The sequence below is a fragment of the Mycolicibacterium peregrinum genome (assembly GCF_001665625.1).
In the GTDB taxonomy this organism is placed as follows: Bacteria; Actinomycetota; Actinomycetes; order Mycobacteriales; family Mycobacteriaceae; genus Mycobacterium; species Mycobacterium peregrinum_B.
On the sequence record NZ_LZSY01000158.1, the window covers coordinates 1 to 57,671 of the forward strand.

At 66.5% G+C, this 57,671-nt stretch carries 55 protein-coding genes (1 of these 55 running past the window's edge); 20 read left to right on the forward strand and 35 right to left on the reverse strand.

Annotated features, from left to right (window positions below; translation table 11 throughout):
* Together mftB and mftA are read right to left on the reverse strand one after the other, a co-directional pair.
* The coding region (mftB, locus tag A5779_RS24300; protein ID WP_064886301.1) for a mycofactocin biosynthesis chaperone MftB at positions 1–274 on the reverse strand (274 nt) is incomplete at its 3' end.
* 2 nt (positions 275–276) lie between these two features.
* Positions 277–372: a mycofactocin precursor MftA gene (gene mftA, locus A5779_RS24305; protein WP_003881928.1), complete on the reverse strand. Its 96-nt coding sequence runs from the start codon at positions 370–372 to the stop codon at positions 277–279.
* A gap of 93 nt (positions 373–465) precedes the next feature.
* Between mftA and mftR the strand changes: the two genes are divergently transcribed.
* On the forward strand, positions 466–1,071 hold the full coding sequence (mftR, locus tag A5779_RS24310; RefSeq protein WP_064886302.1) for a mycofactocin system transcriptional regulator MftR: 606 nt from the start codon (positions 466–468) through the stop codon (positions 1,069–1,071).
* Here the strand turns inward: mftR and A5779_RS24315 are convergent.
* On the reverse strand, positions 1,057–1,800 hold the full coding sequence (locus A5779_RS24315) for a phytanoyl-CoA dioxygenase family protein (RefSeq protein ID WP_064886303.1): 744 nt from the start codon (positions 1,798–1,800) through the stop codon (positions 1,057–1,059). The two genes, mftR and A5779_RS24315, sit on opposite strands and share 15 nt — an antisense overlap.
* A gap of 94 nt (positions 1,801–1,894) precedes the next feature.
* Between A5779_RS24315 and A5779_RS24320 the strand changes: the two genes are divergently transcribed.
* Positions 1,895–2,410 carry an RNA polymerase sigma factor gene (locus A5779_RS24320; RefSeq protein WP_055111492.1) on the forward strand — a complete coding sequence of 172 codons (516 nt, stop codon included), beginning with the start codon at positions 1,895–1,897 and terminating at the stop codon, positions 2,408–2,410.
* Positions 2,407–3,720: a VOC family protein gene (locus A5779_RS24325; protein ID WP_110777688.1), complete on the forward strand. Its 1,314-nt coding sequence runs from the start codon at positions 2,407–2,409 to the stop codon at positions 3,718–3,720. The genes A5779_RS24320 and A5779_RS24325 overlap by 4 nt, the downstream gene beginning before the upstream one ends.
* Before the next feature lie 13 nt (positions 3,721–3,733).
* Here the strand turns inward: A5779_RS24325 and A5779_RS24330 are convergent, their stop codons facing one another.
* A complete protein-coding gene (locus A5779_RS24330; RefSeq protein ID WP_064886304.1) occupies positions 3,734–4,921 on the reverse strand; it encodes an NAD(P)/FAD-dependent oxidoreductase in 1,188 nt (395 codons plus the stop codon).
* A gap of 70 nt (positions 4,922–4,991) precedes the next feature.
* Complete coding sequence (locus A5779_RS24335) at positions 4,992–5,438, reverse strand: Rv2324 family transcriptional regulator (protein ID WP_064886305.1); 447 nt, start codon at positions 5,436–5,438, stop codon at positions 4,992–4,994.
* 225 nt (positions 5,439–5,663) lie between these two features.
* Here A5779_RS24335 and ddaH point away from each other — a divergent pair, with 225 nt between their 5' ends.
* From ddaH to A5779_RS24355, 4 genes are read left to right on the forward strand one after another with little or no spacing between them, the layout of a single operon-like run.
* A complete protein-coding gene (gene ddaH, locus A5779_RS24340; protein WP_064886397.1) occupies positions 5,664–6,437 on the forward strand; it encodes a dimethylargininase in 774 nt (257 codons plus the stop codon).
* Positions 6,434–7,684 carry an ornithine--oxo-acid transaminase gene (gene rocD, locus A5779_RS24345; RefSeq protein ID WP_064886306.1) on the forward strand — a complete coding sequence of 417 codons (1,251 nt, stop codon included), beginning with the start codon at positions 6,434–6,436 and terminating at the stop codon, positions 7,682–7,684. The genes ddaH and rocD overlap by 4 nt, the downstream gene beginning before the upstream one ends.
* Positions 7,685–7,711: 27 nt before the next feature.
* On the forward strand, positions 7,712–9,220 hold the full coding sequence (locus A5779_RS24350) for an amino acid permease (RefSeq protein WP_064886307.1): 1,509 nt from the start codon (positions 7,712–7,714) through the stop codon (positions 9,218–9,220).
* Entirely contained in the window at positions 9,217–10,098 is an 882-nt protein-coding gene (locus tag A5779_RS24355) for a universal stress protein (RefSeq protein ID WP_064886308.1), read from the forward strand. The genes A5779_RS24350 and A5779_RS24355 overlap by 4 nt, the downstream gene beginning before the upstream one ends.
* A gap of 85 nt (positions 10,099–10,183) precedes the next feature.
* Here the strand turns inward: A5779_RS24355 and A5779_RS24360 are convergent, their stop codons facing one another.
* The 10 genes from A5779_RS24360 to A5779_RS24405 form a co-directional block, all read right to left on the reverse strand.
* Positions 10,184–11,038, reverse strand: a complete 855-nt coding sequence (locus A5779_RS24360) for a mycofactocin-coupled SDR family oxidoreductase (RefSeq protein WP_064886309.1) — start codon at positions 11,036–11,038, stop codon at positions 10,184–10,186.
* Positions 11,039–11,174: 136 nt separating this feature from the next.
* Positions 11,175–12,017 carry an SHOCT domain-containing protein gene (locus A5779_RS24365; protein ID WP_064886310.1) on the reverse strand — a complete coding sequence of 281 codons (843 nt, stop codon included), beginning with the start codon at positions 12,015–12,017 and terminating at the stop codon, positions 11,175–11,177.
* A 56-nt stretch (positions 12,018–12,073) separates the two neighbouring features.
* Positions 12,074–12,919, reverse strand: coding sequence for a cutinase family protein (locus A5779_RS24370; RefSeq protein WP_064886311.1), 846 nt, complete (start codon positions 12,917–12,919; stop codon positions 12,074–12,076).
* Between the two features lie 151 nt (positions 12,920–13,070).
* Positions 13,071–14,261, reverse strand: a complete 1,191-nt coding sequence (gene tuf / locus A5779_RS24375; protein ID WP_064886312.1) for an elongation factor Tu — start codon at positions 14,259–14,261, stop codon at positions 13,071–13,073.
* Positions 14,262–14,348: 87 nt separating this feature from the next.
* On the reverse strand, positions 14,349–16,451 hold the full coding sequence (gene fusA, locus A5779_RS24380) for an elongation factor G (RefSeq protein ID WP_064886313.1): 2,103 nt from the start codon (positions 16,449–16,451) through the stop codon (positions 14,349–14,351).
* 87 nt (positions 16,452–16,538) lie between these two features.
* Positions 16,539–17,009 carry a 30S ribosomal protein S7 gene (gene rpsG / locus A5779_RS24385; RefSeq protein ID WP_003881868.1) on the reverse strand — a complete coding sequence of 157 codons (471 nt, stop codon included), beginning with the start codon at positions 17,007–17,009 and terminating at the stop codon, positions 16,539–16,541.
* Positions 17,009–17,383 (reverse strand): 30S ribosomal protein S12, encoded by a 375-nt coding sequence (gene rpsL / locus A5779_RS24390; RefSeq protein WP_003881867.1) that lies wholly within the window; start codon positions 17,381–17,383, stop codon positions 17,009–17,011. Before rpsL ends, rpsG begins: the two co-directional genes overlap by 1 nt.
* 270 nt (positions 17,384–17,653) lie before the next feature.
* Positions 17,654–18,277 (reverse strand): TetR/AcrR family transcriptional regulator, encoded by a 624-nt coding sequence (locus A5779_RS24395; protein ID WP_055110023.1) that lies wholly within the window; start codon positions 18,275–18,277, stop codon positions 17,654–17,656.
* 80 nt (positions 18,278–18,357) lie between these two features.
* Positions 18,358–18,888 (reverse strand): DUF3558 domain-containing protein, encoded by a 531-nt coding sequence (locus A5779_RS24400; RefSeq protein ID WP_236734868.1) that lies wholly within the window; start codon positions 18,886–18,888, stop codon positions 18,358–18,360.
* 3 nt (positions 18,889–18,891) lie between these two features.
* Positions 18,892–19,470, reverse strand: a complete 579-nt coding sequence (locus tag A5779_RS24405) for a DUF3558 domain-containing protein (RefSeq protein WP_064886315.1) — start codon at positions 19,468–19,470, stop codon at positions 18,892–18,894.
* A gap of 162 nt (positions 19,471–19,632) precedes the next feature.
* On the opposite strand from A5779_RS24405, the gene A5779_RS24410 reads away from it, so the two are divergent.
* Both A5779_RS24410 and A5779_RS24415 read left to right on the forward strand, forming a co-directional pair.
* Positions 19,633–19,980 carry a DUF3060 domain-containing protein gene (locus A5779_RS24410; RefSeq protein WP_413784937.1) on the forward strand — a complete coding sequence of 116 codons (348 nt, stop codon included), beginning with the start codon at positions 19,633–19,635 and terminating at the stop codon, positions 19,978–19,980.
* Positions 19,981–20,013: 33 nt separating this feature from the next.
* Positions 20,014–20,430, forward strand: a complete 417-nt coding sequence (locus A5779_RS24415; protein ID WP_064886317.1) for a DUF3060 domain-containing protein — start codon at positions 20,014–20,016, stop codon at positions 20,428–20,430.
* On the opposite strand, the gene A5779_RS24420 is transcribed toward A5779_RS24415, so the two are convergent.
* From A5779_RS24420 to A5779_RS24480, 13 genes are all read right to left on the reverse strand, one after another.
* Complete coding sequence (locus tag A5779_RS24420; protein ID WP_064886318.1) at positions 20,427–21,194, reverse strand: crotonase/enoyl-CoA hydratase family protein; 768 nt, start codon at positions 21,192–21,194, stop codon at positions 20,427–20,429. The genes A5779_RS24415 and A5779_RS24420 overlap by 4 nt on opposite strands.
* Positions 21,191–21,946 (reverse strand): PaaX family transcriptional regulator C-terminal domain-containing protein, encoded by a 756-nt coding sequence (locus A5779_RS24425; protein ID WP_064886319.1) that lies wholly within the window; start codon positions 21,944–21,946, stop codon positions 21,191–21,193. Before A5779_RS24425 ends, A5779_RS24420 begins: the two co-directional genes overlap by 4 nt.
* 1 nt (position 21,947) lies before the next feature.
* A complete protein-coding gene (locus A5779_RS24430) occupies positions 21,948–22,862 on the reverse strand; it encodes a crotonase/enoyl-CoA hydratase family protein (RefSeq protein WP_064886320.1) in 915 nt (304 codons plus the stop codon).
* The gene (locus tag A5779_RS24435; RefSeq protein WP_064886321.1) at positions 22,859–24,487 is read right to left on the reverse strand and encodes an acyl-CoA dehydrogenase family protein; all 1,629 of its coding nucleotides are present in this window, start codon (positions 24,485–24,487) and stop codon (positions 22,859–22,861) included. Before A5779_RS24435 ends, A5779_RS24430 begins: the two co-directional genes overlap by 4 nt.
* A gap of 302 nt (positions 24,488–24,789) precedes the next feature.
* Positions 24,790–25,914, reverse strand: a complete 1,125-nt coding sequence (locus tag A5779_RS24440) for a phosphatase PAP2 family protein (RefSeq protein ID WP_064886322.1) — start codon at positions 25,912–25,914, stop codon at positions 24,790–24,792.
* Between the two features lie 65 nt (positions 25,915–25,979).
* Positions 25,980–26,732, reverse strand: a complete 753-nt coding sequence (locus tag A5779_RS24445; RefSeq protein WP_064886323.1) for a deoxyribonuclease IV — start codon at positions 26,730–26,732, stop codon at positions 25,980–25,982.
* A gap of 287 nt (positions 26,733–27,019) precedes the next feature.
* The gene (locus tag A5779_RS24450; protein WP_064886324.1) at positions 27,020–30,973 is read right to left on the reverse strand and encodes a DNA-directed RNA polymerase subunit beta'; all 3,954 of its coding nucleotides are present in this window, start codon (positions 30,971–30,973) and stop codon (positions 27,020–27,022) included.
* A gap of 36 nt (positions 30,974–31,009) precedes the next feature.
* On the reverse strand, positions 31,010–34,519 hold the full coding sequence (gene rpoB / locus A5779_RS24455) for a DNA-directed RNA polymerase subunit beta (protein WP_064886325.1): 3,510 nt from the start codon (positions 34,517–34,519) through the stop codon (positions 31,010–31,012).
* Positions 34,520–34,932: 413 nt separating this feature from the next.
* Positions 34,933–36,030, reverse strand: coding sequence for a hypothetical protein (locus A5779_RS24460; RefSeq protein WP_064886326.1), 1,098 nt, complete (start codon positions 36,028–36,030; stop codon positions 34,933–34,935).
* Between the two features lie 66 nt (positions 36,031–36,096).
* Positions 36,097–37,182 (reverse strand): ABC transporter ATP-binding protein, encoded by a 1,086-nt coding sequence (locus A5779_RS24465; protein ID WP_064886327.1) that lies wholly within the window; start codon positions 37,180–37,182, stop codon positions 36,097–36,099.
* Positions 37,183–37,384: 202 nt separating this feature from the next.
* Positions 37,385–37,771 carry a 50S ribosomal protein L7/L12 gene (rplL, locus tag A5779_RS24470; RefSeq protein ID WP_064886328.1) on the reverse strand — a complete coding sequence of 129 codons (387 nt, stop codon included), beginning with the start codon at positions 37,769–37,771 and terminating at the stop codon, positions 37,385–37,387.
* 76 nt (positions 37,772–37,847) lie between these two features.
* The gene (gene rplJ, locus A5779_RS24475; protein WP_064886329.1) at positions 37,848–38,375 is read right to left on the reverse strand and encodes a 50S ribosomal protein L10; all 528 of its coding nucleotides are present in this window, start codon (positions 38,373–38,375) and stop codon (positions 37,848–37,850) included.
* A gap of 341 nt (positions 38,376–38,716) precedes the next feature.
* Positions 38,717–39,169, reverse strand: a complete 453-nt coding sequence (locus A5779_RS24480; protein ID WP_064886330.1) for an anthrone oxygenase family protein — start codon at positions 39,167–39,169, stop codon at positions 38,717–38,719.
* A 75-nt stretch (positions 39,170–39,244) separates the two neighbouring features.
* Here A5779_RS24480 and A5779_RS24485 point away from each other — a divergent pair, with 75 nt between their 5' ends.
* Positions 39,245–39,679 (forward strand): winged helix-turn-helix transcriptional regulator, encoded by a 435-nt coding sequence (locus tag A5779_RS24485; RefSeq protein ID WP_064886331.1) that lies wholly within the window; start codon positions 39,245–39,247, stop codon positions 39,677–39,679.
* Here A5779_RS24485 and A5779_RS24490 read toward each other — a convergent pair.
* The 4 genes from A5779_RS24490 to A5779_RS24505 are packed head-to-tail and all read right to left on the reverse strand — an operon-like array spanning position 39,580 to position 46,040.
* Positions 39,580–40,476 (reverse strand): ROK family protein, encoded by an 897-nt coding sequence (locus A5779_RS24490; RefSeq protein WP_064886332.1) that lies wholly within the window; start codon positions 40,474–40,476, stop codon positions 39,580–39,582. The genes A5779_RS24485 and A5779_RS24490 overlap by 100 nt on opposite strands.
* 9 nt (positions 40,477–40,485) lie before the next feature.
* Positions 40,486–41,103 carry a DUF7158 domain-containing protein gene (locus A5779_RS24495; RefSeq protein WP_082941831.1) on the reverse strand — a complete coding sequence of 206 codons (618 nt, stop codon included), beginning with the start codon at positions 41,101–41,103 and terminating at the stop codon, positions 40,486–40,488.
* On the reverse strand, positions 41,100–45,269 hold the full coding sequence (locus A5779_RS24500; protein WP_064886333.1) for a glycoside hydrolase family 38 N-terminal domain-containing protein: 4,170 nt from the start codon (positions 45,267–45,269) through the stop codon (positions 41,100–41,102). The genes A5779_RS24495 and A5779_RS24500 overlap by 4 nt, the downstream gene beginning before the upstream one ends.
* 18 nt (positions 45,270–45,287) lie before the next feature.
* Positions 45,288–46,040 carry an endonuclease/exonuclease/phosphatase family protein gene (locus A5779_RS24505; protein ID WP_064886334.1) on the reverse strand — a complete coding sequence of 251 codons (753 nt, stop codon included), beginning with the start codon at positions 46,038–46,040 and terminating at the stop codon, positions 45,288–45,290.
* Between the two features lie 62 nt (positions 46,041–46,102).
* Here A5779_RS24505 and A5779_RS24510 point away from each other — a divergent pair, with 62 nt between their 5' ends.
* Positions 46,103–46,651, forward strand: a complete 549-nt coding sequence (locus A5779_RS24510; RefSeq protein WP_064886335.1) for a nucleotidyltransferase family protein — start codon at positions 46,103–46,105, stop codon at positions 46,649–46,651.
* Here A5779_RS24510 and A5779_RS24515 read toward each other — a convergent pair.
* Positions 46,644–47,618 carry a helix-turn-helix transcriptional regulator gene (locus tag A5779_RS24515; RefSeq protein WP_064886336.1) on the reverse strand — a complete coding sequence of 325 codons (975 nt, stop codon included), beginning with the start codon at positions 47,616–47,618 and terminating at the stop codon, positions 46,644–46,646. The two genes, A5779_RS24510 and A5779_RS24515, sit on opposite strands and share 8 nt — an antisense overlap.
* 61 nt (positions 47,619–47,679) lie before the next feature.
* Between A5779_RS24515 and A5779_RS24520 the strand changes: the two genes are divergently transcribed.
* A complete protein-coding gene (locus tag A5779_RS24520) occupies positions 47,680–48,201 on the forward strand; it encodes a DinB family protein (RefSeq protein ID WP_064886337.1) in 522 nt (173 codons plus the stop codon).
* 3 nt (positions 48,202–48,204) lie between these two features.
* Positions 48,205–48,807: a DinB family protein gene (locus tag A5779_RS24525; RefSeq protein WP_055110070.1), complete on the forward strand. Its 603-nt coding sequence runs from the start codon at positions 48,205–48,207 to the stop codon at positions 48,805–48,807.
* A 45-nt stretch (positions 48,808–48,852) separates the two neighbouring features.
* On the opposite strand, the gene A5779_RS24530 is transcribed toward A5779_RS24525, so the two are convergent.
* Positions 48,853–49,479, reverse strand: a complete 627-nt coding sequence (locus A5779_RS24530; RefSeq protein ID WP_064886338.1) for a TetR/AcrR family transcriptional regulator — start codon at positions 49,477–49,479, stop codon at positions 48,853–48,855.
* A gap of 77 nt (positions 49,480–49,556) precedes the next feature.
* Between A5779_RS24530 and A5779_RS24535 the strand changes: the two genes are divergently transcribed.
* The 7 genes from A5779_RS24535 (at position 49,557) to A5779_RS24565 (ending at position 57,043) form a co-directional block, all read left to right on the forward strand.
* On the forward strand, positions 49,557–50,552 hold the full coding sequence (locus tag A5779_RS24535; protein WP_064886339.1) for an oxygenase MpaB family protein: 996 nt from the start codon (positions 49,557–49,559) through the stop codon (positions 50,550–50,552).
* Between the two features lie 52 nt (positions 50,553–50,604).
* On the forward strand, positions 50,605–51,978 hold the full coding sequence (locus A5779_RS24540; protein ID WP_064886340.1) for an ABC1 kinase family protein: 1,374 nt from the start codon (positions 50,605–50,607) through the stop codon (positions 51,976–51,978).
* 9 nt (positions 51,979–51,987) lie between these two features.
* Complete coding sequence (locus A5779_RS24545; protein ID WP_064886399.1) at positions 51,988–52,905, forward strand: alpha/beta fold hydrolase; 918 nt, start codon at positions 51,988–51,990, stop codon at positions 52,903–52,905.
* A gap of 158 nt (positions 52,906–53,063) precedes the next feature.
* Positions 53,064–53,942 (forward strand): cyclopropane mycolic acid synthase family methyltransferase, encoded by an 879-nt coding sequence (locus A5779_RS24550; protein ID WP_064886341.1) that lies wholly within the window; start codon positions 53,064–53,066, stop codon positions 53,940–53,942.
* Between the two features lie 184 nt (positions 53,943–54,126).
* Positions 54,127–54,987, forward strand: coding sequence for a cyclopropane mycolic acid synthase family methyltransferase (locus tag A5779_RS24555; RefSeq protein WP_064886342.1), 861 nt, complete (start codon positions 54,127–54,129; stop codon positions 54,985–54,987).
* 106 nt (positions 54,988–55,093) lie between these two features.
* Positions 55,094–55,789: a YciI family protein gene (locus A5779_RS24560; protein WP_064886400.1), complete on the forward strand. Its 696-nt coding sequence runs from the start codon at positions 55,094–55,096 to the stop codon at positions 55,787–55,789.
* A gap of 6 nt (positions 55,790–55,795) precedes the next feature.
* Positions 55,796–57,043 (forward strand): RNA polymerase sigma factor, encoded by a 1,248-nt coding sequence (locus A5779_RS24565; protein ID WP_064886343.1) that lies wholly within the window; start codon positions 55,796–55,798, stop codon positions 57,041–57,043.
* A 116-nt stretch (positions 57,044–57,159) separates the two neighbouring features.
* Here A5779_RS24565 and rplA read toward each other — a convergent pair whose 3' ends face one another.
* Positions 57,160–57,671: the 3' portion of a 50S ribosomal protein L1 gene (gene rplA, locus A5779_RS24570; protein WP_064886344.1), read on the reverse strand. Its footprint extends 196 nt past the window's final position; 512 of the gene's 708 nt are visible here — the last part of the coding sequence; its start codon lies beyond the right edge, outside the window — the gene reads right to left on this strand; its stop codon occupies positions 57,160–57,162.

A 57,671-nucleotide genomic window follows, 5' to 3' on the forward strand; every position in this document is an offset into this window, starting at 1 on the left:
GCACGCTCAGCGCGTGCAGGTAAGGGCCTTGGTCGGAGTCGGCGATACCGACCGCGCGACACGCGGACCGGGCGTCGGGGTGGTCAGCCAGTGAGTTGACCACCTCGACGACCGTCCGGTTCTTCAGAAACGACAGCTTGCGGGTTCCAAAGTGATACAGCAGGGCACCGAACGGCTCCGGCCGCACCGCCACCTGGTGGTGCAACCGCCAGCTGACATTCGGGTCGAAGACGACGCCGACGTGCCCGGCCGTATCGGCAACCTGTGTAGACACGGTCAGTAAACCCCGCACATGCCGTCGATCGAGACCTCTTCGACGAGCGTCTCGGTGACGAGCTGGGTTTCGGTTTCGGCCTGCGGGTTCTGATCCATGAATCGCACCTTTCCTGTAACTGTGGGTCTCGACAATTGTGACCTGAGTCGCAAGAATATGGCATCGAGTGCACAAATGGAAGGGCGGGTTTTATGCGGCAGGGATCCGGGCCCCGCGTCGGCAGGCGTCCGTCCACCACGCAGGACCACATCACCGACGTCGCACTGGCATTGTTCGCCGCCCACGGCTTCGACGAGGTGAGCGTCGACGACGTGGCCAAAGCCGCCGGCATCGCGCGACGCACGCTGTTCCGCTACTACGCCTCCAAGAACGCCATCCCCTGGGGAGACTTCGACGCCCACCTGCAACACCTGCGCGACCTGCTCGCCGCGCTGAGCTCCGAGATCCCGCTGGCCGAGGCCCTGCGCGAAGCACTGCTGTCGTTCAACACCTACGACGCCCAGGAGATGGCCCAACACCGCCTGCGCATGCGCGTCATTCTGGAAACCGCAGGACTGCAGGCATATTCGATGACGATGTACGCCGGATGGCGTGAGGTCATCGCCACCTACGTGGCCCAACGCATCGGCGCGACCCCAGAGGACCTGATGCCCCAGACCGTCGGATGGCTGATGCTCGGAGTCGCGCTCTCGGCCTACGAACACTGGCTTGCCGACGAGTCCGTCGCACTGCCGGACGCCATCGGCCGGGCCTTCGAGGTGGCGCGTCCGGGGTTGGAGCGGCTAGCCCCGCAGTAACCCCTCCCACGCTGCCGCCAGTGCTGCCGGGCCCTGCGGACCGAGCCTCTCGGTGAGCATGATCGGCGCCTGCGACATGAAACGCGGTGAGCTACCGCGATGTACATCAGCGGCGTGCGCGGTGAACGGATGCAGCACGTACATGTCGCCGGGCCGGCCCGTCGCATGGGCCATCGGACAGGTTCGGCTGGCCACGTCCACCATGGCACCGGCCTCGATGAACTCGACAGGGTCGGGCCCGAGCACCCGGGCGACGTCGCGATGCGAACCCACCCGAATCCGCGTCGGCGCGTCGGCGGGTCCCACCTCGGACAGCAGGGTCAACACCAGGACGGTGTGCGGACGCCCGCTGACCGCCCACTCCCCGCCCGGTAAGGGGGTGTTGGCGTCGACGTGCCAGCCCCGGTCCTCTGCGGGCGGATCGACCGGAAACCGCACCGGGATGTTGCCCAGGGCCCCACGCGGCAGCCAACCTCCTCGTCCACAGATCGCGTCCAGGGCATCGGTGAGCGCTGCGTTGTCCACCAGGTGCCGGAACGGACCGGCGCCGGTCAGATCGGCCGTCCACACCACCGCACTCGTCCACGACGCGGGCTCATCCGGAGACAGTCCGATCTGCGTCCAGAGCAGATCCCGCGCGGCATCGGCGATTTCGGCCGGCGCGGCCTGCTCGACCTTGACGAACCCGTCCCGCTTGAATGCCTCGACGTCCACCACGCCGACCACCATGACGCACCTCCCCTGACCGGCGCCAATGGTTTTCCGGCGAAAAAACTTCGCCCAAGGCCGTCGGAGTTCGGTGCCCGGCGGCGACGATAAGGGTGTGAGCGCCGAAACAGACGCTCCGCGGGCGCTGCTGAGGTGCTACGACGAGGCCCTGCCTGCGGTGTACGGCTACTTCGTACGCCGCTGCGGCGACCGCGGAACCGCCGAAGACCTGACGTCGGAGACGTTCCTGGCCGCCATGGACGCGGCCCGCAGACCGTCGCCGCCGCAGATCTCGGTGCCGTGGTTGATCGGGGTGGCCAGGCACAAACTCGCCGACCACTACCGCCGCCGCCACGACCGGTTCACCGTGCCGGTGGCCGAACTGCCCGAACCGGTAGACCCGGCCGATGACTGGGACGCGGAACTGGATCGCATTGTCGCCGAAGCGGTTCTGGCCCGGCTACCCGAACAGCACCGCACCGTGCTCGCCCTGCGTTACCTCGACGACTGCTCGGTGGGTGAATGCGCCGAGCTGATCGGGCGCACGGTGCATGCCACCGAAGCCCTGCTGGTCCGGGCCCGCCGAGCCTTCAGAGCCCAGTACCCCACACCGGAGGGAGGGACGTCGTGATCAACAGCCACGATCCGTTGACCGTGTTCAGCGGCGACGACCCACCGGTCTCCCCCGACCCGGCGTTCGCCGCCCGGCTGCGCGCGCGGCTGGAATCGGCGCTCGCCCTGCCCGAACGCACCGAAGGAGTTGACATGAGTGGAACCGAAACTGCCATCGCCGAACTGAACGAGCCCGCGGCCACGCCCGCCACCCCGGCTCCCCCACGGCCCGGGCCCGATTCGCGGCCCGCCGCGGCCGCGATCCCGTACCTGGCAGTGGCCGGCGCCCGTGAGGCCATCGCCTGGTATGCCGATGTCTTCGGCGCGTCCGTCGTCGGCGAGACGTACGAGATGGACGACGGCCGCATCGGACATGCCGAGCTGCAGATCGGTGACGGCGTGCTGTACCTGGCCGACGAATACCCCGAGCTGGGACTCAAAGCACCTGTCTCACAGATTAATTCGGTGAGCCTGATGCTGCATGTGGCCGACACCGACGCCGCCATGGAACGAGCGCGCGCGCTCGGTGCCGTCGTGCACCGGGAGCCCTACGAGAACTATGGGGCGCGCAACGCCACGATCATCGATCCGTTCGGCCACCGGTGGATGCTGTCCGGACCGGTCACCGGTGCGGCCGTCACGATCCAGCACGGCGATGTCGGATACGTATCGGTGTGGGCCCCCGACGCCGCACGGGCCGCGGCTTTCTACGGCCACGTGCTGGGCTGGACCTACGACCCGGCCACCGGCCAGGTCACCAACACGCGACAGCCCATCGGCATCTTCAGCGTCGCGGGCGCCGGCAACCTGTTCTGCTGCTACGCGGTGACCGACCTGGACGGAGCACGCCACGCGATCCTCGCCGGCGGCGGCCAACCCGGCCAGACCCAGGAATTCGACTTCGGCACCGTGCTCGACGCCACCGATCCGGCCGGCACCCCGTTCGCGGTGTTCCTGCCAACACCGGGCACACCGCGGCCGGAACTGAACGGCGCAGGGCCAGGCGAGCTTTCGTACCTCACCTACGAGGTGCCCGACTCGACGGCGTTCAAGGAGTTCTACAGCCGAGTCTTCTTCTGGACCTTCGAACCCGGCCGGATCAACGACGGATGGGGCGTACAGGGCAGTCAGCCGATGTCGGGGGTGGCCGGCGGCGCCGAGAGAGCCACCGCTGTGCCGATGTGGACGGTCGCCGATATCGACGCCGCGGTCGCCCGGGTCCGAGAGGCAGGCGGCACCGTGCTGCAGCAGCCGTCACGACAGGACTACGGCTTCATGGCCGAGTGCACCGACGACCAGGGTGTCCGCTTCTACCTCGGCCAGGTCTAACCGCGAGGAAAAGTCAGCCCAGGACGTCGGAGATGGGAGCGCCTGCGGCGATCTTGCCGCGGGCCTTCATCACCTTGCCGGGCATGCCGCCGCCGACCACGCCGACCACGACACCGTCGCGCTCGTAGAAGGCCAGGAACTTGCGGCCGTCGTCCTCGACCACGTGCACGACATCGTCGGCCTCGGGCTCACCGAGGCACTGGATCTTGACGTCGTACTGATCGCTCCAGAAGTACGGCACCGACACGACGGGCGAGGCCTCCTGGCCCAGGATCGCCGGCACCATGGCTCGCGCCTGATCGGCGACGTTGCTCCAATGCTCAACGCGCGCTTGGTCACCCACGTGATCGCGCCACGATGCGACATCGCCGATGGCCCACACGCCTGCGGCACTGGAGCGCCCGACCTCGTCGCACACCACGCCGTTGTCGAGCGCGATCCCGCTGCCCTCGAGCCACTCGACCGCCGGGTGCGAACCGATGCCGACCACCACCAGGTCGGCGTCGAGTTCGGTGCCGTCGCCCAGCACGACCTCCTCGACCTTGTCGGCGCCACGTACTTCGCTGACCCCGACACCGCAGCGCACGTCGACGCCCTCGGCCTGGTGCAAACGGGTCACCAGGGCCCCGATCTGCTCACCCAGCACCGAGGCCAGCGGGGTCGGCTGCGGCTCCACCAGCGTCACCTCGACACCGAGTTTGCGAAGGCTCGCGGCCACCTCGCAGCCGATGAAGCCGGCACCGACCACCACGGCCCGCCGGGCCTTACCGGCATGCTCCCGCAGCGCCATGCTCTCGTCGTAGTTGCGCAGCACGTGGATTCCGGCCAGGTCGCCGAAGGAGCGGATGCGCTTGGGCACCAGCCCGGTCGCGATGATCAGCTCGTCGTAGGCGACGTCGCTGCCGTCGGCCAGCTTCAGCGTCTTGGCGGCGGTGTCCACCGACTGGGCAGCGGAGCCGAGCCGCAGCGCGATGTTGTTCTCGGCGTAGAACTCGGCCGGCTTGAGGGTGACGTCGTCCGTCTCGGCGCGCAGCACCTCCTTGGACAGCGGCGGCCGATCGTAGGGCAGATGGTCCTCGTCGCTGACGATTGTGATGGGTCCGCCGTACTCCGACCGGCGCAGCTGTTCGGCCGTCCGGGCCGCGGCCAGGCCGCCGCCGACGATGACGATGCCCGCTGCTGATCCCGTTGAAGTAGTCACGTGGGGTTTTTACACGATCGCGGTTAAGCGTTGTGCGTCACCCTATGTTTGCGCAGGCCGCTGGGTCACATCAGGACCGGCCCCGCTCGATGACATTCGTGAGCACCACGATGCTCTCGCTGCGCTCGATCCGAGCCGTCGACCGGATGCGTTCCAGTGCCTCTTCGAGGTGGCGCATGTCGCGAGCCAGCACATGCAGGATCGCGTCGGCGGTACCGGTGACCGTGGCCGCACTGACCACCTCGGGAATGTCGATCCAGGCCGTACGCAATTGATCCGGGGCGATCGTGCCCTGGCAGAACACCTGCACGTAAGCCTCGGTGCGCCACCCCAGCACGTTGCGGTCGATCACGGTGGTGAAGCCCCGGATCACCCCGTCGGACACCATCCGGTCCACCCGGCGCTTCACCGCGGGAGCCGACAGGTTCACGCGCTGTCCGATCTCGGCGAATGTCGCCCTGGCGTTCTCGGTGAGTTCGGCCAGGATCCGCTCGTCGGTGCCGTCCAGACGCTCCATTGCCCACCTCCACGCAACAAACCGCCGCAATATGACAGTTCATGCAATATATCCCTGCTCAAGACGCAACAAGGAGCGATTGATTGCGTCACAGCGGCTCCATATCGTCGAATCATGACGATTTTCGATGAAGTCATGCCTGAAACTGCGCCCGCATCCGGGTCCACAGCCCCCGCCGGGACCGCAGTGCCACCCGCGCGGACCGCGACCAACCGCCACTACGCCATGACCGCCCCGCAGTACTTCACCGTCGAATACGCCATCAACCCGTGGATGGACCCCGCCACCCCCGTTGACTCCGCGCTCGCACTGTCACAGTGGGAAACGCTGCGCCGGGTGTACGCCGACCTGGGCCACACCGTCGACCTGGTCGCCCCGCGCGCCGGTCTGCCCGACATGGTCTACGCCGCCAACGGCGGCTTCGTCGTCGGCGACACCGCCGTGGTCGCCCGCTTCGCCTACCCTCAGCGCGCCGGTGAGGCCGACGCCTACGCCGAGTGGATGACCGCCGCCGGCTACCGGACCGTGTTCACCGATCACATCAACGAGGGCCAGGGCGACCTGCTGCTCGTCGGATCAACCTTGTTGGCCGGATACGGTTTTCGCACCGACCGACGTGCCCACGACGAGATCGGGGCCGCTACCGGCCTTGACGTGGTCAGTCTGGAACTGGTCGACCCGCGGTTCTATCACCTCGATACCGCGCTGGCCGTACTCGACGACTCGACCATCGCCTACCACCCCCCGGCCTTCACTGCCGCGGCCCGAAAGCGTCTGACCGACCTGTTCGGTGACGCAATCGAAGTGGGCTCCGCCGACGCCTTCGTCCTCGGCCTCAATGTGGTGTCCGACGGCCGGCACGTCGTGATGCCCGCCGCCGCCACGGGATTCGCCGACCAGCTGCGCAGGGCCGGCTTCGAGCCGATCGGCGTCGACCTGTCCGAACTCCTCAAAGGCGGCGGATCCGTCAAATGCTGCACCCTGGAGCGGTATCGATGACCATGCTGGACAGAGTGGACAGCCAGGCCACCCCGGACCCTGCGACCGCAGCCGCGATCACGCTCGACGATTGCCATGTCGCCCACAACTACTCACCACTGCCCGTGGTCGCCGAAAGCGCCGAAGGGGCCTGGATCACCGATGTGACAGGCCGCCGCTACCTCGATTGCCTGGCCGCCTACTCGGCCGTCAACTTCGGTCATCGCAACCCGGAGATCATCGCCACCGCCCACGCCCAACTGGACCGGCTGACGCTGGTGAGCCGCGCCTTTCACTCCGACCGGCTCGGGCCGTTCGCCGAGGCACTGGCGGGGCTGTGCGCGAAAGACATGGTGCTGCCGATGAACAGCGGCGCCGAGGCCGTGGAGAGCGGCATCAAGGTGGCCCGCAAGTGGGGCACCGACGTCAAGGGCGTGAAGGCCGACAGCTCGAATATTGTCGTAGCGCACAACAACTTCCACGGTCGCACCACCACCATCATCAGCTTCTCCGACGACGACACTGCCCGCCGCGGCTTCGGGCCCTACACGCCCGGATTCCGCTCGGTGCCATTCGGCGACCATCGGGCGCTGGCCGAAGCGATCGACGAGAACACGGCCGCCGTCCTGATCGAACCGATCCAAGGAGAGGCGGGCATCATCGTCCCGCCCGCCGACTACCTGCCACGTGTCCGCGACATCTGTACCCGCAACAACGTGCTGATGATCGCCGACGAGATCCAGTCCGGTCTGGCCCGCACCGGCCGAACCTTCGCCTGTGAGCACTGGGGTGTGGTGCCCGACGTGTACCTGCTCGGCAAGGCCCTGGGCGGTGGCGTGGTGCCGTTGTCCGCGGTGGTGGCCGACCGCGATGTCCTCGGTGTGCTGCACCCCGGCGAACACGGCTCGACCTTCGGCGGAAATCCCCTGGCCACCGCTATCGGCTCCACGGTGGTGGGAATACTGCGCCGTGGCGAATTCCAGCTCCGTTCAACCCAACTCGGGGAGCATCTGCACAACCGGCTCACCGGGTTGATCGGGCACGGCGTGACGGCCGTGCGTGGCCTGGGCCTGTGGGCAGGAGTCGACATCGACCCAGATCTGGGCACCGGCAAGCAATTCGGCCTGGCGCTGGCCGAGCGCGGTGTGCTGGTGAAGGACACCCACGGATCGACGCTGCGGTTCGCCCCACCCCTGGTGGTGACCGCCGACGAGCTCGACTGGGCCGTTGACCGATTCGCTGACACCCTGGCCGAGGCGCGCCGATAATCGGTTGACCGGCCGCAAGGAGGCACCATGTCCGCCCCAGCCAACAACCTGACCAGCCAGATGTTGCGGCGCAGGCCGGTCATGGGAGCACCTGTCGCCCACGGCGCGTCCGACCACCTCAAACGAAGTATCGGCACATTCCAGCTGACGCTGTTCGGCGTCGGCGCCACTGTCGGCACCGGCATCTTCATCGTGCTGCAGCAGGCCGTCCCCAAAGCCGGCCCCGCAGTGCTGGTGTCGTTCCTGGTCGCCGGCGTCGCGGCGGGGCTGTCGGCCATCTGCTACGCGGAAATGGCAGCGGCCGTACCAGTTTCGGGCTCCACGTACTCCTATGCCTACACCACCATGGGCGAGTTCATCGCGATGGGCGTCGCGGCCTGCCTGCTTCTCGAATACGGCGTCTCGATGTCAGCCACCGCGGTCGGTTGGAGCGGCTACCTCAATCAACTGCTGGACAACCTCTTCGGTTGGCGGTTGCCGCACGCCCTGTCCGCGGCGCCATGGGGCGACAACCCCGGATTGATCAACCTGCCCGCGACAGTCCTGATCGTCATGTGTGCGCTCCTGCTGATCCGCGGCGCCAGCGAGTCCGCCGCGGTCAACACCGTCATGGTGCTCCTCAAACTGTGTGTGCTCGGCATGTTCGTCGCCATCGCGTTCACCGCGTTCACCACCGATCACTTCGCCGGGTTCTGGGAGAAAGGATTCACCGGCATCACCGCCGCGGCCAGCACCATCTTCTTCACGTTCATCGGCCTGGACGCGGTGTCCACTGCAGGCGACGAGGTGAAGAACCCGCAGAAGACCATGCCGCGGGCGATCCTCGGAGCACTGATCGTCGTCACCAGCATCTACATCCTGGTGGCGTTCGCCGGCCTGGGCACGCAGTCCGCCGACGAGTTCGGGTCCGACGAGCAGTCCGAGGCCGGGTTGTCGGTGATGCTCACCAACATCCTGCACGGCCAGACCTGGGCCAGCACCGTGCTGGCCATGGGAGCGGTGATCTCGATCTTCTCGGTGACCCTGGTGGTGATGTACGGCCAGACCCGCATCCTGTTCGCGATGGGACGCGACGGCCTGCTGCCGCCGATGTTCGCAAAGGTGAACCCGCGCACCATGACTCCGGTGAACAACACCATCGTGGTGGCCATGGTGACCGGCACCCTGGCCGGGTTGGTGCCGCTGGACTACCTGTGGGACCTGGTGTCGATCGGCACCCTGGTGGCATTCATCGTGGTGTCGGTCGGGGTGATCATCCTGCGGGTGCGTGAACCGGATCTTCCGCGGGCCTTCAAGGTTCCCGGTTACCCGGTGACACCGGTCCTTTCGGTGCTGGCCTGTTTGTTCGTGCTCTACGGCCTGCCACACATCACCTGGCTCTGGTTCAGCCTCTGGGTCGCCTTCGTCCTGGCGTTCTACCTGCTGTGGAGCCGCCATCACAGCGCACTGAACGACGGCGGTGACGGCTACATCCCGGGTGCGGCGGCCGGCGAGGACGACGTCATGACCACTCCCGGAGCCGAGGACAGCCGATGACCGTCGTCGTCGGGTATCTGGCCGGCAAGGGCGGAGCGTCGGCGCTGCACCTCGCAGTCGGCGCGGCCCGCACCCTGAACACCTCACTGGCCGTGGCCACCGTCGTACCGCGTCCGTGGCTGAACCCGTCACCGGCGCGCGTCGACGCCGAATATGCCGAGTACGCAGCGCAGTTGGCAGCCTCATCGGCCGAGCAGGCGCGGCAACACGTGTCCGCACTCGACGATCGCCTCGACGTCAGCTTCCACAAGTTCGCGCACCGGTCGGTTTCCGGCGGACTGCTGGAAGCCGTCGCAGAACTGGACGCCGAGCTGCTCATACTCGGCTCGGCAGCCGAAGGCCGATTGGGCCAGGTGGTGGTGGGCTCGACCGCCGACCGGCTGCTGCACTGCTGCCCGGTTCCGTTGGCGATCAGCCCGCGCGGGTACCGTCGGCCGAAATCTGATGCGCTGGCACGTATCACGTGTGCCTACCCCGGCTCGCTCGAAGCGGTGACGGTGGTTCAGCAGGTCGCCGACCTGAGCCGGCGACTGGCTACGCCGATGCGGCTGGCGACATTCGCAGTGCGGGGACGCAACATGTACCCACCGACCGTCGGGCTACATGCCGAGGACGCGATCCTCCAGGAGTGGGTGAAACAGGCCCGGCAGGCGATGATCCGGCTGAGAGACGAGAAGGTGATCGGCGAGGACGTCGATCTGAAGGTCGTCACCGGCAACGACTGGAGCGAGGCGATCGATGCCATCGACTGGATCGAGGGCGAGATCCTGGCGATCGGAACCTCACCCGGCGGCGCGGTAACCCGGGTTTTCCTGGGCTCGCACGGGTCAAAGATTCTGCGGCACAGCCCGGTTCCGGTTCTGGTCTTACCGGGCTAGCCCCGGCGAGCAGACTCAGAAGCACCCCGGTTGGCCCGTTGCCGGGTACCGGGGCGTCTGCTCGCCGGGAAAGGCTCGCGAGTGGTCAGTACTTGAGCACGCCGCGGTCCACGGCGATCTGGCTGCCCGACAGCGTTGCCGAGTTGTCACTGGCCAGGAACGCCACCACGTCGGCGACCTCTTCAGGCGCCATGAAGGCCGCGAGTCCCTCGTTCTTGCCGTCGGTCACCTTGTGATACGGCATCGGGGCGAAGCTGTGCAGGAAGCTGGGGAACTTCGAGAAGATCTCGGCCATGGCCTCCGGCTCGATCATCGGAGTGTCGATCGAGTAGGGATGGATCGAGTTGACCCGGATGCCGTACTCGCCCACCTCGAGAGCCAGCGTGTTGGTCAACGCCACCAGCCCGTGTTTGGAGGCAGCGTAGTGACCGTTGCCCGGGGTGGCTTTCACACCGGCCGAGGAGCTGACGATGATGATCGATCCACCGTTGCCTGCCTCGATCATGGCGGGCACCGCGGCCCGGATCGTCCGCCAGGTGCCGTTGAGGTTGACGTCGATGACGGTGTCGAACTGCTCGGGGCTCAGCTCCCACAACCGGCCCCAGCTGAGCACACCGGCGTTGGCCACCACCACGTCGAGCCGGCCGAACTGCTCGACGCCGTCGGCCACCACCTGCTGCTGTGCCGCCAGGTCGCGGATGTCGACCTCGCGTGCGAGCACCTTGCGGCCCGCAGCCTCCACGGCGGCAACAGTTTCGGCCAGATCCTCCGATGTCGCGGCCGGATAGGTGATTGTGCCGTCGACGGGCCGGCAGACATCGATCGCGATGATGTCGGCACCCTCGTTGGCCAACCGCACCGCGTGCGCACGCCCCTGTCCGCGTGCAGCGCCGGTGACGAACGCCACGCGACCTTCCAGTGTTCCGTTACCTGCCGCCATCCCAGGGTCCTTTCAGTGAGCCTGGCCACAGGCTAACAGCAGAAGTAGAACGTGTTCCTGGCCGATACCGATCAGTGGGAGGACCGCCGATCGGGGCTGGTCACTCGGGGCCTGCGCGGGTTCATCCACCGCCTGATCAGAGATCAGCGATGATCTGCTGTCGTTTGGCCGCGTACTCCTCTTCGCTGACGGCACCCGTGGCACGCAGGGTCTCCAGTTCCTGAAGGCGTTGAGCGGTCGACGGTGCCGGCGGAGCCATGAACGGGGCCGCCGCGGGTGCAGCAGCCGAGGGCGCCGGCGCCGGTGCAGGCGCCTGTTGCGCGGCCGCGCGCCGCACGACGGCCTGAACCTGCTCGCGGGCCGCCGGGTTGGCCCGCAGATCGACCATGTTGTTGATGGCGATGCCGTGAGACTTGAGGATCTGCAGGATCTCCATCAGCGGGCCGGACTGACCGGTGAGGTCGTAGGTCTTGTTCTCCTCCGCGATCGTGAACGTCGCGGGCATCAGACCGCTGACCAGACTGCTTCTCTCCCAATCGATCCGGTACTCGTTGGTGGTCGGGTCCACCATGGCGACCAGTTTGCGGTTGGTGATCATCGGAAGCCGCGACACCGAGGCGAGCACGCGATCCTGAGTGGCGAACGGTGCGATGCCGGGTCCCGAGATCTGCAGGTCCAGCTTCACCAAAGGCTGCTCGTTGATGCGGGTGCCGGTCTCGTGAATGCCGGTGACCTGGGCCAGGGCCAGCACGCCGACCTGTTCGAGTTTCTCGTTCTGCGCCGCCGATTTCGCACCGGCTGCCGTGATCCCCAGCGCAATCAGGATGTCGATCGCGGTGATCAACAGGCCGGCCCAGAACATCCACTTCATCATCGGATCGCCGCCCGCGACGAAGTAGATGACCAGGAAGATGGGGCCGACGATGCCACACAACAGCACGAAGGCCTGAATGCGTACGTACCGCCAGAAAGTGGACATCGCAGGCTCCTGCCGTCGGTTGGGCGCCATCAGATTAGCGCCAACAGCCGCCGAGATCAGGAGTGAACGACTCCATCCGTCGAGCCGCCCACCGGCACGGTCTGCTGCTGCATCGGCGACGGGCCCAGCATCCGGTACAGCGGCCAGGTCCAGCGGTAGCCGCCGCCGCTCGAACGGGCATAGCTGGTGTGCACGGCGATAGCGGTGGCCGTCACTTCTTCGTCGTCCGAATCGTAGTCACAGACCGCGTCACCGCGATCGCACACGCTGATCGTGCGACTGCCGACCGAGGGCGACATCGGGCCTGGCGCATGGGCCAGGATCGGCCAGTCCTGCGCGACACCCTTCCTGGTGCTCACTGCGGTGGCCGTGCCCAGGTTCACGGTGGGATCGGCCGGCAGGCGGTCTCCGTCGGCGACCAACAGAGCCGCAGCCAGATTCGGGCTGCCCGCCAAGCCGGCCAGGTTACGGTGGACCACCATCGCGCCCTGCGAATACCCGGCGAGTACGACCTCGCTGGAGGGGCACCGCTGGGTGAACGCCGCGTATTGGTTCCCCAGCGCCGCCACCCCGGCGTCGACACTGCTCATGAAACCGCCCCAGCCCAGCAGATCGCCGTCCGCCGGCACCGGGGCCGCCGGGTAGGCCACCGCCTCGGCCGTAATCGTCCGACCGTCCTGCTGCACCCACTGGGACAGATCACGCAGCGAGTTGTAGACCACCCGGCCCATGCCGGCGTCGACCGTGGGATCGTCACGCTCACCCGAACCGGCGACGCCGATCCAGTGCACGTCCGGGCATCCCGGCGCTGCCTGCGCCACGCCCGCCGCAAATCCGACCGCCGTGCCGGCCAGCACGACAGCCGAAGCCACCGAGGCCAATGCCCATTTCCGTCGCACCATGTCCGTCCCCAACCCGTGTAGCTCACCTATGCAATGAAGATCGTCTCACCTATCACAGCCGTTACACCGGACGCAGCAAGAACACACCGGAAATACAAAAGCGGCACTCACCCAAAGGTGAGCGCCGCTTTCGCAGTGCTAGGTCAGATCATCACTTGATGATCTTGGTAACGCGGCCGGCGCCGACGGTACGGCCACCCTCGCGGATCGCGAAGCGCAGGCCCTCGTCCATGGCGACGGGCTGGATCAGCTTGACGGAGATGTCGGTGTTGTCACCGGGCATCACCATCTCGGTGCCCTCAGGAAGGGTCACCACGCCGGTCACGTCCGTGGTACGGAAGTAGAACTGCGGACGGTAGTTGTTGAAGAACGGCGTGTGGCGGCCACCCTCGTCCTTGGACAGGATGTAGACGCTGCCCTCGAACTCGGTGTGCGGGGTGGTGGTGCCGGGCTTGACCACAACCTGGCCACGCTCGACGTCCTCGCGCTTGATGCCACGAACCAGCAGACCGACGTTGTCGCCCGCCTGGCCCTGGTCGAGCAGCTTGCGGAACATCTCCACACCGGTGACGGTGGTCTTGGTGGTCGTCGGCTTGATGCCGACGATCTCGACCTCTTCGTTGACGTTGATCACGCCACGCTCGACGCGACCGGTCACCACGGTGCCACGACCGGTGATGGTGAAGACGTCCTCGACGGGCATCAGGAACGGCTTGTCGGTCTCGCGAACCGGATCCGGGATCGACTCGTCGACGGCCTCCATGAGGTCCTCAACCGACTTGACCCACTTCGGGTCGCCCTCGAGCGCCTTCAGCGCGGAGACGCGGATAACCGGGGCATCCTCGTCGAACTCCTGGGCGGCCAGCAGTTCGCGGACCTCCATCTCGACGAGCTCCAGGAGCTCCTCGTCGTCGACCATGTCCGACTTGTTCAGCGCCACGAGGATGTAGGGCACACCCACCTGACGGCCCAGCAGAACGTGCTCGCGGGTCTGCGGCATCGGGCCGTCGGTCGCGGCGACCACCAGGATCGCGCCGTCCATCTGGGCGGCACCGGTGATCATGTTCTTGATGTAGTCGGCGTGACCGGGGGCGTCCACGTGGGCGTAGTGCCGCTTCTCGGTCTGGTACTCCACGTGGGAGATGTTGATCGTGATGCCGCGCTGACGCTCTTCAGGCGCATTGTCGATCTGGTCGAATGCGCGCGACTCGTTCAAATCGGGGTACTTGTCGTGCAGAACCTTGGTGATTGCTGCAGTCAGCGTCGTCTTGCCGTGGTCAACGTGACCGATGGTCCCGATGTTGACGTGCGGCTTCGTCCGCTCGAACTTCGCCTTCGCCACTGTGGTGTCCTCCTGGACTTGTTGGTGCTTTGGTTAAAGCAATGATGATGTGTTCAGTTGTGAGCCGCGACAGTTGCCGCGACGAGCTTACTGACCCGTCGCCTTCGCGATGATCTCCTTCGACACGTTCGCCGGAACCTCGGCGTACGAGTCGAACACCATGGAGTAGTTAGCCCGGCCCTGGGTCTTCGACCGAAGGTCGCCGACGTAGCCGAACATCTCCGACAGCGGCACCTGCGCCTTGACGACACGCGCACCGCTGCGCTCCTCCATGGCCTGGATCTGACCACGGCGGGAGTTCAGGTCGCCGATCACGTCACCCATGTAGTCCTCGGGTGTAATGACCTCGACAGCCATGATGGGTTCCAGGATGACCGGCTGGGCCGCCTGAGCAGCCTTCTTCAGCACCTGCGAACCCGCCACCTTGAACGCCATTTCCGAGGAGTCGACCTCGTGGTAGGCGCCGTCAAGCAGCGTCACCTTGATGTTCACCAGCGGGTAGCCGGCCAACACGCCGTACTGCATGGCGTCCTGCGCACCGGCATCCACCGAAGGGATGTACTCGCGCGGGATGCGGCCACCGGTGACCTTGTTCTCGAACTCGTAGGTGGCACCGTCCTCGCCGATGAACGGCTCCAGGTCGATGAGCACCTTCGCGAACTGGCCGGAGCCACCCGTCTGCTTCTTGTGGGTGAATTCGACCTTCTCCACCTTGCGGCGGATGGTCTCGCGGTAGGCCACCTGGGGCTTACCGACGTTGGCCTCAACCTTGAACTCGCGACGCATGCGGTCCACCAGGATGTCCAGGTGCAGCTCGCCCATACCGCCGATGACGGTCTGGCCGGTCTCCTGGTCCAGGTGCACCTTGAAGGTCGGATCCTCTTCGGCGAGCTTCTGGATCGCGGTGCCCAGCTTCTCCTGGTCACTCTTGGTCTTGGGCTCGATGGCCACCTCGATCACCGGATCGGGGAAGGTCATCGACTCCAGCACGACCTGCTGGTTCGGATCGCACAGGGTGTCACCGGTGGTGGTGTCCTTCAGGCCGATCACGGCGTAGATGTGACCAGCGGAGGCCGACTCGACCGGGTTCTCCTTGTTGGCGTGCATCTGGAACAGCTTGCCCAGCCGCTCCTTCTTGCCCTTGGTGGCGTTGATGACCTGCGCACCGGACTCGACCTTGCCCGAGTACACGCGGACGTAGGTGAGCTTGCCGAAGAAGGGGTGCACGGCGATCTTGAACGCCAGCGCGGCAAACGGCTCGTCGGTGGACGGCTTGCGCAGAACCTCTTCGTCCTCCTTGCCGGGGACGTGGCCCTTGACGGACTCGACATCCAGCGGCGACGGGAGGTAGTCGATGACGGCGTCCAGCATCGGCTGCACACCCTTGTTCTTGAACGCGCTGCCACACAGCACCGGGTACAGCTCGCTGGCCACGGTCAGCTTGCGGATGGCGCCCTTGATCTCGTCGATCGTGAGCTCTTCGCCGCCCAGGTACTTCTCCAGAAGCGCCTCGTCGGTCTCGGCGACCGTGTCCATCAGCTCGCTGCGGTACTCGGCGGCCTTGTCGGCCAGATCCGCGGGGATCTCGACGGTCTCGTAGCTCTCACCGAGCTTGGTCTCGCCACGCCACACCTTGGCGTTCATCTCGACCAGGTCGATGATGCCCTCGAAGTCGTTCTCGGCACCGATCGGCAGCTGGATCACCAGCGGCTTGGCGCCGAGGCGGTCCTTGATGGTCTGCACGGTGAAGTAGAAGTCCGCGCCGAGCTTGTCCATCTTGTTGACGAAGCAGATCCGGGGCACGTCGTACTTGTCGGCCTGACGCCACACCTGCTCGGACTGGGGCTCAACACCCTCCTTGCCGTCGAAGACGGCAACGGCACCATCGAGCACACGCAGGCTGCGCTCCACCTCAACGGTGAAGTCGACGTGCCCGGGGGTGTCGATGATGTTGATCTGGTTGTTGTTCCAGAAGCAGGTGACGGCTGCGGAGGTGATGGTGATACCACGCTCCTGCTCCTGCTCCATCCAGTCGGTGGTGGAGGCACCGTCGTGCGTCTCACCGATCTTGTAGTTGACGCCGGTGTAATAGAGGATGCGCTCTGTCGTCGTCGTCTTGCCGGCGTCGATGTGCGCCATGATGCCGATGTTGCGGACCTTGTTCAGGTCAGTCAGCACGTCCTGTGCCACGGAAGTCTTCCCAACTCTTTCGCTTGCTTGATTAGGTGTTCGATTGCGCGCGTACCGGCACCCGACGCTGGATGCCGGGCGCGGGTATCACCAGCGGTAGTGCGCGAAAGCCCGGTTCGCTTCGGCCATCTTGTGAGTGTCCTCACGGCGCTTCACAGCTGCACCCAGACCGTTGCTCGCATCCAGGATCTCGTTGGCGAGGCGCTCGATCATGGTCTTCTCACGCCGGGCCTTGGAGAAGCTGACCAGCCAGCGCAGAGCCAGGGTGGTGGAGCGATCGGGGCGAACCTCGACCGGAACCTGGTAGGTGGCACCACCGACGCGGCGGCTACGCACCTCGAGGGCGGGCTTGACGTTGTCGAGCGCGCGCTTGAGGGTGACGACCGGATCGGTGCCGGTCTTGTCGCGAGCCTGCTCCAGCGCACCGTAGACAATGCGCTCCGCCAGTGACTTCTTGCCGTCCAGCAGAACCTTGTTGACCAGCTGGGTGACCAGCTGCGACCCGTAGACCGGATCGTTGACCAACGGACGCTTCGGCGCGGGACCCTTGCGCGGCATCAGCTCTTCTCCTTCTTGGCGCCGTAGCGGCTACGGGCCTGCTTGCGGTTCTTGACGCCCTGGGTGTCCAGCGACCCGCGGATGATCTTGTAACGGACACCCGGAAGGTCCTTCACACGACCGCCGCGCACCAGCACCATCGAGTGCTCCTGCAGGTTGTGGCCTTCACCGGGGATGTAGGCGGTGACCTCAACCCCACTGGTCAGCTTGACGCGCGCGACCTTGCGAAGCGCCGAGTTCGGCTTCTTCGGGGTGGTGGTGTACACGCGGGTGCACACACCACGGCGCTGCGGGCTGCCCTTGAGGGCCGCGGTCTTGACCTTCGCGACCTTGTCGCGGCGACCCTTGCGGACCAGCTGGTTGATGGTTGGCATGTACCGGCTTTCTCTGTGTTGCTCTCTACTGTTCTAAGTCTCTGTACTGCAGTTATCCCCCGGCCGCGTACCCCGCGTCCGGGCGTGTCGCACGTGCTTACACCGGTGGAATTCCGATGCGTGTTAGACATGCAGATTGGCCCGGCGTGCGGGCACGCTTGCGAAACACTCAGCCGCAGGCGTCTTCCGGCCAGGCACGATCTACCACGATACCAGGGCTGGCCTCGCCGAACCAAACCCGCTCACGACGACCTATCCCCAGGTCAGACGCTACGACTCTCGCTGCCCCATACCGGCGGCCAGTCGTCGCAGCATATCGGTGAATACCGCATCGGTGTCGATATCGTCCATAACCCCGGTCATTTCCAGGAGTACGAAGCCGTGCAGAGCCGACCAGAACTGCAGCGCGGCGTAGAAGGCATCCTCGCCTTCCAGCCCATAAGACGTCAGCACCTGGATGACCGGTCCAGCCGCGTTCCTGGTGGCAGCCGAGTACTCCGGATCGTCACCGCCGAACGGCATCCGGGTGAAAGCCGAGTAGCGACCCGGATGGTGGTGGGCGTAGCTGCGGTAGGCACTGGCCATCACCGACACGGCATCGTCACGGGTGCGGCCGGAGCCGACGGTGTTGAGCATCTCGATGATGTCGTCGATCACCCGCATCCGGACCGTGCGTCGCAGGTCGTCCAGGCTGTCCACGTGGTTGTAGAGCGACGGGCCCTTCGTGCCGAGCTGATTGGCCAGGGCATTGATGGTCAGCGCGTCCCAACCCTCGCGGTCCAGGAACGTCAACGCCGCATTGACAATCGCGTCACGGCTGAGCTTCGTGGTCCGCGCCGGCCGTGACGGAGAGCGTCGAGTGCCAGCCGCCTGTGGCTCCGGCCGAGCTGACATGTAGGTACTGCCTTCGAGTCGAGGTGATCGACCCCACCGTTGGGGTCGCCGTGAAACTGTAGCCCCTCAGACAGCGCAGATCAGTTGACCCGGCCCTGACTGAGCCGGGCGAGTTTCTCGATGACCTGACACAGATCGGGCAGCGTGGCCGGATTCATCGTCTGGATCGACCACGTGATGACGTCTTCGCCTTTGGCCACATAGATGCTGCACACATTTGCGTCGGCCGCCCGGAAGCCCTTGTTCCCGTCGATCGACAATTCGGTGAGCGTGCGTCCGGCCCGGGTCTCCAATGTCCGTTCGGTGTCCATGTCGCTGCCCCGGTACCACCACGTGGAGATGCCCATGCCGGCACCGAACGTGCCCAGCACCGAGTTCTCCTGCCAGAAGCACCCGTTGTCGCTGACCACGGCCTTGGTGAACATCGACGATCCGACGGCATCGGTGATATCGGCGTCGGTGACCCCGTTGCAGTCCGCGCCATGGAAACCGCCGCCGGGAGCTGCAGGCCCGGGAGCCGGCGACGTGTCCGACGGCCCGCAGGCGGTCAGCAACGCCACTGCGGCTGCGAAGCCGACCAAGTACCTCGCGGCGAGGCAGCGATGCGTCACGGGTCAGAGTTCCGATTGCAGGGTGGCCGAGAGCAGCTTCTTGGCGTCCTGGCAGGGGTCGCCCTTGGCAGCCGGTCCGGCACCGGCCGCGCGACGGAACTGCACCCACCAGCTGATGACGCCCGATCCGGCCGAGGCGGTCGCCGAGCAGGCCGCGCCGGTGACATCGCGACGGGCGAGGAATGCCTGGTGCCGCTCCACCACGGTGTCGGTGATCTGGGCGTCGCGACTGCGGGCCACCGCCCGCTCCCGATCCAGGGACCCTTCTTCGAACCACGAGAAGATCACGTCGAGCATTGCCGGCCCCCCGGCGTTCGGCGTCCCGCCGGTCTTACGCGACAACACGTACTGGCACACCGCGCCGCTGTACGGGCGCACCACATTGTCTGCGGCAAGGATCTCCTGGACCGTGCTGTCGACCAACAGACCGCACCGGTCGTCGACGTACCCGAAACTGCGATCGGGATCGGCGGTATCGGCCGACGCACGGCGGGCAGCCCCGTCGATGGTGTGCGAACACCCCGCGACGGTCACCACGGCTGTGACTGCCACGGCAGCAGCATGAACAACACACCGACGCATTGCTGAACACGGTACCCAGCACCGACACCACACGCGACCCGTCGGCAACCGCCCGTCAAACTGACGAACACCTGCCGTCACCGCGACAGCGCCACGTACTCTTCTCGCAGCGCATCGGAAGGGGAACTCATCGTGAATTGGACAGCTGTGAGCCGGACAGTGATGGCCGGTCTGGTCGCATTGCCGTTGGCGCTCACCGTCGGCGCGCCCGGCGCGGCAGCCAAGAACGGTGACACCACCGTCACCGGCCAGAGCCTGGAACAAACAATCGACTGCAACAACGCCACGCTGCTCGTCAACGGATCCAACAACCGGGTCAACGCCTTGGGCACCTGCTGGGCGATCACGGTTCAGGGGACGTCCAACGTGATCGTCGCCGACAATGTCATCAACGACATCACCGTGTACGGCTGGGACCAGACGGTGTTCTTCAAGAACGGCGACCCGATTATCGTCGACCGCGGCCGAGAACTGGCGATGGTCAACCAGATCAGCCGCGTTCCCGCCTGACCAAGCCTGAGGAAGAAAGCAGAGGCAGACCCCGTGCTCACCCGTTTCCCCCACACCCAGCTGGTCCTCGCGGTCGGCGCCGCCGCGGCCGCTCTCACCCTGGCGGCCTGTGGATCCGAAAGCTCGGACACCGCCACCCCCAGCGCCACTGCGGGAGAGTCCGGGGTCAATGTCGAGGTCGGCAACACCATCAACTACATGTCGGTCGGCACCACGACCGACATCGACTGCGCCGACGGCAAATCCCTCACGGTGGGCGGCACCAACAACACGCTGACCGTCAAGGGCACCTGCGCGAACGTGAACATCGGCGGTTCCGACAACAAGATCACCTTCGAGCGGATCGACAAGGGCCTCACCATCATCGGGCTCAACAACACTGTCAGCTACGCGGCGGGCGACCCGAAGGTCACCAATACCGGCAGCAACAACAAGGTCAACAAGGGCTAGCTCGCGCTGGCACCGTGCCGGCCGGCTCCCCCGGCGAACCGACCGGCGCCCTCGGCAGCCTCACTCGCGACCCGTTCGATGCTGGCGAACTCGAATTCCATTGCTGCCTGCTCGGATTCGCCCCACTGATGCAGTGCCGAGAGCCGGTCGGCCCGCAGACATTGCTGCGGGAGCCGAGAGAGCTCGGCGGCGAGCTCCTCGGCATGTTGGCGCGCCTGGCCTTTCGGGACCACCCGGTTGGCCAGACCGATCGCGTGGGCCTCGGCGGCGTCGACGGCGCGTCCGGTCAGGATCAGGTCCATGGCGCGGCTCTGCCCGATCAGCCGGGGCAACCGGACGGTGCCGCCGTCGATCAGTGGCACTCCCCACCGGCGGCAGAACACGCCGAGCACAGCATCCTCCTCGACCACCCGAAGATCGCACCACAGCGCCAGTTCCAAACCGCCGGCCACAGCATGGCCGCTGATCGCGGCGATCACCGGCTTGGACAACACCATTCGGCTCGGTCCCATCGGTCCGGGTCCGGCAGGGTCCAGCCGGTTCACCTGAGGTGTGCCGAAAGCTTTGAGGTCGGCACCGGCGCAGAAGGTTCCACCGGCCCCGGTCAGTACCGCGACCGCCGCGTCGTCATCGGCGTCGAACTGCTCGAACGCGGCGAACAGGGCCGCCGCGGTAGGACCGTCGACCGCATTACGGGCGTGCGGGCGATCGATGATGACCGTGGTCACCGCCCCGTTGCGTTCGACCCGGACAGCTTCGGTCACGTCGCCTCCATGAGTTTGTCGTCGCGGGACGCGACATGTTCAGCACCGTCGCGCCGATCAACGAGTTCGGCAGCGAAGTCGTTGTAGGCCTTGCGCAATTCAGCGCCCGGCCAAGTTTTCGGCAGCAGCTCGTCGGGCAGTACCGGGTCCGAGAGCAGGTGGCGCACGATGCCCGCGGCCGCGACGAACCGTCCTGGAACGTCGGCCGCGTCAGCCATCTCGTCCAACAAGTGCTCGCCGGTGCGCCGCCAGCCGGGAAGGTCCCACAGCGCGGCGACCAGGCCGGCCGGATCGTCGTCCCGGGTGTGCAAGACCCGCACCCGATGGGTGATCTCCTGCGGCAACGCCTGGTCGAGATTGTCCGGGCGCATCCACACGCCCTCGCGCAACTCACCGAACCGATACTGCTGCAGGGTGTTCCGCAACGACGCACGGGTACGGGCGTCGGTACCGACGCTGGTGATGACCAGCGTCAGCCATTGACCGCCATACTCACGCAACCGGGGATCGATCGCGTCGTCCTGGCGGCGCTGACGGGTCAGCAGCCGGTCCGACAGTCGGTAACCGTCCTCGGAGCGAACCAGGTCACCGGCACCGACCATGCGCGTCAGCGCCACCCGCAGCGTCGGCTCTCTGATGTCGAAATCGGCTGTCAGCCTGATCAGCTCGGCGGCACTCGCCCATGCCGGATGCGCGCCGAGCAGCACGCTCAGCACCACCGAGCGGGCCGTCATCCGTTTGAGCGCGGACATCTCAGACCCCGGAAGACCTGCGCCCGTAGTCACCCATCGGTTCGTCGCGATGGCGCACCGCCTCACGGAAGCCGTGTTCGACGGCGTCGGCCACGAAGGCGTGTCCTTCGGGAGTGTGCCGGGCGATGCCGTCGAACACCGTACTGACCATCCGACTGGTGGCAACACCCTGCTGCAGCAAGGCGGAGTTGCAGGCCAGCTTGGCCATGATGAGCTGGTTGACGGGCATCGCGGCGATGCGCGCGACGAGACGCTCGGTGCGCTCGTCCAGATCCTCGGGCTCAGGCGCCTCCACGGCCAGACCCCATTCGGCGGCCTGCGCGCCGGTGATGCAATCCCCGGTGAACAGAAGGCGTTTGGCGCGTTGATCCCCCAGTCGGTGCGCCCACAGGCCGGCGGCCGGAACGCCCCATACCCGCATGGGCGGATAGCCGATCTTGGCGTCGGCGGCGGCGATCACCTGGTCAGCGTGCAACGCGATGTCGGTACCGCCGGCCACGCAGTAGCCGTGGATCTTGACCACGGTCGGCTTGTCGGCATGCATCAGGCTGGAGAATCCACGCACGAACCGGCTCATCATCTGGTAGTCGACCATCGGGTCCCAGGGTTGGTCCGGGAGGTGGTTGATGGCCTGGGTTCTGCCGGACAGCACGGTTCCGTCGTAACGGCCACCCCCGGCCTCGCCGGTTCCATCGGCGTAGGCCGACAGGTCGAACCCGGCGCAGAACCCCTCGCCGCGGCCCGACACCAGGATGACGTGGACGTTCGGGTCCAGGTCAGCCCGCTCGACCAGCATCTGCAGTTCCAGCGGGGTGTCGGCGACGATCGAGTTGCCTTTTTCGGGGCGGTTGAACGTGATTCGTGCGATCCGGTCGGTGACCTCGTAGGTCATCGTCTTGAGCGTCTCGACGCTCATCCCTTGACCAGCGCCCGCTCGAGGATCGGGGCGAGGTCGAGCCCGGTCGGCAGCGTGCCGAAGGCCTGACCCCATTGCCCACCGAGCCGGCTGGCCAGGAAAGCCTCGGCCACCGCGGGGTGGCCGTGCCGCACCAGCAGCGCGCCCTGCAGTGCGAGTGAAATGTCCTCGGCCACCTTGCGGCCCCGGTACTGGATGGTCTCGAGATCCGCGAGGTCGTTCTGCAACGACGTGACGTGACGGTCCAGGCGCGGATCCTGACCGGCGGTCTTGGACAGTTCGTCGAACAGCACCGCGACACTCTCCGGCCGGGTTGCCATGGCGCGCAAAGTGTCCAGCGCGCTGACATTGCCCGAGCCTTCCCAGATGCCCATCAGCGGAGCCTCGCGGTAAAGCCGCGGCATACCGGATTCCTCCACATAACCGTTGCCACCGAGGCATTCCATCGCCTCGGCGGCGTGCGGGGTGGCCCGCTTGCACACCCAGTACTTGCCCGCCGCCAGACCGATGCGGCGCAGCAGCGCTTCACGCTCGTCACCGCGCACCGCCTTGTCGGTGGCGCCGGCCATCCGCATCGCCAGCATGGTTGCCGCCTCGGCCTCTACGGCCAGGTCCGCGAGGACGTTGCGCATCAGCGGCTGATCGATCAGGTAGGCGCCGAATGCCTTCCGGTGCTGGGCGTGGTGCACGGCCCGGGTCAGGCCGGTGCGCATGCTGGTGGCACTACCAAGGGTGCAGTCCAGACGCGTGAGGTTGACCATCTCGATGATGGTCGGCACGCCGCGGCCCTCCTCACCAACCAACCAGGCCGTGGCACCGTCGTACTCGACCTCACTGGAGGCGTTGGCATGATTGCCGAGCTTGTCCTTGAGGCGCTGCAGGAACATCCGGTTGCGGCTGCCGTCGGGCAGGATGCGCGGCAGGAAGAAACAGCTCAGGCCGCCCGGGGCCTGAGCGAGCACGAGGAAGATGTCTCCCATCGGGGCCGAGGTGAACCATTTGTGCCCGCGCAGCGAGTAGGTGCCGTCACCGTTCGGTGTGGCCTCGGTGGTGCCGGCGCGAACGTCGGAGCCGCCCTGCTTCTCGGTCATCGACATGCCCGCGGTGATACCGGCTTTCGTCGTCGCGAGCTTCAGTTCGGGGTCGTACACCCGGCTGGTCAGCAGCGGCTCGTAGACCGCGGCCAGCTCGGGGTTGAACCGCAGCGCGGGCACGACGGCGTAGGTCATCGAGATCGGGCAGACGTGCCCGGGCTCGACCGTCCACACCGAGGTCTTCGCGGCCCGCACCACGTGCGAGCCCTCCCGCTCATCGGCCCACGGGGCTCCGTGCAGGCCATGGGTGACGGCCACGTTCATCAGCTCGTGATAGGCCGGGTCGTATTCGACCTCGTCGATCCGGTTGCCGTAGCGGTCGTGGGTGTGCAGCACCGGCTGGTTGCGGTCGGCGAGTTCACCCCAGCGCTGCGCCTGGACGCTGCCGTTGATCGCACCCAGTTCGTGGACCTCGTCGATCCCCCACTCCCCGCCTTCGCGGATGAGGGCCTCGGCGAGCACCGGTGAGGTGGCGGGGTTGTAGTCCTCCAGCGTGGGGACCTGATTGGTGACGACATGCGTATCAGCCATGCACCCAGTGTTACAAATTCTCGACAACTGCACAATAGTTGTAATACGCGCGCTGGGTCAGCTGTACCCGGGCCAAGCGCCCGCTGTCACGCTGGAGTGGCTCTCGACTCCGGGTGCCACCCCAGCGTGACGCTCGACGATTGGGCTCTAGTGCCGGGCCCGAGCGCGTCACGCCAGCGTGGCGCTCGCGGTCGACGACCACGCTGGCGTGACAGAACGGGCCTGACAGAACGGGCGTGACAATCGCGTCAGAAGTGGCGTGGCAACAGGGTCACCCCGGCCGGTCGCCCTTGGTCGGCGAATCAGGCCGGGTCGAGTTCTCCGACGATGGTCGGTACGTCCTCGTTGTCGCGGGGTTGTTCGTCGCGCTCCGCCGAGCCTGCAGACCGCCGCGTTTCGTACCGATTGAGCGCGAACAACACCACGGCCGCCAAGGTCCAGCCGAGCAGGATGTCGACCACGTAGTGCTCGGCGGTGTAGACGAGTGTGAAGGCCATGATGAGCGGATAGGCCACCAACAACGGCCGCCATCCGCGGTTCACCCGGTTCCACAGGAACACCGCTACCGCCGCGGTCAGGCCGGCGTGCAGGGACGGGATGGCCGCGACCAGGTTCACGCTGGCCTGGCCCTGGTCGATCAATGCCGTCGCGGTGTGCAGGTGGAGCTTGCCCCAACCGCGGGTGACGATCCGTTCGATCCAGTCGTGCGCACCGTCCTGACTGCCCTGCATGGCGCCGAGCAGGCCTCCGTCGACGGCTTCGCGCGCCGATCGGAACATGCACCCCGGACCCGACGGGCCGCCGTCGACGTCGTCGGCGGTGCATCTCGCCGCGGCCCACGGCGGCGCGGCAGGCAACAGCGCATAGATGACCAGCGCCGCGAACGACAGTCCGACGAACAACCGCACGAACCGCTTCCACTCCTCGCGGTCACGCAGCCACAGCACACCCGCCACGACGTAGGGAAGGATGAAAAAAGACATGTACACCGTGCTGATCACGACTTCCCACCACGGCGGGTGGAGCAGTTTCAGCCGCTCCTGCAGCCACACCGTGGGCACCGTGCCGAAGAACATCCACCGATCCGCGTCGACCTGCCAGTGCCACAGCGTCGGCCGGCCGACCAGGGTGGCAGCGCCCCGGCTCAGGTCGTAAGCGGCCAGCACCAGTGCGAATGGCAGCCAGTCGCGGATGACGTAGAGCATCCGGCGGCCCTGCCCGATACTCGCGGCCAGCAGACCGGTCGCGATGTAGAGCAGCAACAATTCCCGGTTGAAGGCGAAGCCGTCGGTGACGGTGCGGTAGATGACCACAGCCGCCCACCCGGCGATCGCGCAGTACCGCAGTATGCGCAGCCGACTGGCACGGTTGGTCGCGCCTGATTGCGCGGGAGCTTCTTCGGTTACCGAATCATCTACCGCGGTCACAGAGGTGACGTTAGTTCACCTTTGCGTCACGGTGCCGTTGAAAACTGTTCAAGTTGCCGAACGTGTCAGCCGGCGTGCTCGCGGAGAAACGCGATGTCGTCCTTGCGTCCCTCTTCTGCGGTCTCACAGATCACGGGCGCATCGGCCGCATTGACCACCGCCGCCAGCAACTGCGGATCGATCTGCCCGGCACCGAAATTGGCATGACGGTCGGCGCCCGAGCCGGCCGCATCGCGCGAGTCATTGCAGTGCACGAGGTCGATGCGTCCGGTGATGCCCTTGATCCGGTCTACCGCGTCGATCAGCGCCTCCCCCGCCGCCCACGCATGGCAGGTGTCGAGACAGAAGCCAATTCCTTTGTCCCCGATGCGATCCCACAACCGGCTGATCGTGTCGAAATGCCGCGCCATGGCGTGATCCCCGCCTGCGGTGTTCTCCAGGTACACCGGCACGTCGGTGTTCAGATAGTCCAGCGCCTTGGCCCATCGCTCGAACCCGGCGTCCATGTCGTTGTCGTCAGCGTGGCCGCCGTGCACGATCACCGCGGTCGCGCCGATCTCGGCGGCGGCGTCGCACGTGTCCTGCAGGATCTTGCGGGACGGGATCCGCACCCGGTTGTTGGCCGAGGCCACGTTGATCAGGTACGGCGCATGCACGTACAACGGCACCGCCGAGGCCTTGAGCACCTCGGCGTCCTCGCGGGGCTTGGGTTTTTTCCAGCTCTGCGGGTTGCCGAGGAAGAACTGCACCACGTCGGCGCCGTCTGCGGCGGCCGCGGCCAATGGATCGGTGTTGTCTACATGCGAGCCGATGAGCACGCCGCCAAGTCTAGGCGGGCTCGGTGACAGTCCCGCTTTGTCACGCTGGAGTGGCCGTCACGCTCGAGTGTCACGCTGGAGCGGCAAGCCCAGACCGCCGGACCGCGCCCACTTCTCGAGCGTCACGCTGGAGTGGCGGTCGAAGTCGGGAGCCACTCTGGCGTGACAAAGCGGGCGACAAAAGCAGGCGACAAAGCGGGCGACAAAAGCGGCGCGGCAGCGGGCGCACCCACCGCGCCCACCGCACGAAAAAACCCCCGCCGAAGCGGGGGCTCTTCCGTGAACTACTAGCGGTAGTCCGAGTATCCGTAGTCGTCCAGCGGCACCGCAGCACCGGTGGCCGCGCCGAAGTCCGGGCTGTAGTACTGATCCTCGTAGGACGGGATCGTGTACGCCGCAGCGCGGGCCTCTTCGGTCGGCTGCACCTGGATGTCGCGGTAACGGGCGATACCGGTACCGGCCGGGATCAACTTACCGATGATCACGTTCTCCTTCAGACCCTGCAGCTTGTCGCTGCGGCAGTTGATCGCCGCATCGGTAAGCACGCGAGTGGTCTCCTGGAACGACGCCGCCGACAGCCACGAATCGGTGGCCAGCGATGCCTTGGTGATACCCATCAGCACCGGACGTCCGGCCGCGGGCTCGCCGCCCTCGGCCACGACGCGACGGTTCGCGGTCTCGAACTCGGCACGCTCGGTCAGCGAACCGGGCAGGAACTCCGTCGCACCCGAATCGATGATCGTGACGCGACGCAGCATCTGCCGGACGATGACCTCGATGTGCTTGTCGTGGATCGACACGCCCTGGGCCCGGTAGACCTCCTGGACCTCCTTGACGAGGTGGATCTGCACCTCGCGGGGGCCCTGGACACGCAGCACCTCGTGCGGATCGGCGGAGCCTTCCATCAGCTGGTCGCCGACCTCGACGTGGTCACCGTCGGACAGCACGCCTTCGGAGCCGTCCTCGTGGGTGAGCACACGCAGCCGCTGGCGCTTGGAGAGCTTCTCGTAGACAACTTCCTCGCCACCGTCGTCAGGAACGATGGTGATCTTGAAGAACTTGTCGCTCTCCTCCAGCCGGACCCGGCCCGCGACGTCGGCGATGGGCGCCTTGTTCCGCGGAATACGGGCCTCGAACAGCTCCTGCACGCGAGGCAGACCACCGACGATGTCGGCGCCACCGGTAACACCACCCTGGTGGAAGGTACGCATGGTCAGCTGGGTACCGGGCTCACCGATGGACTGGGCGGCGACGATGCCGACGGCCTCGCCGATGTCGACCAGCTTGCCGGTGGCCATCGAGCGGCCGTAGCACTTGGCACACACGCCGGAAGCCGAGGCGCAGGTCAGCACGGAGCGGACCTTCACCTGGGCGACACCGGCAGCCAGCAGCGCGTCGATGGCCGGGTCACCCAGGTCATGGCCGCGCTCGATGACGACGTTGCCCTTGTCATCGACTGCATCGGTGGCCAGGGTGCGGGCGAACGCCGAGGTCTCGACGTGCGCATCGCGGATCAGCGAACCATCGGGACCGCGCTCGGCCAGCGTGACGACGATGCCGCGCTCGGTCTCGCAGTCGGTCTCGCGGACGATGACGTCCTGCGACACGTCCACCAGACGACGGGTCAGGTAACCCGAGTCGGCGGTACGCAGAGCGGTGTCGGCCAGACCCTTACGGGCACCGTGGGTGTTGATGAAGTACTCCAACACCGTCAAGCCTTCGCGGAACGAGGACTTGATCGGGCGAGGGATGAACTCACCCTTCGGGTTGGTCACCAGACCCTTCATGCCGGCCAGGGTGCGGGTCTGGGTGAGGTTACCCGTGGCGCCCGACTTCACGATCGTGATGATCGGGTTGTCCGCCGGGTAGTACTCCTCCATCGCCTTACCGACCTCTTCGGTGGCGTCCTGCCAGATCTTGACCAACGACTCGTTGCGCTCGTTGTGGTTCAGCGCGCCGCGCTGGTACTTGCGCTCGATCGCCTCGGCCTCGGCCTCGTGCCGCTCCAGGATCTCCTGCTTCTGCGGCGGCACCAGAACGTCGGCCATCGAGACCGTGACACCCGAACGGGTGGCCCAGTGGAAGCCGGCGTCCTTGAGCTTGTCGACGGTCTGCGCCACCACGATCATCGGGAAGCGCTCGGCCAGATCGTTGATGATCCGGGCCTGGACCTTCTTGTGCATCTGCTCGTTGACGAACGGGTAGCTCTTGGGCAGCAGCTCGTTGAAGAGCACCCGGCCCAGCGTGGTCTCCGCGGTCCAGGCGTCGCCCGGCTTCCAGCCGTTCTCGAACAGCTCGGCTTCGACGGCGGCCGGCGGACGCTGCTGCGTCAACCGCACCTTGATCTTGGCGCGCACCGACAGAGCACCGCGGTCCAGCGCCATGATCGCCTCGGCGGGCGAGCTGTACACGCCCTGCTCCGCACGATCCTTGGCGGCGGCCACGTACTCGCCGGGGTCGCCGGCGACCTCGGTGGTCAGGAAGTACAGACCGGTCACCATGTCCAGACGCGGCATGGCCAGCGGCTTACCCGACGCCGGGGACAGGATGTTGTTCGAGGACAGCATCAGGATGCGGGCCTCGGCCTGAGCCTCTGCCGACAGCGGCAGGTGCACGGCCATCTGGTCACCGTCGAAGTCGGCGTTGAACGCCTCACACACCAGCGGGTGCAGCTGGATGGCCTTGCCTTCGACCAGCTGCGGCTCGAAGGCCTGGATACCCAGGCGGTGCAGCGTAGGTGCACGGTTCAGCAACACTGGGTGCTCGGCGATGACCTCTTCGAGGACATCCCACACCTGGGGACGCTGACGTTCCACCATGCGCTTGGCGCTCTTGATGTTCTGCGCGTGGTTCAGGTCGACCAGACGCTTCATCACAAACGGCTTGAACAGCTCCAGGGCCATCAGCTTGGGCAGACCGCACTGGTGCAGCTTGAGCTGCGGGCCGACCACGATGACCGAACGGCCCGAGTAGTCGACGCGCTTACCCAGCAGGTTCTGACGGAAGCGACCCTGCTTGCCCTTGAGCAGATCGGACAGCGACTTGAGCGGACGGTTGCCCGGTCCGGTGACCGGCCGGCCACGACGGCCGTTGTCGAACAGCGCGTCCACCGACTCCTGAAGCATGCGCTTCTCGTTGTTGACGATGATCTCGGGCGCGCCGAGGTCGATCAGTCGCTTGAGCCGGTTGTTGCGGTTGATCACGCGGCGGTACAGGTCGTTCAGGTCGGAGGTGGCGAAACGGCCACCGTCGAGCTGAACCATCGGACGCAGCTCCGGCGGGATCACCGGCACCGCGTCGAGCACCATGCCCAGCGGGGAGTTACCCGACTGCTGGAAGGCCGCAACGACCTTCAGGCGCTTGAGGGCGCGCAGCTTCTTCTGGCCCTTGCCGTTCTTGATGGTGTCGCGCAGCGACTCGGCCTCGGCCTCGATGTCGAAGGTCTCGATGAGCTTCTTGATCGACTCCGCGCCCATGGCACCGGTGAAGTACTCGCCGTAGCGGTCCTGCAGCTCGCGGTACAGAACTTCGTCCACGATGAGCTGCTTGGGGGCCAGCTTGGTGAAGGTGGTCCAGATCTCGTCGAGCCGGTCCAGCTCACGCTGGGCCCGGTCGCGGAGCTGACGCATCTCACGCTCGCCGCCGTCGCGCACCTTGCGGCGCACGTCGGACTTGGCACCCTCGGCCTCGAGCTCGGCCAGGTCGGCCTCGAGCTTCTGGGCCCGGGCCTCCAGGTCGGCGTCGCGCTGATCCTCGACGGCCTTGCGCTCGACGGCCATCTCGGCCTCGAGCGTCGACAGCTCGTTGTGGCGCATCTCGTCGTCGACCGCGGTGATCACGTAGGCCGCGAAGTAGATGATCTTTTCCAGATCCTTCGGGGCCAGGTCGAGCAGGTAGCCCAACCGGGACGGAACACCCTTGAAGTACCAGATGTGCGTGACGGGTGCGGCCAGCTCGATGTGGCCCATCCGCTCACGACGCACCTTGGCCCGGGTCACCTCGACGCCGCAGCGCTCACAGATGATGCCCTTGAACCGGACGCGCTTGTACTTACCGCAGTAGCACTCCCAGTCGCGAGTCGGTCCGAAGATCTTCTCGCAGAACAGGCCGTCCTTCTCAGGCTTCAGCGTGCGGTAGTTGATGGTCTCCGGCTTCTTGACCTCGCCGAAGGACCAGTTACGGATGTCGTCCGCAGTGGCGAGGCCGATGCGGAGTTCATCGAAGAAGTTGACGTCTAGCACGTAACTCCCTTTCCCCTTTCGGGACTAGAAAACAACTCAGGCGAGATCTTCGACAGAGGCGGACTCGTTGCGCGACAGGTTGATACCGAGGTTGGCAGCGGCACGCTCCAGGTCCTCGTCGTCACCGTCACGCATTTCGATCGCCGCGCCGTCGCTGGAGAGCACCTCAACGTTGAGGCACAGCGACTGCAGCTCCTTGAGAAGCACCTTGAACGACTCGGGGATACCGGGTTCAGGGATGTTCTCGCCCTTGACGATGGCCTCGTACACCTTCACGCGGCCGACCGTGTCGTCGGACTTGATGGTCAGCAGCTCCTGCAGGGTGTAGGCAGCGCCGTACGCCTGCATGGCCCAACATTCCATCTCACCGAATCGCTGACCACCGAACTGCGCCTTACCACCGAGCGGCTGCTGGGTGATCATCGAGTACGGGCCGGTGGAGCGGGCGTGAATCTTGTCGTCCACCAGGTGGTGCAGCTTGAGGATGTACATGTAGCCGACCGTCACCGGGTACGGGAACGGTTCGCCACTGCGGCCGTCGAACAACGTCGCCTTGCCGTCGGCATTCACCATGACGTCGCCGTCACGGTTGGGCAGCGTCGAGCCGAGCAGGCCGGCCAGTTCCTCTTCGCGGGCGCCGTCGAACACCGGGGTGCTGACGATGCTGTCGACCGGGGCCGAGTGCAGACCATCGGGCAGCCTGCTCGCCCACTCCGGCGTTCCCTCGGCCACATCGATGTTCCAGCCGGCCTTGGCCACCCACCCGAGGTGGGTTTCCAGGATCTGGCCGATGTTCATACGACGCGGCACACCGTGGGTGTTCAGGATGATGTCCACCGGGGTGCCGTCGGGCATGAACGGCATGTCCTCGACGGGCAGGATCTTGCCGATGACGCCCTTGTTGCCGTGGCGTCCGGCGAGCTTGTCGCCGTCGGAGATCTTGCGCTTCTGGGCCACGTAGACGCGGACCAGCTCGTTGACGCCGGCGGGCAGCTCGTCGTCGTCCTCGCGGGAGAACACGCGGATGCCGATGACCTTGCCGGACTCACCGTGGGGCACCTTCAGCGACGTGTCGCGAACCTCGCGGGCCTTCTCACCGAAGATGGCACGCAGCAGGCGCTCTTCCGGGGTCAGTTCGGTCTCACCCTTCGGGGTGACCTTGCCGACCAGGATGTCGCCGTCGCGGACCTCGGCGCCGATGCGGACGATGCCGCGCTCGTCGAGATCGGCCAGCACCTCATCGGAGACGTTCGGGATGTCCCGGGTGATCTCCTCGGCGCCCAGCTTGGTGTCGCGGGCATCGATCTCGTGCTCTTCGATGTGAATCGAGGTGAGCACGTCCTCTTCGACCAGACGGTTCGAGAGGATGATCGCGTCCTCGTAGTTGTGACCCTCCCACGGCATGATCGCCACGAGCAGGTTCTTGCCGAGGGCCATCTCACCGTTCTCGGTGCAGGGACCGTCGGCAACGACCTGGCCGGCCTCGACACGCTGCCCGGCGTCCACGATCGGACGCTGGTTGGCGCAGGTGCCGTGGTTGGACCGGGCGAACTTGCGCATCCGGTAGGTGTGCCGGGAACCGTCGTCGGCCATCACGGTGATGTAGTCGGCCGAGACCTCCTCGACGACGCCCGCCTTCTCCGAGACGATGACGTCGCCGGCGTCGATCGCGGCGCGCAGCTCCATACCGGTACCGACCAGCGGGGCCTCGCTGCGTACCAGCGGAACTGCCTGGCGCTGCATGTTGGCACCCATCAGGGCACGGTTGGCGTCGTCGTGCTCGAGGAACGGGATCATCGCGGTCGCGACAGACACCATCTGGCGCGGCGAGACGTCCATGTAGTCGACGTCGGACGGGGCCACGTTCTCGACCTCGCCACCCTTACGACGGACCATCACGCGGTCCTCGGTGAAGCGACCGTCGGTGTCGATCGGCGAGTTGGCCTGCGCCACGACGTGGCGGTCCTCCTCGTCGGCGGTCAGGTAGTCGATCTGGTCGGAGACCACACCGTCGTTGACCTTGCGGTAAGGCGTCTCGATGAAGCCGAACGGGTTGACCCGGGCGTACACCGACAGCGAGCCGATCAGACCGATGTTCGGACCCTCGGGGGTCTCGATCGGGCACATGCGGCCGTAGTGGCTGGAGTGCACGTCACGGACCTCAAGGCCGGCGCGCTCACGGGACAGACCGCCGGGGCCCAGCGCCGACAGGCGACGCTTGTGGGTCAGACCCGACAGCGGGTTGTTCTGGTCCATGAACTGCGACAGCTGCGACGTTCCGAAGAACTCCTTGATCGCCGCCACGACGGGACGGATGTTGATCAGGGTCTGCGGCGTGATCGCCTCGACGTCCTGAGTGGTCATGCGCTCACGCACGACACGCTCCATGCGGGACAGGCCGACCCGGATCTGGTTCTGGATCAGCTCACCCACGGTGCGCAGACGACGGTTGCCGAAGTGGTCGATGTCGTCGACCTCGACGGGAACCTCGACCCCACCGGGGACGGTCATCGAGGTCTGGCCCTCGTGCAGACGCACCAGGTACTCGATGGTGGCGACGACGTCTTCCTCGGTGAGGGTCGACGACGTGATCGGCTGGCCGGCGTTCAGGCCCAGCTTCTTGTTGACCTTGTAGCGACCGACGCGGGCCAGGTCGTAGCGCTTCTCCTTGAAGAACAGGTTCTCCAGCAGGGTCTGCGCGGACTCCTTGGTCGGCGGCTCGCCCGGACGCAGCTTCCGGTAGATGTCCAGCAGCGCCTCGTCGGGACCAGCGGTGCTGTCCTTCTCGAGGGTGCCCATCATGATCTCGGAGAAGCCGAAGCGCTCGGTGATCTGCTCGCTGGTCCAGCCCAGCGCCTTCAGCAGCACGGTGACCGGCTGACGACGCTTGCGGTCGATGCGGACGCCGACGGTGTCGCGCTTGTCGACGTCGAACTCCAGCCACGCACCGCGGCCCGGGATCACCTTGACGCTGTGCAGCGTCTTTTCGGTGGACTTGTCGATGCTCTCGTCGAAGTACACACCGGGAGAGCGCACGAGCTGGCTCACCACGACACGCTCGGTGCCGTTGATGATGAAGGTGCCCTTCTCGGTCATCATCGGGAAGTCACCCATGAAGACCGTCTGGCTCTTGATCTCACCGGTGTTGTTGTTGATGAACTCGGCCGTGACGAACAGCGGAGCCGCGTACGTCATGTCCTTGTCTTTGCACTCGTCGACCGGCGCCTTGACCTCGTCGAAGCGCGGGTCGGAGAAGCTCAGCGACATCGAGCCCGAGAAGTCCTCGATCGGCGAGAGCTCTTCGAGCACCTCTTCGAGACCACCCTTGGGGTCGGTCTCGCCGCGATCGACGGCCTTCTGGCGCCAGCCGTCCGCTCCGACGAGCCAGTCGAAGGAATCCGTCTGAACGTCGAGTAGCCCCGGAACCTCAAGCGGTTCGCGGAGCTTGGCAAATGAAACTCGGTTCGGTGCTCCTGGGACGGAGTTATTGGTGTTAGCGTTCGCTGTGCTCTGGCTAGAGACTGCCAAGATGCATCCTTCCAGCACCTCATGCGACTTTTGAAAGGGCCAGCAAGAGCCGTCCTTCTGGGCCGCGATTCTGCGTCGGTTCGGCTGGCTTTGGCCTGTCCAGAACCCCATACGCACGGCACAGGACTAGATACTGAGCAACGCTCAGGCTAGAACATTATGTGCAGATCAGGTGAGGGTGGGCAGGGTGCAGCCAGCGCAACGTCCAACGATAGCGCAAGACGGCGCATTCCTCAACCACCACACATCCACTGCATGAATTGGGTCACCCGGCGCTGGCTGGCGTCCACTAAACCCTTCACACATGCTGCCCAACAGATTGGCCTGTCCATGGCCTTCCGTCAAGAGGTGACGCGCGGTTTGATGCGCCCAACTCTGCCCCGGATCCGCAGCTCGCGCAACGGTTGAACCGGCGTTATCTTGTCCGCGGGTCACGCCGCGCCGAATTGCGCGAACAGCCCTGATGCGACATCCGCCGGAACCAACCGCTCCGGGATGACCAGACCTGTTCCCAAACCCCGCGCCGAGACGTGAAATACGTGGTCAGCGTGCCAGATTCGCTCGATACCCGCCAGCTTCAGGATCTGCAGATGGCCTCCTAGACGCACCCCGATCTGCTGCGGACCGAACTCGGCGGCGATCGGCGCTCCTGGCGGAACCAACTGACGGAATTTCGCCGGCGTGGCGAAGTACACCACGTACGTGAGCGCACCGACGGCCGCGATCAACAGCACAGCGGCGCGGAGCACCGAAGACGCGGTCAGCTCCCCGTCCTCGACGTACGAATAGCCGAGCACCGCCAGCGGTACCAGGATCGCGAGTGCGAGCGCCAACCGCGTCACGACACTGCGCTTGACCGCGGCGCCCAGTTGGCCGGCCAAACCGGTGTCGGCGATGTCCCTGGTGCGGGTCACCCCGTCGGGACCCGTCCACTGCCTCGCCCCCGACGTCGCCTCCGGATACGACGGAACCGTCCGGCGAGGCTCGTTGAAGGTGGACAGCAATGTGGCGGCGATGTCTGGCGGTACGAGTTCGTCGGGGATCAGCAGTTCGATGTCACCGACGCCCTGCACGACGAGGACCGAGTCAACACGCCGGACCTGAAGTACCTGGTCGAGGTAGAGCGCATTGAAGTGCTCCAACCAGCCGATTCCGATGGCCTCCGGCCTGAACTCGGCCCACACGGCGGTGCCGGCAGGCAGCTTGAGCGCCCAACTCCGGGGTCCTGCGAGAACGAGCACGCCGAACCCGAACACGGTAAAGATCCCGACACCCATGGCGACGGCGAACACCAGCCCGTACAGGAGATAAAGGAGGTTCTCGCCCGAGAACGGTATCTGGGCGGAAAGAACGAGAACGGCGGGGACGACCACGGTCACCAGGGCCAAAACGGCCCACAGCCGGCGTTTGGGCAGGTATTCGGCGCGCGCCAGCTGGTTGGTCATGCGCCGGTGCGCAACGCCGTGCGCCCGGGTGACGCCACCGCCCAATTCCTCGAATTGGGTGGGCTGACCCCGCTGCGCGTGCATTCGCCCCCTGCTCTCTCACGACACAAATCAGGCCGGACCCGATGGGTCCGGCCTGATTGTCGAAACTCAGCTCTGGTGAGGAACCTCGATGGCCCCGGTCGGGGCGTCGTCCTCGACCGGGCGCTGGTGGCGCGCGGTCGGCTCGTCGCCGAACTCGTGCACCGCGTACTTGTGGGTGCCCTCGAGGTCGTCGAGGATCGCGGCCTGCGCGGCCGGCGGCAGGGTGTGCAGGATCTCGCGCACCCGGGCCTGACGCCGAGCCACACCCTTACGCTCGGGCATGCCGGGAGTGGCCGACAGCTGCGGCGGCACGCCCTCGATCTCCTCGACACCGCCGTCGTGCTGGCCGGCGTCGAGCATGGCCTGCTCGGCGGCCGCGGTGGCCTCGTCCTTCTCCTCGGACATACCGATCGGGCCGATACGGCGACCGTTGAGGAACTGCTTGACGACGGGCTCTTCGCTGGTCAGCAGCACCTCGCGGGGGCCGAACATGACCAGCTGCTTACGGAAGAGCATGCCGATGTTGTCCGGCACGGTCCGGGCGATGTTGATGTTGTGCGTCACGATCAGCACCGTGGCGTCGATCTGCGCATTGATGTCGATCAACAGCTGGGACAGATACGCGGTACGCACCGGGTCCAGACCGGAGTCCGGCTCGTCGCACAGGATGATCTGCGGGTCGAGCACCAGGGCACGGGCCAGGCCGGCACGCTTGCGCATACCACCGGAGATCTCACCGGGGAACTTGTGCCCATCGTTGGGCATACCGACGAGCTCGAGCTTCTCCATCACGATGTTGCGGATTTCGCTCTCGCTCTTCTTCGTGTGCTCGCGCAACGGGAAGGCGGTGTTGTCGTAGATGTTCATCGAGCCGAACAGCGCGCCGTCCTGGAACAGCACACCGAACAGGGTGCGGATCTCGTAGAGCTCCTTGGCCGAGCACTCCAGGATGTTGGTGCCGTCGATGACGATCGAGCCACGCTCGGGGCGCAGCAGGCCGATCAGGGACTTCAGGAACACTGACTTGCCGGTACCCGACGGGCCCAGCAACACGCTGACCTCACCCTCGGGAATCGACATCGTGACGTCTTCCCAAATCTTTGACGATCCAAAAGATTTGCTCAGTCCCGTCACGTCGATTTGGACGCCCATCAAAGATCCTTCCGCCTACGGCTCACCCCGCCACCTGCTGCGCCTGTGGCTTGAGTCACCATAGCGCACGGTGCATCGCACACACATGGTTGTCTCCCAATATTCGGGAGTACCCGGGCTCCAAACGAACCAATCGTGATCATCCAAGCAAAGAACCCCCGAATCCGTCGGGATTCGGGGGTTCTTGCGGTCCGGGTTTGGACTACTTGACGCTGACGCTGGCGCCGGCGGCCTCGAGCTTGCTCTTGGCGTCCTCGGCGGCTTCCTTGGTGACCTTCTCCAGCAGCGGCTTGGGGGCGCTGTCGACCAGGTCCTTGGCTTCCTTCAGACCCAGGCCGGAGACGATCTCGCGGACGACCTTGATGACGCCGATCTTCTTGTCGCCGGCACCCTCGAGGATGACGTCGAACTCGGACTGCTCCTCGGCGGCCTCGGCGGCGGCCGGGGCGGCACCCGCGGCGGCAACGGCGACCGGGGCGGCAGCGGTGACCTCGAAGACCTCTTCGAACTGCTTCACGAACTCAGAGAGCTCCAGCAGGGTCATTTCCTTGAACGCGTCGAGCAGTTCGTCGGTGGACAGCTTGGCCATGTTTATGGTCCTTCCTGATTTTTCTTACAGATGTTGGGTGGTTTGTGCGGTTGCGATTGCTGAGCGGAAGCGGCTACTAGGCAGCGTCGCTGGCAGCCTTCTTCTCCTGCAGCGCCGCCGCGAGGCGGGCAACCTGAGAAGCGGGCGCGTTGAACAGGCCTGCGGCCTTGGACAGGTTGCCCTTCATGGCACCTGCCAGCTTGGCGAGCAGAACCTCGCGCGACTCGAGGTCGGCGATCTTCTCGACCTCGGCGACGGACAGCGCCTTGCCGTCCATGAAGCCGCCCTTGATGACGAGCGCCTTGTTGTCCTTGGCGAACTTCTTGATCGCCTTGGCGGCGTCAACGGGCTCACCCTGGACGAACGCGATCGCCGTGGGACCGGCGAACAGCTCGTCGAGACCTTCAATGCCGGCTTCGGAAGCGGCGCGCTTCACCAGAGTGTTCTTGGCGACGGTGTACGTGGCGGAGTCGCCGAGGGAACGACGCAGCTCAGCCAGGTTCGCCACAGTCAGCCCGCGGTACTCGGTGACGACGGTGGCCGTCGACGCCTTGAACTGCTCAGCAATGTCGGCAACCGCCGTGGCTTTGTCAGCCTTGGCCATGCATGCCTCCTTGTGGTGGGTATCGGGCGCTCCACCAACTTGGGGCCGTGAAATGACGAACGCCCCGACGCAGACAGGTCGGGGCGCAGAAATAACCAATACAAAACTGGTCTAGCCTCGTCCTCCTGCGTGGGCCGCCGGGACATTTCCCGGACCTTCAACCTATTGCTAGGTGACCGACGGTCTTCGGTGGAACCCGACCAGAGTAGCCGAACACTCACCAATCAGCCAAAACGCGCTCCCGTTTGCCCCTTCTGCACCGCAGAGCTGCACCGCGAGCGTGCGTGTCTGTCCCCCGACACGCCGTCATAAACCAGCAGTATGCGCGCGCTCGCCGCGCCTCAGCGCGCGCCGGCCAGCACCAGGCAGACGAATGCGGCGGCCACCAGTCCCACCCTCACCCAGTGCAGGCGGTCCCAGCGGCTGACCAGTTCATGGAACTGCCCGGGGTCCTCGCCACCGCCCCCATCACCGCCGGATCCCGCGGCGACGCGGTTGTTGATCGGCACCAGCGTGGTGAGGGTCAACAGGATGACCAGCGCCATCAGCACGACCGGCGTGATGAGCAGGGGCCCGGGGCGGAACACCGCGGCGGCGATCATCAGCGCCACCGCTGCCATGTACCAGAACGGCATCGCCGTCCCGAGAATCTTGGCACCGGTGCCGCGGGCCTGCCGGTAGGCGGCGTCAGGTAGGCGCTGAAGGATCGGGTTGGTGAAGGCGGCGACGCCGAACTCGACGCCGAGAAGCGGACCGGTGATGATCACCGCAAGGATCTGCACGATTTCTTCCATGTCATCCAGGCTGGTCAGTATGCTGACAAAAAACAAGGTACTGACAAATTAGTCAGCTTAGGAAGGGCCGGAACCGTGGCGGTTTCCAAGAAAGAGATCGGCGAGTGCCCGATCGACGCGACGTTGTCGGTCATCGACGGGCGCTGGAAGGGCACCATCCTGTGGCGGCTGGCCGACGGGCCGATGCGCACCGCCGAACTGCGCCGCAGCATTCCTGACATCACCGAGCGGATGCTCATCCGGCATCTGCACGATCTGGTCGACGCCGGGATCATCGAGCGCCACGACGCGGGCACGGTGCCGCCGTGCGTGCGCTATTCGATCTCCGAGTACGGCCAGACGCTGGCGCCGGTCCTCGGTGCGTTGTGCGACTGGGGCCGCACCCACATGGAGATCCAGAAGCAGAAGCGTCAGCCGCGTGCCAGCGCCGCCGCGCCGACCAGGCCGGCGTCACCGCCGAGTACGGCCGGGACCACCCGTAGCCCCCGCAAGAATTCCAGCCCGGCGTAGTCGGCCAGTGCCGCGCGCACGGGGTCGAACAACAACGCCCCGGATTTGGCCACTCCCCCGCCGATCACCACCAGGTCCAGGTCACACACCGCGCCCACCGAGGCGATCATCGCCGCCACCGCCCGCGCACCTCGATGAAAGGCCTTGAGGGCCAGCTCATCTCCTTGATTCGCCGCGTCACCGAGCGCCTTCGCGTCGGTACCGTCCCAGCCGTGCCGCCGCGCCCACCGCACCATGCTGGGTCCGGACGCGATGGTCTCGACGCAGCCGTGCCCACCGCACGTACACAGTTCACCGCCGTCGGGGGCGACGACGACGTGGCCGACGTGCCCGGCGTTGCCAGTGCGGCCGTCATACGGGGCGCCGTCGAGCACCAGACCGCCCCCGACCCCGGTCGAGACCACCATGCCGAGCAGGAACTGGGCGCCCCGCCCCGCGCCGCACCACTGCTCGCCGAGCGCCATGCATAGGCCGTCGCCGCCGAGCCGGACCGGCAGTCGGGTGGTGGCGGCGACGCGCTCGACTATCGGAAAGTGTTGCCACTCGGCGATATTGATCGGGCTGACCGTGCCGCCCGACAGGTCGATGGGACCGGCAGAGGCGATACCGACGGCAGCTGCGGCGCCGTCCGCCGTCTGCAAGGTCTCGGCGAGCAGCTTCTCGACGACGGCCCACACCGTCTCGGCATCACCGTCGGGGGTCGGCAGTTGCGCCCGATGCACCAGCTGTCCCTCGGCGTCGACCAGGGCGACGGCGATCTTGGTGCCGCCGATATCGAGCGCGAGGGTGAGGGTCACGTGGCGCTCCTAGTGCTTGTGCGTGTTGTCCGGCTGACGGGGATCGCCGGGGTGCTCGTACCCGGGCGCGAGTTCCACCAGGGCCGCGCAACGGGTGTCGAGCCACTGCCGGAACGCCTGCCTGCGCGCGGCCGCCCGCAGGTGAGCGGCGATCCGGTAGCGCGCCTGATCCAGCGACGGCGCCACGGGCCGGCCCCGCCACCCGTCGGACCCGGCCTGCGCCAACGCGAATCGCAGCGGGTTGCGCGCGTGGTAGGCAGCCACCTCTGCCTCTGAAACCTCTATCGCAGCAGTCACCTCCGCGAACACAGCGCGTGCCGTGGCGCAATCCAGAGTGGCGGCGGCGACGCTGCCGATCTCCAACCGGGCCGCGGTGTCGGGCAGCAGCTCGTCCTGGCCGGGCGCGCCGAGGCCGGACAGTCCATGCGCGCAGGCCTCGGCATCGACCACCCGCTCGGCAACCACCAGTTGGGTGAGCCAGCGGCGCAATTGCCGGCCCTCGCTGGTCCCGGGGCGCGGCAGCGCCGAGGCGCGGTTTCCCGCCCGCAACGTCGCCTCCCGATCATCGATCTCCTTGACCGACACCGGTTCTCCGGCCACCCGCGCCACACATTCCGCCGGGTTCACCGGACCGCCACCTTCACCGCCGGGGAGTAGACCAGCCGCCCGGCGCAGCCCACTCTGATCAACGCCCACCACTCCCCCGGTTCGACCCACGACGGTGGCGTGACGTCGAAGACCACCTCGGCGGTGCCCGCCGCGGGTACCTCGATGCCGGCCGCGGCCGGCCCCATCCACTCCCAGGTTCCCCACGGGCTGATCAGGTGGGCCTCGGCGTTCAGACCCGTGACCGCGTCGGTGCCGATCGTCATCAACAGTCGCGCGGTCTCACCCGCCTTGACGTCGACGGCCTGCGGCTCGGACACCAGTTTGAGCACGTACGCATCGGGTTCGCCGATCGTGACGATGCAGACGTCCTCGACCACCTGCCGCCACGACGGCGGCAAGGCCTCCGACCCGCTGCCGGTCACTGAGAGTTCGGCACGCACCGGGTACAGCCCGGGTGCGGCACCGGGCGGGATGCTCAGCACCACATCGGTTTCCAGATGTTCGCCAGGTGGCAGGACGTAGGGCAGCTCGGCGGGCTGCACGTCCCATCCCGGCGGCCCATGCAGTCTGACCCGGCCGTGCAGCGCGGCGTCGGTGCAGTCACTGGCCGCCGTCAGCCGCACGACCACCTCGGTATCGGGTTGTCCGGCAACGCTCTCCGGATGCAGGTATGCGACGGCAGGAAGGCCACCGAGCGGCGCCGGGCCGCGATTGTGCAGCCAGTACCTGGCGTACAACGGTTGGGCCGCCTCGGCTTCGGGTGCCAGCGGCTGGTGCTCGCCGCGCAACACCTTCGGCAGGTTGAACTGGGTGGACACCGTGGCGATCTGGTAGCCGTGCAGGCTCAGATGCGAGGGCTGTTGCGGCTCCGGTTCTTCCAGCAGGTTCAGGTTCGCAGCGGCCGAGACCGCGCGCAGCCCGGACCGGATGGTGACCTCGGCAGCGCTGCCGGTGATCTCGACCAGGCGCGCGGTGACCCCGTCGGCCGGGTCGGAATTGCGGACGCTGCCCGACGCGAGCGGATTTCCCGTGGCCTTGAGCGCACCCAGCTGGACGGTGCCTGCCGGCTCGATCTCCAGCAGCGAACCCCACGCCGGCAGTCCGCCGCCGGCATCCGTATCCACCACCACCGGCTGCAGCGGCCGGTTGAACTCCGCGGCGCTAAGTGCGACCCCCGCGGCCCGCCAGTCTCCGGCCCCGGTGACCAGCGCGTAGTCGAATGTGTGGGTCCAGTGCTGCAATTGGAAGTTGGAGCCGTCCGGTGCGGTACGGCGCGGCGGGTCGATCCAGGTGCCGGACGGCCAGCCGGTGCAGGACCGCATCAGCGACGTGTGCAGGGTGCCGTCCGGTTCGATGGCGAAGCTCGGCACGCCACGGTTCAGCAGTGCCACGGTGCGGGCCTCGAACGGCTCCGCCGCCGCGGCAGCCTGTTGGGTGACGACGATCTCGGCGTCACCCAGGTCCTCGACCACCGCGTCGAGGTCACCGGCCAGGATCAGCACCGGCAGGCTTCGCACTCCGCGCAGATCGGCACCGGGCACCCACTGTTCGGGCAGGGGCGCGACGGCAGGCACCCAGACGCGGGCCGATCCGGTGGCGTCGATCTGGCGTTTGAACTCGTCGGAGTAGGCGATCTCGGCTTCGGCGAGAACAGCTGCGGTGAAAGGGTTTTCATCGGGCCCACCGAGCGTGAACCGGGTGTCGGGCAGATTGGAGTCCACCGTGAGATCGCCGTAGCGGGGTTTGTCCGCGGCGCTGCAGGTGGCGGTCACCCCGGCCCGCACCAGGGCCACCATCAGATCCCGTGCGTCGGTGCCGTCGTCGGGAGCGACCACCTCGGCCACTGAAACCGCCCGGACGTCCGAGCCGATCCGCACCCGCGCGGCCGACGACAGCCCGAACCAACCGTAGGCCGGGTTGTCAAGGGTCCACGGGTGTTGTGCCGCGTCCACCGCGTGGTGGGCCGAATGTTCGTGCAGCAGCCCGAATCCGCGGCCGATCACGGCGTCACCGACCTCGCTCACCGGCAGCGCTCCGGGCACCGGGCAGGGCCAGCGCAGCCGCACCAGGCGGTCGGCCCCGACGAATTCGTCGATGACGGTGCGGCAATCGACCCGGTCCACACCGGACCAGAGCGTGATGGTCTGGGTGTAGCGCAACAACTCTCCGATGCGGCCCCGCACCACCACCCGCTGACCGAGCGCGCTCCGGTAGCACTGCACCTCCTCGGCCGGGGCTGCCGAGGAGCACACCACCGGACCGGTGGGCAGCAGGTGCCATGGCCCTTCCCCGGCCTCGGGGTGGGCCGAATACTCGTCGTAGACCGCCAGTTCGTTGCCGATGCCGCCGTCGGCGATGAGCTCTCGCCCGTCGTCGAGGAGCGAACACACCCCACCGCCGCGGGCCGCGTCGACGCGTAGGCGGTAGCGGTCGTTGGCGATGGAATCCCCGGCCACCGGTTCCCAGCCGTGCGCCGTCCCGGCCGTGAACCGGTAGGACCGCCAGCCCAACGAGGGCACGTCGCGGGCCAACCAGCTCACGGTCACCCCGTCGTGTTCGACCAGGACGGGAACCTCGTGGCCGTCGCAATCGAGCACCCTGCCCTGGAACGGTTCCTCCAGGTGCACGGTGACGATGTCGGTCCGGTTGTGCGCCACGGCGTTCCACACCACCACTGCGCCGGTTCCCGGGTCGCTGCGCTCCTGCCCGCCGAACCCCGCCACCGCGTCCGACAACAGGCGCAGAGCATTGTCGCGGGCGGTGACACCCAGCTCCCAGGCATCGCGCCAGCTGGTCAGGAGGTCGAGATAGACCTGGTCGGACTCCGAGCCGGTGATGGCGTCGTGATGTGCGCCGTAGGCCAGCTGCACCCAGGCCTTGGCCATCGCGGCCTGCGGGTAGTCCGCCCCACCGAGCAGTCCGGCGAACACGGCGAACCGTTCGGCGTCGAGCACCGCGTCCTCGGCGGCCCGGTTGGCCTGCTTGGTGTCGATGTAGGAGACGTCCTTGCCGGTGTAGATCGGGTTCATGTCGCGGGTCTGCGGGGACGGTGTGATGCCGCGCTCGTCGACCTCGGCACGCACCGCGGTGAAGAATTCGGACGGCAGGGCGCACACGAACTTCGGCCAGGCGTACCGCGCATTCCAGTCGCGGTGGATCTGCGTGACCCACTTGTTGGGCGGGGTGTAGTCAGTGCCCACGGGCAGGAGCACGTTGCGGGTCAACGCAACTCGTTTGAGTTTGGTGAACAGCGCGTAGGTGGATTCTTCCGCCTCGGCCAGTGAGGCCGAGGAGTCCATCCACCATCCGGCCGAATAGTGCGCGGGCATGTAGTGGGTGAGCAGCCCGCGGCCCGACGGTGCGATCCACTCGAACTCGCTCGCGAACTGCATGCGCTCGGGGTCGCCATCGTTCTGCATCGGCCCCCACTGGTGGTGCGGCCCACGGGCCCACGAACTGGACGTCAGGCCGACGTCGGCCGCCATCCCGGGAAACTGCGGGTCGTGGCCGAACACGTCGAGCTGCCATGCCGTGGCCGGATTGGCGCCCAGCACGTCACGTTGAAAACCCATGCCCGACACGAAGTTCCGGATCGCGGTCTCCGGGCTGGTGAGATTGGTGTTGGGCTCGTTGTATGTGCCGCCCATGATCTCGACGCGTCCCTCGGCGATGAAACGACGCAGATCGTCCCGGTCTTCGGGCCGGGCATCCCAGTAGGGCTTGAGATAGTCCACCTCGGCCAGGACGAACTTGTACTCCGGTTCGCGCCGCGCCATTTCCAGGTGTGCGTGCACCAGATCGAAGCCGTTGGTCTGCCGGCACTGGCCGGGCGGATCCTCGGTCCACACGCTGGTGTAGGCGGCCTGGGTGTTCCACCAGACGGGGTCGTAGTGGAAGTGGCTGATCATGTACATCGTCCAGCCCGGTTCGGCGACGGTGAAGTCGAAGTCGATCGAGCCCACCCTGGCGCGCCGGACTTCCCCGGGTACGCCCCGCTCGACGTCCACCGGGACCTCGACGGTGCCGTCCCCGGCCGCCGCCATCGCCTCACCGGTCAGCCCGTCCCCGCTGACCCGCACCGGCGTCGGCGCGGCGCAGGCCTCGTATCGCACCCGAACCAGCTGCCGGGCGGCATCCTCCGGCCCGGCGAACAGCTCCGTCGTCTCCACTGACAGGACGCGCATCTGAAAAACCCTACGACTTCAACGCTCCGAAATGTCGACGACCAACGCCCGATGATCCGAAATCGGTAGGTGCGGCGCCACGCAGGCAGTGGCGAACAGTGTCGGGTCGTCGGTGAGGATGTGGTCGAGCTGCGTCGTCGGCGTGTCGGCGGGAAACGTCGGGGCCTCCCCGAGTGGGCGCCAGTGTGCCGGCGCGCCTGAGTTCAGATCTCCCATCAGCAGCCTCGGCGCCGGGAAGCCGCTCAGATCCCGCACCAGATGCCGCAGTTGCAGGCGGTTCCATCCCGGTACGAACGACAGGTGGGTGTTGGCCACCGTGAGCGCGCCGAGTGGGGTGTCGATGCGCGCGACCATCGCGGCCCGGGGTTCTTCGTGGACGATCCGGAACCGGCGGATGCCCGAGACGTACATCGGAAACCGGACCGGTATCCGGGGAAGCCGCAACACCTGCCAGTTCTCGACCGGGTACCGGGTGAGCAGGGCGATGCCGTAGGCGGCGGTGCCGGGTTGTTCGCGGCCGGTCGCAGCCATCCAGGTGGCTCCCGGGGTCCCGGAGATCGCGGCGACGAAGCGATGGTGCACGGCGTTCATCGCCCGGGCCGCCACGGCGGTCAGGTCGGCCTTGCCCGAGCGCGGCTGATCCAGGTCGACTTCCTGCAGCGCGAGGATGTCGGCGTCGAGTTCGGCCACCGCGGCGGCAAGTCTGCCGAGGTCGACGTCGCCATCGTGGACACTGCGTCCGTGCAGGATGTTGAAAGTGGCCAGCCGCATGGGTACTCAGTACCCACTCTGCATCGGCTCCATCGCGATGCCCGACCGATCCGGGATGGCACATGCTCGACCGCAACGACGATCTGCGTGACGCGCTGAAGCGCGCTGCTGCGGCATTCAAGGCGCATGGGCCGCACTTCGCGCTCGGCGGCAGCTATGCGCTGTGGGTGTACGGCGCGCCCGAGCCGGTTCACGACGTCGATTTCGTGGTGGCCGAGACCGACGCCGAGGCGGCCGAGGTGGCGTTGCGTAAGGCCGGGTTCCAGATCGTGCATGTACCCGAGGACTGGTTGTTCAAGGCCTATCCCGACGACGACGTGCTGGTCGACGTGCTCTACCAGCTCAACGGGGTGTCGGTGGATGCGGCGACGCTGGCCTCCGCGGAGGTGTTGGACGTGCTCGCGGTCCGGATGCCGGTGTTGCCGCCGACGCTGGTGGTGTCGGAGAAGCTGCGGTCGCTCAACGAACACCATTGCGACTTCGCCCCGTTGCTACCCGCGGCCCGGGCGGTGCGCGAGCAGGTCGACTGGGATGAGGTGCGCGCCGCGACCGCAGACAATGACTTCGCTGCGGCGTTCCTGATGCTGCTCGACCGCCTCGGGATCACCTGACCGTGCCTCGCGCAGCCAGGTGCAGGCGGTCGGCCACGGCGCGCACGGCGGCGGCCACCTCGGGCGGCTCGAGCACCTCGAAGTCGTGGCCGACGGTGGCGAAATAGAGCACCATGCGTTCAGGGTCGTCGGCGCCGGTGGTGACGATGCAGGCAGCGGGGCCGTCCGCCTCGACGGTGGCCGACGCCGGTGGAAACTTCTGCGCCACAACCTCTTGCGGGGCGTGATAGCGCACCCGCGCTCGGTAGCGGTAGGGCGAGGAGCTGATCGACCGGCGCACATAGTCGGCCGCGTTCGGGGCCTCGCGCGGGGTGAAGGTGGTCCCCGTCGCGGCCACCGTGGACATCCGGTCCAACCGCAGGCTGCGCCAGTCCTCCCGGTCACGGTCGTAGGCCATCAGGTACCAGCGACGACCGGTGGTCACCAGCTGGTAGGGCTCGAGCCGCCGCTGGGTGTGGTTGCCGCGAATGTCGGTGTAGTCGGTACTGACGTGTTCGCGGTCGCGGCAGGCGCGGGCCAGGGTCATCAACACCTCGGGCTCCACCGGGGAGTCCGACGCGTTGGGTGCAAGGGTGACGGTGGCGTCGTGCACCGCCGAGACCTGTGACCGCAACCGCGCGGGCATGACCTGGTCGAGTTTGGACAGTGCCCGAAGGGCGGATTCGCCGACGCCGGCGACGCTTCCGCCTGCGGCCAGCCGCAGGCAGACGGCCATCGCGACGGCTTCATCGGGGTCGAGCAGCAGCGGGGGCAGTGCCGCACCTGCGCCCAGTTGGTAGCCCCCGCCCTGCCCCTTGCTGGCGTGGACCGGGTAGCCGAGGTCGCGCAGCCGCTCGATGTCGCGACGGACGCTGCGGGTGGTGACCCCGAGCCGTTCGGCCAGCTCTTCACCCGTCCACGCCCGGCGCGCCTGCAACAGGCCGAGGAGTTGCAACACGCGGCCGGTGGTTTCACTGCTCACCGCCATGTCAGAAGTCTGCCGCATTTTTAGGACCGAAACTGTCCTATATGCGTGAAACAGTGGTCTCATGTGGACAAACCTTCTGGCCGATCAATTGGACTTCCACTGGACGAATCAACTGAGGCCGCGATTGGACGGCCTCACCGACCACGAGTACTTCTGGGCACCGGTCCCCGACTGCTGGACGGTTCACCCCGACGGCGCCATCGACTTCAGTTATCCACCGCCACAACCGGAACCGTTCACCACGATCGCCTGGCGGCTGGCACACGTGATCGTCGGTGTGTTCGCGATGCGCAACCACTCGCACTTCGGCGGACCGCCGGCGGACTACGAGTCGTGGCCGTACGCCACCGATGCGGCCACGGCCCTGCACCAACTCGACGACGCGTACCGAAATTGGATCGACGGGGTCAGGTCGCTGAGCGAAGATGACCTGCAACGTCCGTGCGGTCCCGCCGAGGGGCCCTACGGTGATGAGCCGATGGCTGTGCTGGTACTGCACATCAATCGGGAAGCGATCCACCACGGCGCCGAAATCGCTTGTATCCGAGATCTTTACGCCCACTCAACCAACAAGGAGAACTGAACCATGCCAGGAATGCCGCCTCCCGCCGCCGATGAACGCCGGAACCTCGTCGAGTTTCTCGCCTTTCAGCAGAACGCCTTCTTCGCAGTGGCGCACGGCCTGACCGACGAGCAGGCGCGGTCCACGCCGTCGGTGAGCGCGCTGTCGGTCGGCGGTCTGATCAAGCACGTCACCGCCGTGCAGAAGAGCTGGGCCGACCGCGCCGAGCACGGACCGCAGTTCCCACCGGCCGATCCCCGCCCATTCGAGGAACAGGCCGCCGACTACGCCGACATGCACGTGATGCGCGAGGACGAAACCCTGGCCGGGCTACTCGACGCGTTCAAGGCCCAGAACGCCGAGACGCTGCGGGTGTTCACCGAGCGGGACCTCGACACCGCGGTTCCGGTGCCCCACGATGTGCCGTGGTTCCCACAGGACGTCGACAACTGGTCGGTGCGGTGGGTCGTCATGCATCTGATCGAGGAACTCAGCCGCCACGCCGGGCATGCCGACATCATCCGCGAATCGATCGATCGCGCAACGATGTACGAGTTGCTCGCGGCCGAAGAGGAGTGGCCCGAGACCGAGTGGATCAAGCGCTGGCGTCCGGTCGCTCAAGCCTGACGGCTCTGCGCGCTTACCGGCCGCGACTAATTGGCGGCACCGGGCCTAATTGCCGGCACCGCCGCCGCTGCCGAGCACCAGCCGGAGCGCGTAATCCACCACGACGTCGAGGTCGTCGCCCAGGTTGCCGCTCAGCCACTGCTGGGCGAGCTCGGCCATCGCACCGGTGTACATGGCCGCGCCGATCTGGGCGGCCACCGGATCGGAACCCGGGCGTAGCCGACCGCCCTCGGACAGCACGGCCTCGCGTAACAGGTCCTGGGTCGCCGTGCGGCGGGCGGCCAGTACCGGGTTGGCCCTGGCGTCGGTGAACAGGATCCGTCCCCGCCGCGGGTCGGCCGAGCTGAATCCCAGCACCGCGGCGATCCCGGCGCGGGTCCTGGCCCGCAGCGAATCGGCGGCGCTGGCCGTCGCCGCTTCGACGTCGACCGCCAGCGCAGCGCTGACCTCGTCGTACACCGCACCGAGCAGGTCGTCGGTGTCGGCGAAGCTCTCGTAGAAGTACCGGGTGTTGAGGCCGCATTCGCGGCAGACCGAGCGGACCGAGACCGCGGCCTCTCCCCCGTCGCCGAACAGCCGGAACGCCGCGTCCACCAGCAGGGCGCGGCGTTCGGCCCGGCGGTCGGTCAGCGGCACACCGGCCCAGCGGGTCGGGTTGGGCGCTCCGGTCATTGCTTCAGATTAGATCTGGTCACACTCGTACCCAAAATGTATTCTGGCTACATACGTAACCAGAAAGGGGTCCCGCGGTGGACATGCCACACCAAATCCTCGAGCAGATGCTGCAGCGGAAGTTCGACACGGACATCCGTCAGCACTACTTCCGTGGCATGGAGTTCGCCGAACCGGCCGGCGATCCGGGGTGGTTCGGCCCCGGCAGCGCCGTCTGGCACGTCCACTCCCACACCGAGGCGCTCATCTTCGGCCTGCAGTGCGCGGCGTACATGGAACGCCTCGATCCCTCCATCTACTGGATGGGCATGCACCATTCGCGTCTGGTCAAGCGCGACGAAGATGGCACCGCCGTCCCCGTCATCGATCCGCAGGGCGCGGCCGTGCGCCTGGGGCACTCCATCGCGTTCTTCATCGGCACCGCCTACGGCAACACCGAGACCGCCGAGCGGGTGGCCAAGACCGTCCGCGCCATGCACCACACCATCAAGGGGACCCGCCCCGACGGCGCGGTCTACGACGCCGACGATCCGGACTGGCTGCGCTGGAACTACGCGACCGTGGTGTGGGGACTGGCCACCGCGCACGAGATCTACCATCCGAACCCGTTGCGCGGTAAGAAACTCGACCGCTACTACGGCGAGTTCATCCGCGTCGGGCACGCCCTGGGCGGCACCGACCTACCCGAAACCAAGGCCGAGACACTGGAGTGCCTGCACTCCTATCTGCCCAGGCTGGCGCTGACCCACGGCGCGGCCATGGCCACCGGCCCCAATCTGCCGATGCCGCAGAGTGCAGTGGACTGGGCAATCCGCGACACCATGCCGAAGTGGGCCAAGCAGCTGATCGGGCACACCGATCCGAACCCGATCGAGCGGGCCGCCCGCCGCGCCATGGTGTGGTCGATCATCAACGGATTGCACACCGCGGCCGGCAACACCCTCGAGTTCCGGGCGGCCCAAAAACGGGTCTCCGCCGGAACCACCGCGCCGCACACCGAGCCCACCTACGTGCCCGGAACCGACCCGATCCTGAGCCGCGACGAGGTCGAGGAAAGTTTCGCGTCGGTGTGACTCACGGCACAGATGTTTTTGGCCGCACCGTGGCCTTTGAGACACTGCAGCTATGAGCACTACGCCGCCGAAAACCAAGCACCGCGAGGTCGCCAGGTTGAGCCGGGTGCCGCTGCCCGTGGAAGCCGCCCGTATCGGCGCTACCGGTTGGCAGATCACCCGCACCGGGGTCCGCGTCGCTGCCAACATGTTCGGGCGCGGATCCCTGCAGCAGAAGATCGTCAAGCAGGTACCGCAGGCCTTCTCCGACCTCGGCCCCACCTACGTCAAGTTCGGCCAGATCATCGCGTCCAGCCCGGGCGCGTTCGGCGAGCCGCTGAGCCGCGAGTTCCGCGGCCTGCTCGACCGGGTACCGCCGGCCGACACCGATGAGGTGCACAAGCTCTTCGTCGAAGAACTCGGCGACGAGCCCACGAAACTGTTCAAGAGCTTCGACGAGAAGCCGTTCGCCTCGGCCTCGATCGCCCAGGTGCACTACGCCACGCTGCACAGCGGCGAGGAGGTGGTGGTCAAGATCCAGCGCCCGGGGATCCGGCGTCGCGTCGCCGCCGATCTGCAGATCCTCAAGCGCGGGGCGCAGCTGGTGGAGCTCGCCAAGCTGGGCCGGCGGCTGTCGGCCCAGGACGTGGTCGCCGACTTCGCCGACAATCTGGCCGAAGAGCTCGACTTCCGGCTGGAAGCCCAGTCGATGGACGCCTGGGTCTCGCACATGCATGCCTCGCCGCTGGGCGAGAACATCCGGGTCCCCCAGGTGTACTGGGACCTGACCAGCCAGCGGGTCCTGACCATGGAGCGGGTGACCGGGGTACGTATCGACGATGTCGCTGCGATCCGCAAGAAGGGGTTCGACGGCACCGAGCTGGTCAAGGCTCTGCTGTTCAGTGTGTTCGAGGGCGGCCTCAAGCATGGCCTGTTCCACGGGGACCTGCACGCGGGCAACCTCTATGTCGACGACAACGGCAAGATCGCGTTCTTCGACTTCGGCATCATGGGCCGCATCGACCCGCGCACCCGCTGGTTGTTGCGCGAGCTCGTGTACGCCCTCCTGGTCAAGAAGGACCATGCCGCTGCGGGCAAGATCGTCGTGCTGATGGGGGCCGTGGGCACGGTGAAGCCCGAGGCGCAGGCCGCCAAGGACCTGGAGAAGTTCGCCACCCCGCTGACGATGAAGTCCCTCGGCGACATGTCCTACGCCGAGATCGGTAAGCAGCTCTCGGCGCTGGCCGATGCCTACGACGTCAAGCTGCCCCGCGAGCTGGTGTTGATCGGCAAGCAGTTCCTCTACGTCGAGCGGTACATGAAGCTGCTGGCGCCGAAGTGGCAGATGATGAACGATCCCCAGCTCACCGGGTATTTCGCCAACTTCATGGTGGATATCAGCCGGGAACACAAGCAGGGCGAAGACGGCGACGGGATCGAGGCCTGAATGGCCGGCATGAAGGTGCGATCAGGGTTCGCGAAGTCGTCGGCGGAATCCGGCGATGTCGACCTGTACTACGAGGACATGGGCGATCCGAACGATCCGGCCGTGCTGCTGATCATGGGCCTCGGTGCCCAGATGCTGTTGTGGCGCACCGGTTTCTGCGAGAAGCTGGTCAGTCAGGGGTTGCGGGTCATCCGCTATGACAACCGCGACGTGGGGCTGTCCACCAAGTTGTCCGGCAAGCGGGTCGATTCCCCGCTGCCGCTGCGGATGGCCCGGTCGTTTCTGGGGCTTCGGAGTCCGTCGGTCTACACGCTCGAAGATGTGGCCGATGACGCTGCCGCCCTTCTCGATCACCTCGACATCGACAATGCCCACATCGTCGGCGGTTCGATGGGCGGGATGATCGCCCAGGTGTTCGCCTCCCGTTATGCGCAGCGCACCAAGTCGCTGGCGGTGATCTTCTCCAGCAACAACCAGCCGCTGTTGCCGCCGCCGGGTATCAAGCAATTGCTGTCGGTGATCACCGGCCCGCCCGCCAATTCGTCGCGAGATGCCATCATCGACAACGCCGTTCGGATCAGCCGGATCAACGGCAGCCCCGGCTACCCCACTCCCGAGGCGGAGATTCGGGCCCAGGCCGCCGAACTGTACGACCGCGCCTACTATCCGGCCGGGATCGCCCGGCACTTCGACGCCATTCTCGGCAGCGGCAGCCTGCGCCACCACGACAAGCGGATCAGTGTGCCCACGGTGGTGATCCATGGTCGCTCCGATCGGCTGATGCGCCCGTTCGGGGGCCGCGCGGTGGCGCGTGCGATCAGCGGCGCCCGCCTGGTGTTGATCGACGGAATGGGCCACGAGCTGCCCGAACCGGTGTGGGACGAGATCGTCGGCGAGCTGAAGACGAACTTCGCGAGTTCCGCCTGATACCTGCGTCTGCAACGTTAATTCGTTTGCCGGCGCCGGAAAGCTCGGTAGCTGGCCGTGCCCGCTCTACTGTTTTTTAGAGCAGTCTGGGGGGCGGCTAGGTCAAGACGTGGCTTAGTGCGGCTCTCGCCAGTCCGTCTTCGTTCGTTAGGCGCCGCATGGCAAAACAGCCGGCAAATCTCAAACCCCACTTCGACGACGTGCAGGCCCACTACGACCTGTCCGACGATTTCTTCGCCCTGTTCCTGGATCCGACCCGGACGTACAGCTGCGCATACTTCGAACGCGACGACATGACGCTCGAAGAAGCCCAGCGCGCCAAGATCGACCTGGCGCTGGGCAAGCTCGGACTACAACCGGGAATGACCCTGCTCGACGTCGGATGCGGCTGGGGCGCAACGATGATGCGCGCAATCGAGCGCTACGACGTGAACGTCGTGGGCCTGACCCTGAGCCGAAACCAGGCCGCTCACGTGCAGACGCTGTTCGACCACTCCGACTCGCCTCGTTCCAAACGGGTACTACTGGCCGGATGGGAGGAGTTCGACGAGCCGGTGGACCGGATCGTGTCGATCGGGGCGTTCGAGCATTTCGGCCCCGACCGCTATGCGGACTTCTTCCGCTTCACCCATCATGTGCTGCCGGACGACGGGGTGATGCTGCTGCACACCATCACCGGGATGCACCCCCGAGACGCTCACGAACGAGGCATCCCGCTCACCTTCGAGCTGGCCAAGTTCATCAAGTTCATTCTCACCGAGATCTTCCCGGGCGGGCGGCTGCCCACGGTCGAGACGGTCGAGGAGCATGCGCAGCGGGGATCGTTCACGCTGACGCGTCGGCAATCGTTGCAGGAGCACTACGCGCGAACCCTCGACCTGTGGGCAGCCAATCTGGAGGCCCACCACGATGAGGCCGTCCGGACCCAGTCCCAGGAGGTCTACGACCGCTACATGCGCTACCTCACGGGCTGCGCGAACCTGTTCCGCGTCGGCTACACCGACGTCAACCAGTTCACCCTGCATGTCGCCGGCTGATTTCCTTCGCCAACGAAGCGCCGCGGATGCATTACCGCAGGCAACGCCGGAAAAATGACGGTGCAGCCCGAAAATTTTATTTGCCAAGGCAATTCATTGACGGCGACGGCAACAGGGCGTCGGGTCGAGCCTGCGGTACTCTGAGATTCGCGGGGAGAACTCTACAGCTTGGAGCATATCGAATATGTCCAAATTGACACCGAAATATGAAGAACTGCAGTCGATCTACGACATTTCCAACGAGTTCTACGAACTCTTTCTAGGCCCGACCATGGGCTATACGTGCGGCTATTTCGAGCGCGAGGACATGACCGGCGACGAAGCCCAGATCGCCAAGTTCGATCTGGCACTCGGCAAACTGGGTCTGGAACCGGGGATGACGCTGCTCGACGTCGGCTGCGGCTGGGGTGCCGGCATGGCCCGCGCGATCGAGAAGTACGACGTCAACGTCATCGGCCTGACGTTGAGCGGTGAGCAACGCGAATACGCCATCGAGAAGCTCGCCAAGATTCCCACCGAGCGCAACGTCGAGGTCCGGCTCCAAGGTTGGGAAGAGTTCAACGACAAAGTCGACCGCATCGTATCGATCGGCGCCTTCGAACATTTCGGATTCGAGCGGTATCCGGCGTTTTTCGAGACGGCCTATAACGCACTGCCCGACGACGGCATCATGTTGCTGCACAACATCACCGGATTCGACCTTCGGCAGGGCCAGAAACTCGGGCTTCACATGACGTTCGAAGATGCCAGGTTCGCGCGGTTCATCATGACCGAGATCTTCCCCGGCGGAAGGCTGCCCTCGGTGTCGATGGAGGAAGAGAAGGCCAAGGAAGCCGGCTTCACCGTGGCCAGGATTCATGAGATCGGTCCGCACTACGTCCGGACGCTCAAGATCTGGGCCGACGCGCTCGAGGCCCACAAGGACGAGGCCATCGCGATCCAGGGCCAAGAGGTTTACGACCGCTACGACAAGTACCTCAACGGCTGCCAGAAATACTTCGCCTCCGGCCACATCAGCGTGCATCAGTTCACGCTGCAGAAGTAGTCACCGAAATTTCTTCGGTGGGGCTGTCGGATCCCAGCACCCGCGTTCGTCGGATAGGTAGAGAGTGGAACAGAGGGTTCCCACTCGCTGACGCCGGGAGATGACGATGCACTACTTCGCTTTACTGATCAGCCAGGACGTGGAACTCGCCCCCGAACAGCGGGCCGAGGGCATGGCAGCCTTCCAGGCTTTTCACGCCAAGGCCGGGTCCGCGATCCGGGCGGGCGACGCACTGGACCGGGCGGCGACCGCCACCCGCATCACCGGTGGGCCGGACCACCCGACGGTCACCGACGGCCCGTACGCCGAGGGGGCCGAGGTGGCGTGCGGCTACTACGTGTTTGAGGCCGACAATCTCGACGAGGCCCTGGCGCTGGCCCGCGACATTCCGGTCGCGCACTTCGGTGCGGTCGAGGTGTGGCCGATGGTCCACTGGCAGGCGCCCGAGCAGCCACTGGGCAACGATTGGCTGGCACTGCTGCTGGAGCGTCCCGAGGACGTCAACACGCCGGGCACCGACGAGTGGAACCGGCAGGCCGGCCGGCATGTCGAACTCGCCAACACCATCGGCGACAAGACGCTTGCCGGTGCGCCGCTGCATCCGCCGTCCACCGCGACCACCGTGCGCGTGCGTGACGGCGAGGTGACGCTCACCGACGGTCCGTACGCCGAGGGCGCCGAGGTCGCCAACGGCTTCTACGTGCTGCGCGCCTCCGATCGTGACGAGGCGGTCAAGCTGGCGTCGATGATTCCGGCGTCGGCCATCGAGGTGCGTCAGTTGTCGGCCGTCTCGGGCCTGTAGTCCTCGGTGACACAGCTGGACGGCGTCTTTCGGCGCGAGTGGGGACCGGTAGTGGCCACCATCGCGCGTTGGTCGGGTGACCTCACCGTGGCCGAGGACGCCGTCCAGGAGGCCTGCGCACAGGCTGTGCAGACATGGCCGGCCGACGGTGTGCCCGCCAATCCCGGTGCATGGTTGACGACGGTGGCGCGCAATCGGGCCCTGGATCGTTTGCGACGTGAATCCGCCCGTGCCGGAAAGGAACTCGCAGCGGTGTACGAGCACGTGAGCGCGGCCGACGGCGGGGGCGCCGAGCTGCAACCGGTGCGCGATGACGAGCTGCGGATGATGTTCACCTGCGCCCACCCCGCGCTGGACCGGAGCTCGCAACTGGCCTTGACCCTGCGGCTGATCTCCGGTCTCACCGTCACCGAGATCGCCCGGGCCCTGCTGCAGTCCGAGGCCGCCGTGGGGCAACGAATCACCCGGGCCAAGAACAAGATTCGCCAAGCGAACATACCGTTGCGGGTGCCGCCGCCGGAGCTTCTGGGTGAGCGGACGCCGCACGTCCTCGGGTGTATCTATTCGGTCTTCACCGAGGGCTACTGGTCGACCGGCGGGCCCTCGGCCATCCGTGACGAGCTGTGCGATGAGGGTGTGCGGCTCGCGGGCGAACTCTGCTCGTTGATGCCGGGCAACCGTGACGCCCATGCGCTCGCCGCGCTTGTGCTGCTGCATGATTCACGCCGACGTACCCGGGTGGACGAGGACGGCGCGCTGATACCGCTGGATGAGCAGGATCGCAGCCACTGGGACCGTGGCCGCATCGCAAGGGGCCTGGAACAACTGCGTATGGCCGACGGTGCGGCCGGCACGTATCTTCCGCAGGCGGTGATCGCGGCGCTGCATGCCACGGCGCCCACCTGGCAGCTCACCGACTGGGGCACCATCTGCCTGGCCTACGACCAATTGGCGGCGATGACCGACTCGCCAGTCGTGCGTGCCAATCGTGCACTGGCCGTTGGCTTTCGCGACGGGTTCGAAGCCGGACTGGCCGCGCTCGACGAGGTCGCCGACGATCCACGGCTGGCCCGGACGAATGCCGTGGCACCGATCCGGGCGGATCTACTGCGCCGGGCCGGCCGCCTCGGCGAGGCCCAGCGCTGGTACCGCGTCGCACTTGACGGCGAAGGCGCGGCGTCCGAGCCGGCCCGGGCGTTCCTGCGTCGCCGCCTCGCCGAGTGCACCCCAGAAACGCCGAATGGCCAGTTATGACACGCGATTCAGAGAATCTTGTGCCGTAACTGGCCACTCGGGCTTAAGGACTACGCCTCGGTGCCGATGGTCGGCTCCGCGAGCTACGCCTCGGTGCCGATGGTCGGCTCCGCGAGCTACGCCTCCGTGAAGTTCCGGGTCACCGACGGGTCAACCGGGATACCCGGGCCCGTGGTGGTGGAGACGGTCACCTTCTTGAGGTAACGACCCTTCGAGGAGGACGGCTTGGCCCGCAGCACCTCGTCGAGGGCGGCGCCGTAGTTCTCGGCCAGCTTGGCCTCGTCGAAGGACGCCTTGCCGATCACGAAGTGCAGGTTGGCCTGCTTGTCGACACGGAAGTTGATCTTGCCGCCCTTGATGTCGGCCACAGCCTTGGTGACATCGGGGGTGACGGTGCCGGTCTTGGGGTTCGGCATCAGACCGCGCGGGCCCAGCACGCGGGCGATCTTTCCGACCTTGGCCATCTGATCCGGGGTGGCGATCGCGGCGTCGAAGTCCAGGAAACCGCCCTGGATCTTCTCGATCAGGTCGTCGCTGCCGACGACGTCGGCGCCGGCGGCCAGTGCCTGCTCAGCCTTCTCGCCGACGGCGAACACGGCGACGCGGGCGGTCTTACCGGTGCCGTGCG

What these genes read in the sequence shown, in the direction of transcription:
- A5779_RS24555 (WP_064886342.1), top strand. Translation starts at nt 54,127, where the DNA reads ATGTCCAAATTGACACCGAAATATGAAGAACTGCAGTCGATCTACGAC.
- A5779_RS24410 (WP_413784937.1), top strand. Translation starts at nt 19,633, where the DNA reads ATGGCCGGTCTGGTCGCATTGCCGTTGGCGCTCACCGTCGGCGCGCCC.
- A5779_RS24460 (WP_064886326.1), bottom strand. Translation starts at nt 36,030, where the DNA reads ATGCACGCGCAGCGGGGTCAGCCCACCCAATTCGAGGAATTGGGCGGT.
- A5779_RS24520 (WP_064886337.1), top strand. Translation starts at nt 47,680, where the DNA reads ATGTGGACAAACCTTCTGGCCGATCAATTGGACTTCCACTGGACGAAT.
- rplL (WP_064886328.1), bottom strand. Translation starts at nt 37,771, where the DNA reads ATGGCCAAGCTGTCCACCGACGAACTGCTCGACGCGTTCAAGGAAATG.
- A5779_RS24365 (WP_064886310.1), bottom strand. Translation starts at nt 12,017, where the DNA reads ATGTCCACTTTCTGGCGGTACGTACGCATTCAGGCCTTCGTGCTGTTG.
- A5779_RS24530 (WP_064886338.1), bottom strand. Translation starts at nt 49,479, where the DNA reads ATGACCGGAGCGCCCAACCCGACCCGCTGGGCCGGTGTGCCGCTGACC.
- A5779_RS24525 (WP_055110070.1), top strand. Translation starts at nt 48,205, where the DNA reads ATGCCAGGAATGCCGCCTCCCGCCGCCGATGAACGCCGGAACCTCGTC.
- rocD (WP_064886306.1), top strand. Translation starts at nt 6,434, where the DNA reads ATGACCATGCTGGACAGAGTGGACAGCCAGGCCACCCCGGACCCTGCG.
- rplJ (WP_064886329.1), bottom strand. Translation starts at nt 38,375, where the DNA reads ATGGCCAAGGCTGACAAAGCCACGGCGGTTGCCGACATTGCTGAGCAG.
- A5779_RS24315 (WP_064886303.1), bottom strand. Translation starts at nt 1,800, where the DNA reads ATGGTGGTCGGCGTGGTGGACGTCGAGGCATTCAAGCGGGACGGGTTC.
- A5779_RS24335 (WP_064886305.1), bottom strand. Translation starts at nt 5,438, where the DNA reads ATGGAGCGTCTGGACGGCACCGACGAGCGGATCCTGGCCGAACTCACC.
- A5779_RS24500 (WP_064886333.1), bottom strand. Translation starts at nt 45,269, where the DNA reads ATGCGCGTCCTGTCAGTGGAGACGACGGAGCTGTTCGCCGGGCCGGAG.
- A5779_RS24355 (WP_064886308.1), top strand. Translation starts at nt 9,217, where the DNA reads ATGACCGTCGTCGTCGGGTATCTGGCCGGCAAGGGCGGAGCGTCGGCG.
- A5779_RS24465 (WP_064886327.1), bottom strand. Translation starts at nt 37,182, where the DNA reads ATGGGCGTCCAAATCGACGTGACGGGACTGAGCAAATCTTTTGGATCG.
- A5779_RS24370 (WP_064886311.1), bottom strand. Translation starts at nt 12,919, where the DNA reads ATGGTGCGACGGAAATGGGCATTGGCCTCGGTGGCTTCGGCTGTCGTG.
- A5779_RS24515 (WP_064886336.1), bottom strand. Translation starts at nt 47,618, where the DNA reads ATGGCGGTGAGCAGTGAAACCACCGGCCGCGTGTTGCAACTCCTCGGC.
- A5779_RS24510 (WP_064886335.1), top strand. Translation starts at nt 46,103, where the DNA reads ATGCTCGACCGCAACGACGATCTGCGTGACGCGCTGAAGCGCGCTGCT.
- A5779_RS24550 (WP_064886341.1), top strand. Translation starts at nt 53,064, where the DNA reads ATGGCAAAACAGCCGGCAAATCTCAAACCCCACTTCGACGACGTGCAG.
- A5779_RS24425 (WP_064886319.1), bottom strand. Translation starts at nt 21,946, where the DNA reads ATGTCCGCGCTCAAACGGATGACGGCCCGCTCGGTGGTGCTGAGCGTG.
- A5779_RS24480 (WP_064886330.1), bottom strand. Translation starts at nt 39,169, where the DNA reads ATGGAAGAAATCGTGCAGATCCTTGCGGTGATCATCACCGGTCCGCTT.
- ddaH (WP_064886397.1), top strand. Translation starts at nt 5,664, where the DNA reads ATGACCGCCCCGCAGTACTTCACCGTCGAATACGCCATCAACCCGTGG.
- rpsG (WP_003881868.1), bottom strand. Translation starts at nt 17,009, where the DNA reads ATGCCGCGCAAGGGTCCCGCGCCGAAGCGTCCGTTGGTCAACGATCCG.
- A5779_RS24405 (WP_064886315.1), bottom strand. Translation starts at nt 19,470, where the DNA reads ATGCGTCGGTGTGTTGTTCATGCTGCTGCCGTGGCAGTCACAGCCGTG.
- A5779_RS24430 (WP_064886320.1), bottom strand. Translation starts at nt 22,862, where the DNA reads ATGAGCGTCGAGACGCTCAAGACGATGACCTACGAGGTCACCGACCGG.
- A5779_RS24350 (WP_064886307.1), top strand. Translation starts at nt 7,712, where the DNA reads ATGTCCGCCCCAGCCAACAACCTGACCAGCCAGATGTTGCGGCGCAGG.
- mftA (WP_003881928.1), bottom strand. Translation starts at nt 372, where the DNA reads ATGGATCAGAACCCGCAGGCCGAAACCGAAACCCAGCTCGTCACCGAG.
- A5779_RS24545 (WP_064886399.1), top strand. Translation starts at nt 51,988, where the DNA reads ATGAAGGTGCGATCAGGGTTCGCGAAGTCGTCGGCGGAATCCGGCGAT.
- A5779_RS24560 (WP_064886400.1), top strand. Translation starts at nt 55,094, where the DNA reads ATGCACTACTTCGCTTTACTGATCAGCCAGGACGTGGAACTCGCCCCC.
- A5779_RS24360 (WP_064886309.1), bottom strand. Translation starts at nt 11,038, where the DNA reads ATGGCGGCAGGTAACGGAACACTGGAAGGTCGCGTGGCGTTCGTCACC.
- A5779_RS24505 (WP_064886334.1), bottom strand. Translation starts at nt 46,040, where the DNA reads ATGCGGCTGGCCACTTTCAACATCCTGCACGGACGCAGTGTCCACGAT.
- A5779_RS24540 (WP_064886340.1), top strand. Translation starts at nt 50,605, where the DNA reads ATGAGCACTACGCCGCCGAAAACCAAGCACCGCGAGGTCGCCAGGTTG.
- mftR (WP_064886302.1), top strand. Translation starts at nt 466, where the DNA reads ATGCGGCAGGGATCCGGGCCCCGCGTCGGCAGGCGTCCGTCCACCACG.
- A5779_RS24395 (WP_055110023.1), bottom strand. Translation starts at nt 18,277, where the DNA reads ATGTCAGCTCGGCCGGAGCCACAGGCGGCTGGCACTCGACGCTCTCCG.
- A5779_RS24435 (WP_064886321.1), bottom strand. Translation starts at nt 24,487, where the DNA reads ATGGCTGATACGCATGTCGTCACCAATCAGGTCCCCACGCTGGAGGAC.
- rpsL (WP_003881867.1), bottom strand. Translation starts at nt 17,383, where the DNA reads ATGCCAACCATCAACCAGCTGGTCCGCAAGGGTCGCCGCGACAAGGTC.